Consider the following 57,671-nt stretch of genomic DNA (forward strand, 5'->3'; position numbering starts at 1 on the left):
CCCAGCGGGTCCACCACGCTCACCCGGAGCGGACCGACGGGGTAGCGGCCGCGGACCGCCGGGCGGACCAGGTAGGTGACGTCGCGGACCGCGCGCGGGGCCAGGTGGCCCACTGTGTACCGGGGTTCGTAACCCAGACGCACCGGCAGGGTGTCCTCGATCCGTACCCAGCTCACCGGCCAGGTGGGGGAGGAGTTACCGACCCGGACCAGGACCCGGGTGTCCGTCCCGGCCGGGACGCGCGGCGGGTGCAGTGCCCGGCTGTGCACCACCCGGTTGGTCGCCCCGAGGATGGTCAGCGCGGAGATCGGCGGCACCAGGAGCAGGAAGAGGCCCACCCCCACCAGCTCCCGCTGGCCGATGACGAAACCGCACACGAGCGCGACCACGCCGAAGAACAGCATCAGTCCACCGCGGGCGGTGAGGGTTCGGTGCGGGCGCATGGTGCGTCTCTCGGGTTCGAGGGGCTCGGTTCTGCCGGGTTCGGGTCGGACGGCCTGCTCAGCGGGGTTCTGCGGGGAACGGTGACGGGACCCGGGCCGGGCTCGCTTCCCCGGACCGGTTCCGTACCCGTGGTGACGGGATGTCCGCCCGGTCAGTTTCCTGACCCCGGTCGCCGGTGCCCGACCCGGTCAGGTCTACGCAACCGGGGCCGGGACCGGGCTGGGGAGATCAGTGTCAGCGGGGCCCGGGGACCGGCAGGCGGGCGACCAGCTTGGCCACGATCTGCTCGGCACTGAGCCGTTCCATCTGCGCTTCGGGTCCGGGCAGCAGCCGGTGGGCTAGGACCGGGACGGCCAGGGCCTGCACGTCGTCGGGGACGACGTAGTGGCGCCCCTCCAGAGCCGCGTGGGCCCGGGCCGCGCGCACCAGGTGCAGGGTGGCGCGGGGCGAGGCGCCCAGCTTGAGTTCGGGTGCGGTCCGGGTGGAGTTGACCAGGTCCACGACGTAGCGGCGCATCCCCGGCGCCATGTGCACGTTGTGGACGCGGTCCACCAGGGAGCGGATCTCGGCCGCGTTGGTGACCGGGGCCAGCTGCTCCAGCGGGGAGCGGGAGCTGTGGCTGTCGATCATGTCCAGCTCGGCCTGGGGCGAGGGGTAACCGACGGAGACGCGGGCCATGAACCGGTCCCGCTGCGCCTCGGGCAGGGCGTAGGTGCCCTCCATGTCGGCCGGGTTCTGGGTCGCCACGACCATGAACGGCCGCTCCAGGGCCCGGGTCTGCCCGTCGACGCTGACCTGCCGTTCCTCCATGCATTCCAGGAGGGCTGACTGCGTCTTGGGCGAGGCCCGGTTGATCTCGTCGCCGAGCACGATGTTGGCGAACACCGGGCCCGGGTTGAACTCGAACTCGTTGCGGTCCTGGTGGTAGACGCTGACCCCGGTGATGTCGCTGGGCAGCAGGTCCGGGGTGAACTGCACGCGCTGTACGGAGCAGTCCACGGCCCGGCCCAGGGCCTTGGCCATCATGGTCTTGCCGACCCCGGGTACATCTTCGACGAGAAGGTGGCCCTCGGCGAGCATGACGGTGAGCGCGATGCGCAGCACCTCGGGTTTGCCCTCGATGACCGTCTCGATCGCGCCGCGGACGCGGTCGGCGACGGCGACAACGGCATTGACGTCCCCTCGGACGTCGCCCCCGTGACCGTCGTGCTGTGTGCCGAGTGACACGAGACCCCTCTCGCTCAGTATGTCTCGGTGTATCGATCCGAGGCTAGGGCCAATCAGACCGATTGCAAACCAAAGTGCCGGAATCGGCCGACGAATGATTCCTCTGGAGGCCAAAGTGGTGAAAGAGCTCGAATCGGTCCACTGATCATTGGCGGGAGCGTGCTCCCCGACAACGGGTCGGACGCGGAAAACACGCCCGAAGTTGTGCCGGGTGGTGGTCGTCACCATGTGTCGCCGACCCGTTCTCGCCTCGGTGCCCTCCCCGGCTCCTGTCCGCTTCCCCTCCGTCAGGGTGCGACGCACGCGGGCGCTGCGCGGCGGCGCTCGCCCCCCACTGCCGACACGCCTCTCTGACCTGCGATTTTGTCGATTCCAAGGCCGATGAATCCGGGTTGAAGCTGTTGACGGTGGGGGAGAGTGGAGTAAGGTGGGGCACCGTGGAGATGAGGGTGAATTCTCCACTTAGGGGTGAGGGGGTGAGTGTGTGTTCCTCGGCACCCACACACCTCGCCTCGACCAGAAGGGACGGCTGTTCCTTCCCGCGAAGTACCGCGACGAACTGTCGGGGGGTTTGGTGATCACGAAAGGCCAGGAGCACTGTCTCTACGTCTTTCCGACGGCCGAGTTCAGTCGCATCACCGACGCCCTGCGCTCCGCTCCGGTCACCGCCAAGGCGGTTCGCGACTACAGCCGCGTCCTCTTCGCCAGCGCGTCGGACGAGTCCTGTGACAAGCAGGGCAGGGTCACGATCCCGCCGAAACTACGCGCCTACGCGGGCTTGGACCGCGATTGCGTCGTGATCGGCGCCAACACGCGCCTGGAGATCTGGGACGCCACCGCGTGGTCGGAGTACGAGGCCGAGCAGGAGCAGGCGTTCTCGCAACTCTCAGAGGAGGTGCTGCCCGGGGTGCTGTGACGGCGGGGCGGACATCTCGCCGCCTCGATCCACCAGCAGCACAGAGTCCATGCAATGCCGGGACCGGCAGCGGTCTCCGGAGACGGTCACACGAGCTGGCGCGACTTCCCCGGTGCCAGGTCGTGAGCGCGCGTCCGCCGAAAGGTGGACAATAGCGGCCGTGTCCGGAGGCCCGCCGGTACTTCGGAGGGGCCACGCGAAGGACACCGTGGAGCGCGCCCAGTGCGCTGCACGGACTTCAGGGGGAGACCGCGAGAGCGTGGAGGAACAGCAGCGCATGGGGGACAACCGGCAGCACGAGCGACCCGACGGGGACAGCTCTCCGAACGAGACCGCAGAGCACGGGGACACGCAGCACCAGGTCGCGCAGAACGACATCGAGGCGCGCATCCGTGCCGCACGTGAAGGAATTGATCCTCTGCACGTGCCGGTGATGCTCGACCGGATCGTGGAACTGCTCGCCCCGGCGCTCAGCCGTCCCGGGGCGGTCTTCGTCGACGGCACCCTCGGGCTCGGCGGGCACTCCGAGGCCCTGCTCAAGGCCTGCCCCAGCATGCGACTGGTCGGCGTGGACCGGGACACCACCGCCCTGGAGCGCAGCGCCAAGCGCCTGGCGCCCTACGCCGACCGCACCCACTTCGTGCACGCCGTCTACTCCGACATCCCGAGCGCCCTCGACGAGGCCGGGGTTCAGGAAGCCGACGCCGTCCTGCTCGACCTCGGCGTGTCCTCACCGCAGCTGGACGAGACCGACCGCGGTTTCGCCTACGCCCACGACGCCCCCCTGGACATGCGTATGGACCGCACCCAGGCGCTCACCGCGGCCGAGATCGTCAACGACTACCCCGTCGCCGAGCTCACCCGAGTGCTGCGCACCTACGGTGAGGAACGCTTCGCCTCCCGTGTGGCCAGGGCGATCGAGCGCCGCCGCGCCCAGGGCCGCATCGACTCCACCCGCGAGCTGGCCGAACTGGTCCGCGAGGCCATCCCCGCGGCCACCCGCCGCACCGGCGGCCACCCCGCCAAGCGCACCTTCCAGGGGCTGCGCATCGAGGTCAACGCCGAACTCTCCATCCTCAAGGAGACCCTCCCCGCCGCCATCTCCCGTCTGGGGCTCGGCGGCCGCATCGCGGTGCTGTCCTACCACTCGCTGGAGGACCGGATGACCAAGAAGGCCCTCGCGGCCCTGGCCACCGACACCACGCCTGCCGACCTTCCGGTCCCCCTCCCGGACCGCCAACCGGAACTCCGGCTCCTCACCAGGGGCTCGGAACTCCCCACGGACGAAGAGAACGAGCGCAACCCGCGCGCGCAGTCGGCCCGCCTGCGCGCGGCCGAACGCGTGCGCCGGCCGTCGCGGCAGTAGGGAGAGCAGATGGGCACGAAGACGGACACCCGCCGCACCGCCAAGGAGCGGAGCACGACCACCAGGGGGAGCAGGACCACCAAGCGTCCCGCCACGCCCCAACGCACCGCGCGCCCCGCGGCGAGTACCCGCACCACGCGCACCACCCGCTCCGGCGGGGGCGCCCCGGCGCCGAAGATCCCGTTCGTGCTGCTGATCCTGTGCCTGCTCGGCGGCGCGTTGGTGGCCCTGCTGGTGCTGCGCAGCGTCGTCGCCCAGGAGGCCTACACCATCACCAGACTGCAGGCGGAGAACCGCGAGCTCTCCTACGTGGAACAGCAAAAGGAGAAGTCCGTCGCCCATCTGGAGACCTCCGAGCGCATCTCCGGGGAGGCCGAGGAGATGGGCATGGAACAGGGCGAGGCCACGCTCTTCCTGGATCTGGACAGCGGTGAGATCACTGGTGGCAGCGGCGCGGACGCGCAGGAGAACGGCGTCGGCGCCGGAAACGCTGGGAGCGGTGAGTGAGCAACCCCCGGGACCGAAACCCCCGTGACCCCCGCAGACCCGGAGCGACAGGACGCTCCGGGTCCCGGCCCAGCAAGCGCCCCCAGCGCGAACCACGACGCCCGGCCGACGGTTCCCGCGTCCGCCCGGGCGCGGCGGGGGCGGGCCGGGGGAGTACCGCGCGTCCGGCGCGCCGAGCGGGTGAGCGGCCCCGCCGCAGGCCCCCGGCGCCGCCGCCCCCGCCGCCCCCGCTGCTGCGCCGCACCTTCCGGGCGGGCGACCCGGCCAAGCGCATCAAGATCGGTGGGGTCATCATCGTCGTCATCATGATGCTGTTCGCCGGGCGGCTCACCCAGATCCAGGGCATCGACGCCGACAGCTACGCCGAGGCCGCCGCCAACCTGCGCCTGCAGACCATCGACATCCCGACCCTGCGCGGGCAGATCACCGACGTCAACGGCAACCCGTTCGCGCTGTCGGTGGAGGTGCGCACCGTCTTCGTCGACCCCGAGGAGGTCAAGGAGGAGGAGCGCGACCAGGTCGTGGACGAACTGGTCACCCGCTTCAACCTGGACGAGGACGAGGTGGCTGCCAAGGTCGACGCCACGCCCAGCCGCTACCAGGTGGTGGCCCACCGGATCTCGCCCGGCGACTGGCAGGAGATGCGCGATCTCGGCCTGTCCGGGGTCGGCGCCGAGGTCGACTACGAGCGCGTCTACCCCGAGGAGACCGGCGCCGCCGACCTGGTCGGCTTCGTGGGTTCCGAAGGACACGGCCTGGAGGGGCTGGAGGGCTACCTGGACGAGACGCTCTCCGGTGAGGCGGGAAAGCGCCAGGTGGAGGTGGGCAGCGACGGCACCCAGATCCCCATGGCCGGCGGTCTGGTGCGCGAACCCGAACCCGGCCAGGACGTGCGGCTGACCCTGGACCGCGACCTCCAGTGGTTCGCCCAGCGGGCGCTGGCCGAACGGGTGGAGGAGTTGGACGCCGAAGGCGGCAGCGTCATCGTCACCAACACCGACCACGAGATCCTCGCGATGGCGGACTACCCGTCCTACTCGCAGAACGACATCTCCGCCACCGGACCCGAGGAGTGGTCCAACGGCGCGGTGGCCGAGACCTTCGAACCGGGCAGCACCAACAAGGTGATCACCCTGGCCGCGGCGCTGGAGGAGGGGCTCACCACCCCGGAGACGGTGTACACCGTGCCCTACTCCCTCCAGTACTACGACCGGACCTTCCGCAACTCCACCAACAACGGCACCCAACGGCTCACGGTCAACGGGATCATGGCCCAGTCCAGCAACGTCGGCACGATCAAGATCGCCGACGAGGTCGGCCGCGGGACGCTGTACAACTTCATGAAGGATTTCGGGCTCGGCCAGCCGACCGGCCTGGCGCTGCCGGGCGAGGAGGCGGGCATCCTCACCGACCCCGACGACTGGTGGGGTACCCAGTTGCCGTCGGTGTCCATCGGGCACGGTCTTTCGGTGAACGCCACCCAGATGGCGCTGGTCTACGCCACCGTGGCCAACGGCGGGGTCCAAGTGGAACCCCGGCTGGTCGCGGGCACGGTCGACCCGGAGGGTGAGTTCACCCCGGCCGGGGAACCGGAGAAGACCCGAGTGGTCAGCGAGGAGACCGCCGAACAGCTCGCCCTGATGCTGGAGGCCGTCACTGGCGACGGGGGCACCGCACCGCAGGCCCGGATCGACGGTTACCGGGTGGCGGGCAAAACCGGTACCGCCAACCGCCTCGACCCCGAGACCGGCGCCTACAACGAGAACGACTACACCGCGACCTTCGCGGGCTTCGCCCCGGCGGACGACCCGGAGCTGATCGTCCAGGTGGTCCTGCACAGCCCGAGGGGGACCATCTACGGCGGTGAGGCCGCGGGGCCGGTGTTCAACGACATCATGTCCTTCGCCCTCAAGACCATGAAGGTTCCCCCGACGGGCACCGAGCCGCCAGCCATCCGCCTCTTCGAGGAGGAAGACGACTCGTAGGGACGGACTCGTAGGGCTGGGGAGGCCCGGAGTCAGACCCGGGTGCGGACGGCGCGGATGTGTTCGGGGCCGGTGCGGCAGCAGCCGCCCACGAACACCGCGCCGTCCGCGCACCATCCGGCGGCGGCCTCGCCGAAGCCCTCCGCTTCGGAGCTGCCGGTCCACCGCTGACCGGCGGCGTCCCACAGCTCGCCCGAATTCGGGTAGGCCACCGAGGGCAGGCCCACCGCTGCCACCTCGCCCAGCAGGGACGGTACGTTCCGGGGCGGGACGCAGTTCACCCCCACCGCCGCCACCAACCCGCGCCCGTACAGCGGGGCGAGTTCGGCGGCCACCTCCCTCAGCGGGGTTCCGTCGCTGATCCGCTCGCCGTCCGCACACGAGAAACTGAACCACGCGCGAACATCCGGGGTCTCCTCCAGCAGCCGCGCCAGCGCCCGCGCCTCCGCCAGGGACGGCAAGGTCTCGCAGGCCACCAGGTCCGCCCCGGCGCCGGTCAGGACCCGCCAGCGCTCCCGGTGCCAGGCGTACAGGCCGTCCTCATCCAGGTCGTAGGCGCCGGTGTATTCCGAACCGTCCGCCAGCGCCGCCCCGTAGGGCCCCACACCGGCGGCCACCAACCCTGAACCGAAGGCGTCGCGCTCGGCCAGCGCCAGCTCCACCGAACGCCCGATGAACCCCAGCGCCTCCGACCGCGAGTACCCCCGCTCGGTGAAGGCCGTCACACTCGCCTGGTAGCTGGCCGTGATGGCCACGTCCGCGCCCGCCTCGAAGTAGTCCCGGTGCGCACGCGCGACCAGTTCGGGCTCCTCGGCCAGCAATCGGGCCGACCACAGGCCGCCGCCCAGGTCGCAGCCGTAGGCCTCCAACCGCGTGGCCAACCCGCCATCCAGCACCAGTGGCCTTGTCAGATCCATACCCGTGCCACCCCCTCTCCTCGAAGTATCGCGCGTAACCTGGGCGCAACCCCCATCCGGGGGAATAACCGACAACGCAGCGTGGAAATTACCGAGAGGTCCTCCACAGCCGTTAACCTCCACACGTGCCACCGGTAATGCGACCTGAACACACCAAACTCCGTCCACTGTCCGCCCTCGCAGCGCTGCTCGGGCCGGACACCACTCTTCTGCGCCCCGACCTGAGCGCGGACCGTCCAGCGGACCTCCCCGACCGGGAGATCTATGTCCGCGGTATCACCCATGACTCGCGCAAGGTGCAGCAGGGCGACCTGTACGCGGCCCTGCCCGGGACCCGCGCCCACGGCGCGGACTTCTCACAACAGGTAGCCGACGCCGAGGCTGCGGCGATCCTCACCGATGCCGCGGGCGCCGACCGCGCCGCCGAGACCGGCCTGCCCGTGATCGTCGTGCCCGACGCGCGCGCCGCCCTGGGCACCGCCGCCGCCTGGGTCTACGACGACCCGGCCAAGGACCTGCTCCTGGTCGGGACCACCGGCACCAGTGGCAAGACCACGATCAGCTACCTGATCGAGTCCGGGCTGCGCCAGGCCGGGATGAGCACCGGTCTGGTCGGCACCGTGGAGATGCGGGTGGGCGACGAGCGCGTCGCCTCCTCCCTGACCACGCCCGAGGCCACCGACCTGCACGGGCTCTTCGCGGTCATGCGCGAACGAGGCACCACCGCCGCGGCCATGGAGGTCTCCAGCCACGCCCTGGCCCTGGGTCGTGTCGGCGGTACCCGCTACGACGTGGCGATCTTCACCAACCTGTCCCAGGACCACCTGGACTTCCACTCGGACCTGCGCGACTACTTCGACACCAAGGCGCTCCTGTTCACCCCCGAGTACTGCGACATCGCGGTGGTCAACACCGACGACCGCTTCGGTCGTGCCCTCGTGGACATGGTCCAGGGGCGCGGGGTGGTCCCGGTGACCACCTTCGCCGTGGAGGGCGGTTCCGACGCCGGACCCGATAACGGCATGGACGCCGACTGGAAGGCCGTGGACGTCGAACTGGGCGCCACCGGGAGCACCTTCCGCATCGTCGGCCCCGGCGGCATGGAGGCCCGCGCCTCCGTGGGCCTGCCCGGGCCGTTCAACGTCTCCAACGCCATGGCCGCCGTCGTCGGCCTGGTCGAGGCCGGGATCCCGCTGGAGATCGCCATCGCCGGTGTAGCCGCGGCCCCGGGCGTGCCCGGCCGCATGGAGTCGGTCGAGGTCCGCGGGACCTCCTCGGGCTTCCAGGACTTCGCCGCCCTGGTGGACTACTCGCACAAGCCCGGCGCCATCGAGGCCGTGCTCAGCGCCCTGCGCGAGACCACCGACGGCCAGGTCACCATGGTGGTTGGCTGCGGCGGCGATCGCGACCGTGCCAAGCGCCCGCTGATGGGTGAGGCCGCCGCGCGCCTGGCCGACCAGCTGATTATTACCAACGACAACCCGCGCACCGAGGACCCCGTCGCCATCGCCACCGCGATGCTGGAGGGTGTGTCCAAGGTCCCTGAGGACCAGCGGGCGCGCGTCACGGTGGAGTTCGACCGCGCCGAGGCCATCGGCCTGGGCGTGCACCGCACCGGCCCCGGCGACGTGGTCGTGGTCGCGGGCAAGGGCCACGAGACCGGCCAGTACGTCAAGGGTGAGGTCCTGCCCTTCGACGACCGCGAAGTGCTGCGGACGGCCATCGAGGACGCCCTGCGCGCCCGCGCCAGCGCACGGCTGGGCAACGCCCTCCAGGACGTCCACCGGGCGCCCGACGAAGGCTGAACCCGGATCTGACCTCGGTTGATCCAATAACACACCGTAAGACGCGCCGCACGCGGTGCCGTCCGCTTTCCGGGACGCGGCCCCAGGCCGCGTCCCGGTGGTGCGCACGCTGCCGACGTGCACGGATCGCCGGTACCGGACCCGCCGTCGATCACGAAGTGGAGCATATTGCTCTGCGCAGGGCCCCGCTGGGACCCCAGACGCCCCAACATGTTCTAAGGTAGGTCCGGCAATCGCAGCCCGACACGTGCCGCCCACGGTCGCGCCCACGACCCGGCACCGGCCGGTCATCGTGGTGAAGCCCGGCGCGGCACCGCGCGCACGGTATCCGCGGTGCCATCCCCTGACCCGAACCCGAGGCCGGGTGGCCAATGCCCCTGGGGCGCCGTGGGCCGGGCCTGACATGAGGAGTGGATTTGATCGCGCTCACGCTCGATCGGATCGCTGAGATCACCCAAACCGCCATCGGCGGATCAGCGCGCCCCGACGCCGTCGTCGACGGCCCCGTCGTCATCGATTCACGACAGGTGGCGCCCGGAGCGCTCTTCGTCGCCCTGAGCGGTGAACGGGTCGACGGACACGACTTCGCCGAGTCCGCCGCGGCGGCCGGAGCGGTCGCGGTCCTGGCCTCGCGCCCGGTCGACGCCCCCCACCTGCTGGTGGACGGCGGTGACGACGAGGTCCTAGCGGCCCTGGCCCGCCTGGCCCGGCACGTGGCCATCGAACTCAGCGACCCCGCGCGCGGGACAGCCGCGGCCGAGGTCGTGGGGGTCACCGGCTCCTCCGGCAAGACCACCACCAAGGACCTCATCGCCCAGGTCATCAGCGGCACCGGACCCACCGTGGCGCCCGCCGGCTCGTTCAACAACGAGATCGGCCACCCGCTCACGGTGCTCCGCGCCGACACCGGCACCAAGAACCTGGTCCTGGAGGTCGCCGCCCGCGGCATCGGGCACATCGCGTACCTGTGCCGCGTGGCCCCGCCCCGGATCGGCGTGGTCCTCAACGTCGGCAGCGCCCACATGGGCGAGTTCGGTGGCCGTGAGGCCATCGCCAAGGCCAAGGGCGAGCTGGTGGAGTGCCTGCTACCCGGCAGCGACCGGCGCGGCGAGGGCGGCGTGGCCGTCCTCAACGCCGACGACCCGCTGGTGCGCGCCATGCACACGCGCACCGACGCCCGCGTGGTGTTCTACGGCATCGCCGAGGACGCCCAGGTGCGCGCCACCGACGTCGTCATCGGAGCCAACGGCGCCCCGTCCTTCACGCTCAACCTGCGCGGCCGCACGGCCCGGGTCGAGCTGGGACTGGTCGGCGCCCACCAGGTCAGCAACGCGCTGGCCGCCGCGGCCGTCGCCGACGACCTCGGCATGGACATCCAAGACATCGCCGCCGCCCTTGGCGCGGCGACCCCGGTCAGCCGTTGGCGGATGGAGGTCACCGAACACCGCGGTGCCACCCTCGTCAACGACGCCTACAACGCCAACCCCGAATCGATGCGGGCGGCGCTGACCACCCTGGGCGCGCTCGCCCGGGACCGCCGGTCCATCGCGGTGCTCGCCCACATGGCGGAGCTCGGCGATGACGGCCACGCCGAACACGAGAGCGTGGGTGAGCTGGCCGCCCGGACGGGCGTGGCCCACCTGGTCGTGGTCGGTACGGCGGCCGAAGGGATCGCCGTCGGCGCCGAACGCGCCGCACGGCAGGGGCGCTGGGACGGTGAGACCATCCGGGTTCCCGACGCGGAGGCGGCAGCCGACGCGGTGCGCGACCGGATGCGTACAGGAGACGTTGTCATTGTGAAGGGATCGCGCGTGGCTGCGCTCGAAAGGGTCATCGACCTCATCACCAAGGGTGATGTCCAGTGATCGGCATCACCATAGCGGCGGCGTTCTCGCTGATCATCTCCATGGTGCTGATGCCGCCGCTCATCAAGCTCCTGTACCGGTTCAAGTTCGGCCAGGAGGTCCGCGACGACGGCCCCGAGGGTCACAAGACCAAGCAGGGCACGCCCACCATGGGCGGTATCGTCATCATCCTCGGCGCGGTGGTGGGCTACTTCGGCTCCCACCTGGTGCTGTGGCTGATCCAGCCGACCGCCTCCGGGCCCACGGCCTCCGGTTTGCTGGTGATGTTCCTGTTCGTCGGCATGGGCTGTGTCGGCTTCCTGGACGACTTCATCAAGATCTACAAGCGCCGCAGCCTGGGTCTGCGCAGTGGCGCGAAGATGATCGGCCAGGCCATCGTCGGTGTCGGCTTCGCCTACGGCGTCACCCAGTTCCCCAACGGGTACGGCTACACCCCAGCCGCCCCCCAGCTGTCCTTCCTCCGCGACTTCGGCCCCCCGCTGATGCTCGGCGTGTTCATCATCTGGGCGCTGTTCCTCATCGTCGGCTTCTCCAACGCGGTGAACCTCACCGACGGTCTGGACGGCCTCGCCACCGGCGCGGTCATCCTGTCGCTGGCCGCCTACGTCATCATTGGCAACTGGCAGCTGCGCCAGTCCTGCGTGGAGGCCCTCACCTCCAGCTGCTACACGGTCCGCGACCCCCTGGACCTGGCTGTGGTGGCCTCAGCGGTGCTCGGCTCGTGCATCGGCTTCCTGTGGTTCAACGCCCCGCCCGCCAAAATCTTCATGGGCGACACCGGCTCGCTGGCCCTGGGCGGCCTCATCGTGGGTCTGGCCATCACCACCCGCACCCAGCTCCTGCTGCTGCTCATCGGCGGTCTGTTCGTCATCATCACCATGTCCGTGATGATCCAGATCACCTCGTTCCGCCTCACCGGCAAACGGGTGTTCCGTATGGCGCCGCTCCAGCACCACTTCGAGCTCAAGGGCTGGGCCGAGACCACCATCGTCATCCGGTTCTGGATCATCCAGGGTCTGTTCATGGCGATCGCCATCGGACTCTTCTACCTGGAATGGATGCCAAGCTAGAGGCATGCCGCACCACCATCCTTCCGACACCTCCCAGACCCCCGCGCCCGTGGGGAACGACAACCCCTTCGCGGGCGCGCGGGTCTGCGTCGCCGGTCTGGGTGTCTCCGGGCCCCCCGTCGCCAGGGCACTCCTGGCCCGGGGAGCCCGGGTGGTCGTCGTCGACGGCCGTGACGACGACACCACCCGACCGGTGGCCGCCGCCCTGACCGAGGCCGGAGCCGAGGTCGTCCTGGGCGACACCCCGCTGCCCGAGGACTGCGACCTCGTGGTCACCTCGCCCGGCTGGCGCCCCGACTCCCCGCTCCTGGCCCGCGCCGCCGAGGCCGGTATCGAGGTCATCGGGGACGTGGAGCTGGCCTGGCGGATCAAGCCCGCCGACCAGGTGTGGCTTGCCATCACTGGCACCAACGGCAAGACCACCACCGTGCGCATGCTGGAGTCCATCCTGCGCGCGGACGGCCGTGACGCCCTCGCCGTCGGCAACGTGGGCACCCCCATCGTGGACGCCGTGCAGCCCGACTTTGACGGCCACGTTCACGACATCCTCGCCGTGGAGCTGTCCAGCTTCCAGCTGCACTGGTCCAACAGCCTGCGCCCGCACGCCGCCACCGTCCTCAACGTCGCCCCCGACCACCTGGACTGGCACGGCGGGCTCGACCCCTACGCCCGCGCCAAGGGCAGGGTGTTCGCCCGAGGCACCATCCGCGTGGTCAACACCGCGGACGCCTGGTCCGTCCGCCTGGCCGAGGAGGACGGCGACCCGCACACCCCCGTGGTGGGGCTGCGCCTGGACACGCCCCGCACCGGTGAGCTCGGTGTGGTCGAGGACCTACTGGTGGACCGTGCCTTTGTTGCCGAACTGCACAGCAGCGCCGAGGAGCTGGCGACCCTGGGCGACGTGCGCCCGGCCGCCCCGCACAACGTCGCCAACGCCCTGGCCGCCGCCGCCCTGGCCCGCTCGGTGGGGGTCGCCCCGGCCTCGATCAAGGCCGGTTTGGCCGCCTTCGTGCCCGAACCCCACCGCATCGCGCACGTGGCCTCGGTCGCGGGCGTGGACTACGTGGACGACTCCAAGGCCACGAACCCGCACGCCGCCGCGGCCTCCCTGAACTCCTACGCCTCCGTGGTGTGGATCGCGGGCGGTCTGCTCAAGGGCGCCGAGGTCGACGACCTGGTCTCCGGTGCCGCGAGCCGCCTGCGCGCGGCGGTGCTGATCGGCGCCGACCGCGAGCGCATTCGCGAGGCCCTGGCCAAGCACGCCCCGGACCTGCCGGTGGTGGAGGTGGAGGGCCCCGAGCCGGACGCCCCGGCCGGGCACACGGTGATGGACGTTGTGGTCGCCCGGGCCGCCGCCCTGGCCGAGGAGGGCGACACCGTGCTGCTGGCCCCGGCCGCCGCCTCCATGGACATGTTCACCAACTACCCGGAGCGCGGCCGCTTCTTCTCGGACGCCGTCCATCGACTTTAGTTTTTCGTTCGGGCGCTGGCAGGGTTTTGGAGGTGCCGGAGGTGGGATTGCAGCGAAGAACTGCGCGGAGGCGTCCGTTGAGGGTGGTGGCGGGCGACGGGTGGGCGGAGGCCCAAAGATAGCACTAGGTAACGGAATGCCACTCCTGCGTCACATTCGGTGCGCGGGTGGCCTTCCGTGTGTCGTTTAGCACCCCCACGCCCGGCCAAAGATGGCCAACACGCGGAAAATGTCCACGGTTCCGAACCCGCCGGTACGCAAGGATTGAGGCGCGAATCGGGCGGAGGATGTGGATGGCGGCGACGACAACGGTGCCCGGGGTGTCCCGTTCCAGGGCGCGCACGGCGACCGGCGGGCGCGAACGGGCGCTCTGGCGTGAGTGGGCCCGGTCCCTGGACCGCCCCCTCACCTCCTACTACCTGATCCTCAGTACCGGGGTCATGCTCATCGCCCTGGGACTGGTGATGGTGCTGTCCTCGACGATGGTCAACTCCATCACCGAGACCGGCTCAGCCTTCTCCGTGTTCCAGCGCCAGCTGGTGGCGGCGATGATCGGCCTGCCGCTGATGGTGATCGCCTCCCAGCTGCCGCTGGGGGTCTTCCGCATGGTCGGGTACCCGGCGATGATCCTGTCCGTGGCGCTGCTGCTCCTCACCGCCTTCCAGGGCACCGAGGTCAACGGCGCGATCCGCTGGCTGGAGGTCGGCGGCCTGCTCATCCAGCCCTCCGAGCCGGCCAAGCTGGCCTTCGCCCTGTGGGGCGCCAACACCCTGGCCCGCAAGGAGGAGCTCAAGGAGCTCACCGAGTGGCGGCACCTGCTCATCCCGCTGCTGCCCGGCTGCGGTCTGCTCGTGCTGCTCGTCCTGCTCGGCTCGGACCTGTCCACCACACTGGTCCTGCTGCTCGTGTTCCTGGGCCTGCTGTGGGTCGTGGGCGCCCCCGGGCGGCTCTTCCTGGGCATGTTCGGACTCGTTCTCGGCCTCGCCGGGATCGTCATCGCCATCGAACCCTTCCGGATGACCCGCATCACGGCGTTCCTCGACCCCGGCGCGGATCCGAGCGGCTCCGGCTTCCAGTCCCTGCACGGCCTCTACGCCCTGGGCACCGGCGGGATCTTCGGGGTCGGCATCGGCGCCAGCCGGGAGAAGTGGGGGTTCCTCCCCTTCGCCGAGTCCGACTTCATCTTCGCCATCATCGGCGAGGAGTTCGGTCTCATTGGCACCCTCCTGGTGCTCGGACTGTTCGGCATGCTCGGCTACGCCGGGCTGCGCGTGGCCTACCGCGTCAAGGACTCCTTCTCGCGGCTGGCCGCCTTCGCCATCGTGACCTGGATCCTCGGCCAGGCCATGATCAACATCGCCGCCGTCATCGGCCTGGTCCCGGTCACCGGAATCCCGCTCCCGCTGGTCTCCTACGGTGGTTCGGCGCTCATCCCCACAATGATCGCGCTCGGAGTGCTGCTCGCCATCGCCCGCCAGGAGCCCCAGGCACAGAAGGCCCTGGCGGCCCGGGGTCCCAGTTGGGTCCAAAGGGCTCTAAGCTGGCTTGGCCTGGAGAACATCGTCGCTTCCGTCCAGAATCGGAGCGGCTCGGCGTCCTCCAAGCGCACCACCGCGCCGCGTGCCCCGCGCAAGTCGCAGGAGCGCGGCAGCAAGGTTGGTGCCAAGACCACGGCCAAGAACAACAGCGGACCGGTCCCGGCTGGTGACCGGCCAAGGAGGAATCGGCGACGATGAGGGTAGCCCTAGCCGGAGGCGGCACGGCCGGGCATATCGAGCCCGCACTCTCCCTGGCGGACGCGCTCCGGCGCATCGAACCCAACACGGAGATCCTCTGCCTGGGCACCGAGCGGGGTCTGGAGACCCGGCTGGTGCCCATGCGCGGCTACGAACTCGGTCTGATCCCGGCGGTCCCCCTGCCGCGTCGGCTCACCCCGCAGCTGCTCACGGTCCCCGGCAAGCTCGCGGGCGCGCTCAGCGCCGCGGGTGAGCAGCTGGACAAACTCCAGGCCGACGTCATCGTGGGCTTCGGCGGCTACGTGGCCACTCCCGGCTACCTGGCGGCCCGGCGCCGCAAGCTCCCCATCGTGGTGCACGAGGCCAACCCCCTCCCGGGCCTGGCCAACCGGCTCGGCGCGCGGCTGACCCCGCACGTGTTCACCGGGCACCCGCACACCCAGATCCGCAACGGCCGCTTCATCGGCATTCCGCTGCGCCAGCAGATCACCTCGCTGGACCGGCTGGCCATGGGCGACAAAGCCCGCGCCTACTTCGGGCTGCGCCCGGACCTGCCCACCCTGCTGATCTTCGGTGGCTCCCAGGGCGCCCAGCGCATCAACGAGACCGCCTTCAACGCCGCCGCGGCCTTCCGTCAGGCGGGCGTGCAGGTCCTGCACGTGGTCGGCCCCAAGAACGCCGACGAACCCCAGGACTTCACCCAGGACGGCATCCCCTACGTCGCCGTCCCCTACGTGGACCGCATGGACATGGCCTACGCCGCCGCCGACGTGGCGATGTGCCGCTCCGGTGCGATGACCTGTGCCGAACTCACGGCCGTGGGCCTGCCCGGCGCGTTCGTGCCGCTGGCCATCGGCAACGGCGAGCAGGCCCTGAACGCCCAGCCCATCGTCCAGGCGGGCGGCGGCCTGACGGTCGACAACGCCGACGTCTCGGTCGAGTGGATCGCCAACCAGCTCATCCCGCTGCTCACCGACACCGACCGCGTCGTGGCCATGTCCGAGGCGGCCGCCCGGATGGGCCGACGCGACGCCGACACCGAACTCGCCCGCGAGGTCCTGGCGATCGCCCGCGGCGACAAACCCACCCCTGAACTGCCGTTGCCCGAAGACGGCGACGACGAAGCCTTCTACGACGACGGGAAAGACACGAGATGAGCCTGGTCAAGCCGACCGACCCGGTCCCCGTCGACGAGCTCGGCCGTACCCACTTCATCGGCCTGGGCGGAGCCGGGATGTCCGGCATCGCCCGCGTGCTGCTGCAGTCCGGGGTCGAGGTCTCGGGCAGCGACGCCCGCGACAGCGAGACCCTGCGCGAGCTCGAGCAGATGGGCGCGCAGGTCTTCGTCGGCCACGCCGCCGAGAACCTGGGCAAGGCCGACACCCTTGTGGTCTCCTCCGCGATCCGCGAGAACAACCCCGAGCTCGCCGAGGCCCGCGCCCGCGGCATCCGCATCCTGCCCCGCGCCGCCGCCCTGGGCGCCCTCCTGCTGGGCCGCGAGGGCATCGCGGTCTCCGGCACCCACGGTAAGACCACCACGACCTCCATGGTCACCGTGGTCCTGCAGCACCTGGGCGTCGACCCCGGCTACGTGATCGGCGGCAAGCTGGTCACCACCGGCCTGGGTGCCGACGCCGGGGTCGGCGAGGCCATTGCGGTGGAGGCCGACGAGAGCGATGGGTCCTTCCTGATGCTCTCGCCCAAGATCGCCGTGGTCACCAACGTCGAGGCCGACCACCTGGACAACTACAGCGGCATCGACGAGATCCACGCCAACTTCGCGAACTTCGTCGACCGGGTCGAGCGCACCCTGATCGTCGGGATCGACGACCCGGGCGCTCGCACTGTCGCCGGGCTGGCCCGTGAACGCGGCAAGAAGGTGCTCACCTACGGGGAGGCCGCCGACGCCGACTACCGGATCACCCGGATTCGCCCCCGCGGTTTCACCACCGAGTTCACCCTCACCCCCGCCGACGGTGACCCGATCGACGGCACCCTGGCCGTCCCCGGGCTGCACAACGTGCAGAACGCCGCCGCCGCGGTCGCCGTCGCCGACGAGCTCGGCCACGACCTGGAGGTCGCTGTCGAGGGCATCGCCGACTTCGCCGGAGCCGCCCGCCGCTTCGAGCTCAAGGGCGAGGGCAACGGCGTGGGCGTCTACGACAGCTACGCCCACCACCCCACCGAGATCGACGCCGACCTGCGCGCCACGCGCGCCGCTCTGCGCTCCTTCGCCGAAGACGCCCAGGAGAACGGGGAGGAGATCCCCGAGGGCCGGGTCGTCGCGCTGTTCCAGCCGCACCTGTACAGCCGGACCCGGATCTTCGCCGAGGAGTTCGCCACCGCCCTGAGCCTGGCCGACGAGGTCGTGGTGATGGAGATCTACGCGGCCCGTGAGGACCCCGAGCCCGGGGTCACCGGCGAGATCATCACCTCGAAGGTCTCCCACGACGGTGTCCGGTACGTGCCGGGCCACCAGGAGTCCGTGCGCGTGGTGGCCGAGCTGGCCCGCCCCGGGGACATCGTCCTCACCATGGGCGCCGGTGACGTCACCGAGCTGGGGCCGCTGATCGTGGAGGAGCTGGCGCGGGTCGCCGAGGGTACCGAAACCAGCTAGAGGCCAGCTAGAGGAGCACGCACACGTGGGCGCTGACCGGGACGGGGCGAAGGCCCAGGCCACGAAGAAGGCGCAGGCCACGACAGGGGACAGCACGGGGTCGGATCCCTGGAAGGTCGCCTTCGCGGTACTGCTCGTCGTCTCCCTGGTCTGCGTGGTTACGTGGGTGCTGCTCGGCTCGCGCCTGCTCGTGGTGCGCGAGGTCGCCGTCAGCGGTCTGGACCGGGTGTCACAGGAGGAGGTCGTCGCTGCCGTGGCGGTGGACACGGGAACCCCGCTGATCCGGGTGGACCTGGACCACGGCCGCGACCGCGCCGAGAGCCTGGACCTGGTCGAGTCCGCGACGGTGACCCGCGGCTGGCCCGCAACCCTCAGAGTGGAGGTCGTCGAGCGGCGTCCCCTGCTCGCCATCCGGGTGGGGGAGGAGTACCGGCTGGTCGACGGCGACGGCGTGCGGATCGAGGACTCACCGAGCCGTCCCGGAACCCACCCGCTGGTCCGCGTCACCGGGGAAATCGAGGGCAACGAGGCGGTTCGGGCCGCCGCGGACATCGTGGAGCAGGCCCCGGACTCCCTCATCGCCCAGATACAGCTCATCGACGCCACCGACACCGATCAGATCACCGTCGAACTCGGCGACGGCTCACTGGTGGAGTGGGGTGACGCGCACGGTACCTCCGACAAGAGCGACGTCCTGCGCGTGCTGATGCGCGAGCACCCGCCCGAGGAGGGGCGGGTCTACGACGTCGGAACCCCCGACCTGGCGATCGTCAGGTGAAGCGCGCGCCAAGGAACGCACAGGAGACGGAAGATCCCGGGCAAGGTCCCCTCAGGGGTGTATTTGGGACGCGCCGAGGGCGTTGGCGCGTCCGGAGCTCTCCGAGCGGATCGTCCCGCCAGGACATTCCAGACGCGACGCGCCGAGTGCGCACTTCGCTTCCTTGCGTTATACGCCGTTAGGCTGAGGCCAACATCGGTTGCCCGCACCCGGCGGTCCGCTTACTGTCGGGAAGCACAACCAACGTCAAGAACGTAGCAAAACACGCTTTCAGGGGTACACAGGAACCGTCTCACCCCGCTCCGACAGAGCGGACCGCGGTCCGGCCCACGGGTCGGCCCGGCGAGGGGAAGAGCGGTACCGGTGGCCCCGGGTTCCCCCACTGACAGCCGCCCGACCGGGTGGCCGTTCGGGGGCAACCGAAACGCACACTGAAGAACCGGATGCCGGACCGCCGGCGCACCTGCTGGTCACAGCCAGCACACGCGTAGACGGAACGGCGTATGCGAGCGGAAAGGCCCCTCGTCGTGGCAGCACCGCAGAACTACCTCGCGGTCATCAAAGTCGTCGGCATCGGCGGCGGCGGTGTCAACGCCGTCAACCGAATGATCGAAGAGGGGCTCAAAGGCGTCGAGTTCATCGCGATCAATACCGACGCCCAAGCGCTGCTGATGAGCGACGCGGACGTCAAGCTCGACGTCGGCCGTGAGCTCACCCGTGGCCTTGGCGCAGGCGCCAACCCCGATGTCGGCCGTAAGGCCGCCGAAGACCACCGCGAGGAGATCGAGGAGGTCCTCAAGGGGGCCGACATGGTCTTCGTCACGGCGGGCGAGGGCGGCGGGACCGGCACCGGTGGAGCCCCGGTCGTCGCCAACATCGCCCGCTCCCTCGGAGCGCTCACCATCGGTGTGGTCACCCGTCCCTTCGGTTTCGAGGGCAAGCGGCGGGCGACCCAGGCCGAGTCGGGGATAGCGATGCTCCGCGAGGAGGTCGACACCCTCATCGTCATCCCCAACGACCGCCTGCTGTCCATCTCGGACCGTCAGGTCAGTGTGCTGGACGCCTTCAAGGCGGCCGACCAGGTCCTGCTCTCCGGTGTCCAGGGCATCACCGACCTGATCACCACGCCGGGCCTGATCAACCTGGACTTCGCCGACGTCAAGTCGGTCATGTCGGGGGCCGGATCGGCGCTGATGGGAATCGGATCGGCACGAGGGGACGACAGGGCCGTGGCAGCGGCCGAACTGGCGATCTCCTCACCACTGCTCGAAGCCAGCATCGACGGGGCACACGGTGTGCTGCTGTCCATCCAGGGCGGCTCCGACCTCGGACTCTTCGAGATCAACGAGGCGGCACAGCTGGTTGCCAACTCCGCGGCGCCCGAGGCCAACATCATCTTCGGTGCCGTCATCGACGACGCCCTGGGTGACGAGGTTCGGGTCACCGTAATCGCGGCAGGCTTCGACGAACCGGAGGTCACCGGAGCCGTGGTGCGGGAGCACCAGCCGGTGGACCCTCCTGAGGCCGTCGCCCCCACGGCAGGCATCACGTCCGGCAGGGAGGGTTCGTCGGCCAAGGCGACGCCGTCCGCCGCTGACGCGAGCGGGGCGCCGGCCACCAGCATGCCGTGGATCGCTCCGTCGCGCCCGGCCCAGCCCGCCCAGGAAGCTCCCGCCATGCCGCCGGTGCAGCCCGCGGTGACGCAGGAGCCGGTCCGGCCCGAGCCCGTCCAGCCGGAACCGGTCCGTTCGGAGTTCGAGCCGACCCAGCCCCAGGCCGAGCAGGCCCAGGGCAACGGTTACCCGGTCTCCCACAGCGAGTCCGAGCCGGTCGCCCCGGAGCCCCAGCAGGTCGCTCCGGCCGAGGAGCAGCAGGACCCGGCCGCCGAGCCGGAAGCCCAGCCGAGCCACATCCACGCGGTCTCGGACGCCTCGGAGCGCCGTGGCGAGGTGCCCACGCCCCGTCGCCGGGTCATCTTCGACGACCCCGACGACCTGGACGTGCCGGAGTTCCTCAAGTAGCCCCTCACCACCCCGGTACCATCGACGTGTCAGCGGCCCCGACCCTTGCGGCGGGGCCGTCGCCGCCCCACGGGAGAGCCGGCGGAGCAGCCGCCAGGCCTCCCTCGGGGCAGAGGGAAGGGCCGCGTCGCGCCGATGGGCAACTTGATCGACCTGGGGCACGGTGTCCGTGCAGCCGTCACCGAACGCAAGGGCGGTGTGAGCCGGCCTCCGTTCGACTCGCTCAACATCGGACTGGGGTCCGGTGACAGCCGCGAGGCGGTCATAGCCAACCGCGCACGCGCGGCCCAGGAACTGGGTTTCGACGTCGACAGCGTCGTGTGGATGAACCAGGTGCACAGCGCCGACGTGCTCGTGGCCACCGAACCCGGCGGGGTCGGCACCTGCGACGGAGTGGTCACCACCCGGCCGGACCTGGTCCTGGCCTCGATGGCCGCCGACTGCCTGCCCGTACTCGCCGCCGATACCGAAGCCGGTGTGCTGGGGGCGGCCCACTCCGGGCGCCTGGGCACCGCGAACGGGGTGGCGGTCAACCTGGTTCAGACGATGGTCGACCAGGGCGCGCGTGTGGATCACATCACCGTCTTCCTCGGCCCGGCGATCTGCGGCGGCTGCTACGAGGTCCCGCCCGAGCTCCAGGCCGAGACGGCCGAACACACCCCCGAGGCGGCTGCCACCACCCGTCGGGGCACCCCCGGCGTGGACATGGTCGCCGCCGTCACCGCCCAGTTGCGCCGTGCGGGGGTCGCCGACATCACCGCCGACGGCCGCTGCACCCTGGAGACCCCCGAGCTCTTCTCCCACCGCGGGGGAGCGCCCACCGGCAGGTTCGCCTCCTTCCTCTGGCGCCTCTGACCTTCGGAGCATCCGGGCCACCCGGGCCTTCCCCGGGAACCCCGGGCTCCTTACACCTCCGGGGCCACTTTCGGCCACGGCCACCCCAGGACACACCACCGAATCCGACAGCAGTCAGTAGGGAAAAGGAACACCCGTGTCACACACCGACCCCGCGCGCACCGAGCAGATCCGCGCCAACCTCACGGCTGCGCGGGCCAGGATTGAGGCGGCCTGCCACAAGGCCGACCGCGACCCCTCGGAGGTGTCGCTGATCGGCGTGACCAAGACCTATCCCGCCAGTGACGTGCGTATTCTCGCTTCCCTCGGGGTCACCGACGTCGGCGAGAATCGCGACCAGGAAGCTGCCCCCAAGGCCGCCGAGACCGCCGACCTGGACCTGACCTGGCACTTCGTCGGTCAGCTGCAGAGCAACAAGGCCCGATCGGTGGCCTCCTACGCCGACATCGTGCACTCGGTGGACCGGGCCAAGCTGGCCCGGGCGCTGGGGGACCGTGCGGCCGCCGCCGAGCGGCGCCTGACCTGTCTGGTACAGGTGAACCTGGACACCGACTCTCAGACGGGGGTCCTCGGTCCGCGCGGCGGCGTGGACCCGGCCGACGCGCCCGCGCTCGCCGCACGCATCGCCGAGCACGAGGCGCTCACCCTCGGCGGTGTGATGGCGGTAGCTCCGCTGGGCGGTGATCCGGACGAAGCCTTCGCCCGTCTGTACGAGGTGGCGGGGCGGATTCGGGATCGCTACCCTCAGGCGACAGTGATCTCCGCCGGGATGAGCGGGGACCTCGAAGCCGCGATCGGGCGAGGCGCGACACACCTGCGACTCGGTACGGCGTTGCTCGGCTCTCGGGGACCGATCGTGGGGTAATGTCCCCACATAGACCTTGGGGCCTGTCTGTGGCGTTCGCCCGAATGAGCGAACACCCCGCGCACGCGGGGCACAGGGGCCGAAGACGGAGGAGTCGGCTGCGGTGAAGGCCGCGGGGACGACGGAGGACATGAGATGGCCGGCGCGATGCGCAAGATGGCGGTCTACCTCGGCCTCGTGGAGGACGACCGTTACGATCACCGCTATGCGGACGAATATGATGAGTTCGACGATTTCGACGAGGTCGTGGACGAGCAGCGTGACCGCGGCGCTGACACCCCACGAGGCGAGGAAGCACGAGGCGACGCTGTGACGGACACCGGCGACTACCTGGGAACGGGTGAGCGACGCGGTGGTACGACCACGACTGCCTCAACCGCCGACCTTGCTCGGATCACCACGCTCCACCCACGCACCTACAACGAGGCGCGTACGATCGGAGAGCACTTCCGGGAAGGTACACCGGTGATCATGAACCTGACCGAGATGGTCGACAGCGACGCTAAGCGTCTGGTTGACTTCGCGGCTGGCCTGATCTTCGGTCTCCATGGCAGTATCGAACGCGTAACCAACAAGGTGTTCCTGCTGTCCCCGGCCAACGTCGAGGTGACCGCCGAAGACAAGGCGCGGATCGCCGAGCGAGGGTTCTTCAATCAGAGCTAGACCATCACATTTGTCCAGAGATTGGGTCGGGGAACGACCGTGAGTATCGTCCTGTTCGTGCTGCTGAGTCTGCTTCAGCTGTTTGTCTTCGTGCTGATAGCGAGGGTGGTCCTGGAGATGGTGCAGTCCTTCTCCCGGTCCTGGCGGCCCACCGGGTTCGTGCTCGTGCTCGCTGAGATCGTGTACACGATCACCGACCCGCCACTGAAGTTCCTGCGCAAGTTCATCAAGCCGATCCGGCTGGGGAGTATCGCACTCGACCTGAGTGTGCTGGTCCTCTTCTTCGGTGTGATCATCCTTCAGAGCGTTCTGAGGGGCCTGATGGTGAGCTTCGCGTAAGGGGAACAGGGACAGAAAAGACAACCCCTGATTCCGATATGTGGTCTTGGTCATGATCTGGATTGCCGTAAGGTCACGATCAGGTAGCGTCCCTACGGACAGACTCCAAGCGCGCCAAGGAGACGAACATGCCGCTGACACCCGCCGATGTGCGGAACAAGCAGTTCAGCACTACCCGGCTCCGACCCGGGTATGACGAAGAAGAGGTCGACGCCTTTCTCGACGAGGTCGAGTCTGAGCTTGACCGACTGATCCAGGAGAACGAGGAACTGCGCGGCAAGCTTGCCGAGTGCCTGCGGGGCAAGGTCCCCAACGCTGGCATGCAGGACTTCCAGCAGCCGCAGGAGCAGGCCCCCGAGGCTCCGCAGCAGATGGAGCAGATGCGCCCGGAGCCCGTCCAGGCGCAGCAGCCCATCGAGCCGCAGCCTCAGCCGCCCGCGCCGCAGCCGCAGCCCCAGATGGGCATGACCGGCGCCAACATGGCCATGGGTGGCGAGGAGAACATGGACACGGCCGCCCGTGTCCTGGCGCTCGCCCAGCAGACCGCCGACCAGGCGATCTCCGACGCCCGCCGCGAGGCGGACGAGACCCTCGGCCGCGCTCGCCACGAGTCCGAGGACATCCTCGGCAAGGCGCGCCGCCAGGCCGACCAGATCATCGGTGAGGCCCGGGCCCGTTCCGAGAACCTCGACCGTGACGCTCAGGAGCGCCACCGTCAGGTCATGGGCAGCCTGGTCCAGCAGCGCGAGGAGCTCGAGCACAAGGTCAACGTGCTGAAGGACTTCGAGCGCGAGTACCGCAGCCGCCTGAAGGACTACTTCGAGCGTCAGCTGCGTGAGCTCAACGAGGAGGGCAAGTCCGTCGAGCCCAACCCGAACACCACGGGTGGCTTCCAGACGATGGCCCCTCAGACCGGCGGAACCCCCGCGCTCCAGCAGCACGGCCCCGGCGGTAACCCGTTCGGTCAGCCCGAGCCCGCCCAGCACGGTGGTTTCCACCCGGGTGAGGCCCCGCACGAGCGTCGCTAGATCTCATCGAGCGGTAGTGCGGCTCCGAACAACTGAAAACTCCGGCTCCACACGTGTAAAGGCCCTGGTCGACCCGTGATCCTTAGCCTCCTCGCCACCGTGGCGGTGCTGGCGGCCATCGCCGTCATCGCTGCTGCCCTGGTGCTCGCCGAACCCAACCTGGTGTACATCGCCCTGGGACTCGGCGGGCTGAGCGTCCTCCTCCTGTTGGGCGCGATCATTCAGGGACGGTTCGGCGGGAGCAGAACGGACACGGAGCGGACTGAACGGACGGACGGTTTGGGGAAGTCGTCCGTCCCCGTGATGGCCGCGGCAGCGGCCGGCACGGTAGCGGCCCCGCCGTGGGAACCGGAGGAGTCTGGGCGCGTACCCGCACCGGCTGAGCAGCCGGTGCGGGAATCCGCCCCCTCGGAGCAGCGCGTAGAGCAGATCGCAGAGCACCCCGTGCCCCCGGGGCACCCCGCTCCCGTCAGTGAGCCGCGTCTGGCGGCCGCTGAGGACAGCGAAGAGGAAGCGGAGTTCGAGGTTCCCCGCTGGCAGACCCCCACGCTGGGGAACTGGCCGGAAGCGGCCGTTGAACCGGACTCCGGACCTGAAACAGCACCGGACGAGCCCGCCGAGGCTGAGGTTTCCGAGGCAGGGGCCGCCGCACCGGCCGAGGAACGGGACGAGGAGCCGGTCGAGGCAGAGACCGCCCCCGAACCCGAGGCAGAGGCCGCCCCGGAGCCCGAGCGGGAAGAAGCGCCCGCCGAGGCGTTCACCTACCGCATCCCCACCCAGACCACTCGCGATGACCGCGAGGAGGCGTCCGTCGAGGACGCCGACCACGAGGAGCCGCCCCAGGAGGGCGAGGAGCCCGTGGCGGACGTCGAGGACGCCGAGGGCCGCCAGGAGGCTCCGGCGGAGGAGAACCTCGCCGAAGAGGCTGTGGAGGCCGCTGAGACCCCCGAGGACTCCGAAGAGGACCTTGAGGCTGGGCCGGTGGCCGAGGACGTCCCGGAATCTGGGGAAGAGGCCCCCGAAGCGGAGTCCGTGGCGGAGACGCAGATCCCCGAGGAGCCCGAGGACGAGGAACGCTCGGCCGACGTCACCCACGAGCGGCTCGCAGAGGAACAGCTCGCCGAGGACCCGGCTCTGGCCTACGCCGCGATCCTCGACGGCGAGGAGACCGAAGAAGCCTCGGACAAGACCCCTGAGGTCACGGAGGTCCCTGAGGCCGCGGACGAAGCCACGGAGGCGGCTGAGGACTCCGGCTCGGAAGAGACCGACGACACCGGCGACAGGGACGAGGACGGTCAGCCGGACCGCGCCAAGGAGCCGGACTCCTCCTGCTCCAGCTAGCCGTTCCCCTCACACCCGAGAACACCACGAAGGGCCCGCTCGAAGAACGATGCTGTTGGCGAACTCGGAGCGAAAGGGCCGGAGAAAGCGCTGGGGCCCGGAGAAGCGGAGAAGCTGATGTGGGGAGGCTGGTCTGGGGAGGGGCTTCTCTGTGTCGGGCTCGGGCTCGGGTAGGGCGTCCGGGGTGGGGCCTGTGTGGGGCCGGGGCCTGGGGTTGTGGCTTTGTGGTTCGGGTTGCGGTTCCCCCGTTTCCCGCCGCTTGATGGTTGCCGTCTGCGCTGCGCGCGTCAAGGTCGTTCGGCCTCGCTTCGCTGCGGGCGCTCCACCTTGACCCGCTTCGCTGCGACGGCGGTGGGCGGCTGTCGGGAAACGGGGGAGGAGTGGTCGGGGGTGGCAGGCGGGGCCCCGAAGGGGCCCAACAGCAACAGCAACAGCAACTGCGCGGCCTTCGGCCGGTCCTCTCCCCAGCCCCGAGCGGATCGGGTCGCGTGTCGCGGCCGGTCATGCGTGCCATCGGACCAGCGGTGGTGAGGGTGGGGTTCAGCTCTGTGGTGTTGGCCCTGGGAAAGCCAAGGTGTCCGTAACCTGCGTCTGGGGTTGTCCGCTGCTTCCGAAACCCCCTCATCCCCGGTGATCTTGCTACCAGAAGCAAGTTCGGCGCTGATTTCGCTTCTGGTAGCAAGATCATCTTTGAAAAGGGGGCCGAAACCGGGCCCGGGGGCCTGGCGGGCCGCTGGTGGTGTTCGCTGGCACGCATGACCGGCCGCGACACGCGACCCGGTTCGCGCAGGCCTGGGGAGCCTGTTGCTCTCGCTGCCGCTGTTCGTCGCTGACCTTGACCGGCCGCGACACGTCCAGGCGTTGGGCACAGGGGTGTGGAGGGCACCGGCCGGAGGCCGCGCAGTTGGTAGTTGCCCTTGGTCCCTTCGGGGCCCCGCCTGCCACCCCCGACCACTCCCCCCCGTTTCCCGATAGCCGCCCACCGCCGTCGCAGCGAAGCGGGTCAAGGCGGAGCGCCCGCAGCGCAGACGGCAACCATCAAGCGGCGGGAAACGGGGGAACCGTAACCCGAACCACAGGCCGCACACAGACCCCCACCCCGGATGCCCTACACGAGCCTGAGCCTGGCACGGAGAGCCTCTCCGTGCCAGGCGCTCTGCTTCTCCGGGTCCCAACGCTCCGGATTCGCCAACAACGTCGATGAACGAGCGGGCCCTTCTGTGCGTCAGCGCGTCAACGGTCAGGCGCGGCGGAAGCTGAAGGTCACACCGAACTCCTCCGACTCCGCGGAGTGCGGTGCGTCCTCGCCCGCACCGGCCACGAAGGCGTCGGCGAGTACCTCACCGGCGATCATCTGCCCGTGCTCGGACAGCGCCTGGCGGACAGCCTCGTCCTCACTGGTCCACCACACGTGGATCCGGTCGGACACGTCCAGGCCGCTGTTCTTGCGGGCCTCCTGGAGCATTCGGACCATCTCGCGGGCCAGACCGGCGCGGCGCAGCTCCGGGGTCAGCTCCAAGTCCAGCGCCACCGTCTCACCGGCCTCGGAGGCCACCGCCCAGCCCTCGCGGGGCTGCTCGGTCACCAGCACCTCGTCGGCGTTGACCTCCACCGGCTCGTCCTCGACCCGCACCTGCGCCCAGCCGGTCTCGCGGACCTGCTCGACCAGGGCGGCCGGGTCGGCGGCCTGGATGGCCTTGGCCACCAGCGGCGTGCGCTTGGCGAACCGCTTGCCCAGGGCGCGGAAGTTCGGCTTGACCACGTAGTCCACGAGGTCGCCGCGAACCGAGGAGAGCGAGTCCAGCCCGGCCACGTTGAGCTCGTCGGCCACCTGCGCGCGCAGCTGCTCCGGCAGGTCGGCGAAGCCCGGGGCACCCACCAGGGCGCGGGCCAGCGGCTGCCGGGTGCGCATGGCCGAGTCGACCCGGGCGGAGCGGCCCAGCTCCACCAGGCGGCGGGTCAGAGCCATGTTCTTGGACAGTTCGGGGTCGATCAGGTCCTCATTCACCGTTGGCCAAGAGGCCAGGTGCACCGAGTCCGCTGCCTCCGGGCGGCGCAGCGCCGACCACACGTGGTCGGTCAGGAACGGCACGACCGGCGCCATCAGCAGGGTGACGGTCTCCAGCGCCTCGAACAGCGTGGCGAAGGCCGCCGCGCCCTCGGGGGTGTCCGCCCCACCCCAGAACCGGCGGCGGGAACGGCGCACGTACCAGTTGGACACGTCGTCCACGAACGCGGTCAGGCGGCGCCCGGCCCCGGTCGTGTCGAACTTGTCCATCGCCTCGGTGACGTCGCGCACGACCTCGTTGAGCTCGGACAGCAGCCAGCGGTCCAGCAGCGGGCGGTCCTGCGGAGCGGGCGCGTCGGCCAGCTTCGAGTGGTCCCAGCCGCTGCCGGCGTTGGCGTACAGGGTGAAGAAGGACGTGGTGCTGTAGTAGGTCAGCAGCACCTTGCGGACGATCTCCTCCAGGGCGGCGTGACCGACCCGGCGGGCCGTCCACGGTGAGCCGCTGGCCAGCATGAACCAGCGCAGGGCGTCCGCGCCGTGCTGGTCCATCACCGGGATGGGCTGCATGACGTTGCCCAGGTGCTTGCTCATCTTGCGGCCGTCCTCGGCGAGGATGTGGCCGAGCACGACCACGTTCTCGAACGAGTTGCGGCCGAACACCAGGGTGCTGACCGCCAGCAGCGAGTAGAACCAGCCGCGGGTCTGGTCGATGGCCTCGGAGATGTACTGCGCCGGGAAGTTCTCCTCGAAGGTCTCCTTGTTCTGGTGCGGCGCACCCCACTGGGCGAACGGCATGGAACCGGAGTCGAACCAGGCGTCGATGACCTCGGGCACGCGGCGGGCAACCCGCTGGTCCTCGGGCAGGGACGGGTCGGCGTCGGGGTCGGGGATGACGACGTCGTCGACGTAGGGGCGGTGCGGGTCGAGGTTGGACAGGTCCTGTCCGCTGAGCTCGCTCAGCTCCGCCAGGGACCCGACGCAGATCTGGCGGCCGTCGGGGAACTCCCAGATCGGCAGCGGGGTGCCCCAGTAGCGGTTGCGGGACAGCGCCCAGTCGACGTTGCCGCGCAGCCACTCGCCGAAGCGGCCCTCCTTGACGTTCTCCGGCACCCAGTTGGTGACGTCGTTCTGCGCGAGCAGCTCGTCCTTGACCGCGGTGGTGCGGATGTACCAGGACGGGACCGCGTAGTAGAGCAGCGCGGTGTGGCAGCGCCAGCAGTGCGGGTAGGAGTGCTCGTAGTTCTGGTGGCGGAAGAGCAGGCCGCGGTCCTTGAGGTCGCGGACCAGCGTCTTGTCGGCGGTCTTGAAGAAGACCCCGCCGACCAGCGCGAGCTCGGCCTCGAAGGTGCCGTCGGGGCGGACCGGGTTGACCACGGGCAGGCCGTAGGAGCGGCAGACCGTCATGTCGTCGGCACCGAAGGCGGGGGACTGGTGGACCAGACCCGTACCGTCCTCGACCGTGACGTAGTCGGCGAGCACCACGTAGTGCGCGGGCTCGTCGAAGGGCACCAGGTCGAAGGGGCGCTGATAGGTCCAGCGCTCCATCTCGTCGCCCTCGTAGCTCTCGCCGGTGAGCTCCCAGCCCTCGCCGAGGACCTTCTCGAACAGCGGCTCGGCGACCACGAGGCGCTCGTCGCCGTTGGTGGCCACCACGTACTTGACGTCGGGGTGCACGGCCACCGCGGTGTTGGACACCAGGGTCCACGGGGTGGTCGTCCACACCAGCAGCGCGGTGGGGTGCTCGGGCGAGGCGAGCGGGCCGGAGGTGACCGGGAACCGCACGTACACCGACGGGTCGGTGACGGTCTCGTAGCCCTGGGCCAGCTCGTGGTCGGACAGGGTGGTGCCGCAGCGCGGGCAGTAGGGGCTGATCCGGTAGTCGCGGGACAGCAGGCCCTTGTCCCAGATCTGCTTGAGCGCCCACCACACGGACTCCACGTACTGCGGGTCCATGGTGCGGTAGGCGTCGTCCATGTTCACCCAGTAGCCCATGCGCTCGGTCATGGCGGTGAACGCGTCCACGTTGCGCAGGACGGACTCGCGGCAGCGGTCGTTGAACTCGGCGATGCCGAAGGCCTCGATGTCTTTCTTTCCGCTCAGGCCGAGTTCCTTCTCCACGGCGACCTCGACGGGCAGGCCGTGGCAGTCCCAGCCGGCCTTGCGGTCCACGTGGTAGCCGCGCATGGTGCGGAAGCGCGGGAAGACGTCCTTGAAGGCACGGGCCTCGACGTGGTGCACGCCGGGTTGGCCGTTCGCGGTGGGCGGGCCCTCGTAGAACACCCAGTTCTCGTTACCGCGGGTCTGGTCGAGCGACCGCTGGAAGACGTTCTCCTTCGACCAGCGGCCGAGGATCTCGCGCTCCGTCGCGGGCAGGTCGATCTGAGCGGGCAGCTGGGGCAGCGCGCGGGATTCGTGCCGGGGGTCGTCGGTCACCGTCGTACCTTTCTCCATCAGGGGTGTTCCTGACGGAGGGACGAGGCGGAGCCCCGCGGTACCACCCTCCTTGGAGCCGCGTCCCGAGTCCGCTGGGCGGATCGGTGGCGGGTCCCACTTCGTTGGGTTCGTGCCGGTTCTACTGGGGTGCGCGCTGTGCTTGCCCTGGGTCTGCTCTGGGCTCGCAGTGCGCGCGACCTGTTCTTCCGACGGCTCCGGGGTGATCTTCGCGCTGGTCGTTGCCCCCGGGCTCGCACCGTCCCCGGGTCGCTTGGGCGGTCCAGCCCCTCTAGGCTGTGTCCGTCCGGTCGGGGCCAGCGTTACTCGTCCCCATCGACACCTGTTCAGGATAACGCAGTGCGGCCAGGCGTGCCGCGTATTAAGTGAGGGGGCGGCCGTGGCGGAGCAGACGCGGGGCGCGGTCCTGGTGACCCTGCCCGACCGCGAGGACGCGGACGAGCTCGCCGAACAGCTCCTCGAGCAGGGGTACGAGCCCTGCCGGGTGTACCGGGACATGCTCGCTGGCGAGGACGACGCCGAGGACGTGGACTGGGTCATCGAGGTGCTGACCGGACCGCACGGCGGCCCGGCCACCTTCGACGAACCCCACCTGTTGCTGCTGGCCGAGGACTACGGCGGCTTCGCCGTCGCGGAGTGAGCGTAAGGAAGTGGCCTCGGTGACGCTCCACCGCCGATCACTCCGAGGTCGATGGTTCTGAGAGGCCCCCGCCCGGATCATTGCCTTGGGGCGGTCGATTGCCTAGGCTCACGGCACCACTCATGGCCTTCTCGAAAAGAGGAGACCCCGCAGATCAGGTGGGGTGCGGGGGCTGTGGGGCGTGCGGAGGGGGAGTGCGATGAAGGCCACCGAGGCGGCGGCGCTGCCGGTTCGGCCGGGGGAGGAACCCTGGACGCCGGAGGAACTCGAGCAGGTCCGGAACCAGTTGGAGAGCGAGATCGTGGCTCAGCGGGAGGAGATCCGCGAGAGCGAGAACGAGGTCGACGAGCTGCTCACCGATCCGGTCGCGGGGGCGGGGGACGACCCCGCGGACACCGGTGCGAAGACCTTCCAACGCGAACACGATCTGGCGTTGGCCTACAATACTCGTGACCTGCTCGCCAAGAACGAGCGGGCGATCGAACGGATGCACGCGGGGACCTACGGGGTCTGTGAGTCATGCGGCCAGGCCATCGGGAAGGCACGTCTACAGGCCTTCCCGCGAGCCACCCTGTGCGTCACCTGCAAACAGCGCGAGGAGCGTCGCTGACTGAGGTAGAGCCCTCCGGGGACAGCAACATGACCACGACCGACAACACCGTTGCCCGGCCGCGCAGGTACGTACTCCTGTTGTTGGTCGCGCTCGCCGCGATCGTCGCCGACTTCCTGACCAAGGAATGGGTACTGGCGGTCTTCTCCCAGGGCGAGCGCCTCGACGTCATCGGCAGCTTCGTCCAGTTCACCCTGGTCTACAACACCGGCGCCGCGTTCTCGCTCGGCACCGGCTACACCTGGGTGTTCACCGCCATCGCCACCATCGTGGTCCTCGCGATCGCCTACATCGGCTGGCGCGTGCGCAGCGTGTGGTGGGGCGTCACGCTCGGCTTGATGATGGGCGGGGCCGCGGGCAACCTCGTCGACCGCTACTTCCGGGGCGAGACGCCCGGCACCGGCGCGGTCGTCGACTTCATCAGCGTCGGGACCTTCCCGGTCTTCAACATCGCCGACTCCTGCGTGGTGGTCGGGGCCTGCCTGGTGGTGGCACTCACCTTCAAGGGCCTCAACCTGGACGGGACGATGGTCGCGGACGAGACGGCGGACGAGGACACCGAGAGCGCTGGACCCGCTGAGACGGGTGACGGCGGAGACACCGGGGCGACCGGTGGTACCGCCGGGCAGGACTCCGCCGAGAACGACGGCGGAGAGAACGACAAGGGGAAGGGCGCATGAGCGACACAAGGAGCCTCCCCGTCCCTGACGGTCTGGAGGGCGACCGGCTGGATTCCGCGATCGCGCGGATGTTCGGGCTCTCCCGGACCCGTGCCGCGGAGCTGATCGGGGACGGCGGCGTGCTCCTCGACGGCGCCGAGGCGGGCAAGTCCGACCGGGTTCAGGCCGGTTCTTGGCTGGAGGTCACCCTCCCGCCGCCGCCCACTGCCCCCGTCCCGCGGGCCGAGGCGGTCCCGGGCATGCGGATCGTGCACGAGGACACCGACATCATCGTGGTGGACAAGCCGGTCGGCGTGGTCGCGCACCCGACGGTCGGCTGGACCGGCCCCAGCGTCCTGGAGGGCCTGCTGGCCTCGGGCGTGCAGCTGGCCACCAGCGGTGCCGCGGAGCGTCAGGGCATCGTGCACCGCCTGGACGCCAACACCACCGGCCTGATGGTGGTCGCCAAGAGCGAGACCGCCTATAGCGTGCTCAAGCGGGCGTTCAAGGAGCGCACCGTGGACAAGCACTACCACACGCTGGTCCAGGGCCACCCGGACCCGCTGCGCGGCACCGTCGACGCCCCGATCGACCGTCACCCCGCCGGTGACGGCCGCTGGGCCGTGGTCGCGGGCGGGCGTCCCTCGGTGACGCACTACGACACCCAGGAGGCCTTCCGGGCCGCCAGCCTGCTGGAGATCAAGCTGGAGACGGGCCGCACCCACCAGATCCGGGTGCACATGGCCGCGCTGCGTCACCCCTGTGTGGGTGACCACCTCTACGGCGCTGACCCCACACTGGCCGAGCGGCTGGGCGTCAAGCGCCAGTGGCTGCACGCGGTGCGGCTGGGCTTCGACCACCCCACCGAGCACCGCCCGGTGGAGTTCTCCAGCCCCTACCCGGAGGACCTCGAAGCCGCCGTGGCCAAGCTCCGCGAGGACTAGCTCCGCGCGCTGGATCGCACGCGCTCTCAGCGACCTTTCCGCCGTCCGCCCCTGCTCGGGGTCGGGCGGCGGACGCGTAGTACGCCTTGGCACAGGGCCGCTCCCAGGATGATGACCAGCGCCCCCAGGGGCTGGTTCCAGCTCAGGGTCTCACCGAGCAGGACGACCCCGGCGGTGACCGCGATCACCGGGGCCACGTAGGTGACCGTGGTGGCCACCGTCGCTCCGGCGGCCCGCACGATGGCGTAGTTCAGGATGTAGGCGAAGCCGGTGCCGAACACGCCCAGCACGGTCACCGCCAGGGCGGCCTTCCAGGTCAGCTCGGTGGGGGCTTCGGTGAGCAGTGGTGCCAGCACCAGCAGGGGCAGGGTGCCGAGCAGCATCTGCAGGGCGCTCAGCTCCAGCGCGGTGTGCGCACTGCCCGCGACGAAGCGGCGCAGGTAGGGGGTGCCGATCCCGTAGCAGGCGGTGGCGCCCACCACCATCAGCATCCCGAGCAGGGCGTCGCCGTCGGTCGTGTTCACCGTGCTCAGCGAGTTCCACACCCCGAAGACGGTGAGCACCCCGAGGAAGCCGATGCCGAGGCCGAGCACGCGGGTGCGGTCCGGCCGCTCGTCGGACAGGATCAGCATCGCGAACACCACCCCGAACAGCGGGGTCGAGGCGTTGACGATCCCCATCAGCGCGGACGGGATGAGCTGCCCCGCGTAGCCGAACAGGGTGAACGGGATGGTGTTCAGCAGCAGGGCCACCACGAACATGTGCCCCCACAGGCGGGGCGAGGACGGCAGGCGCCCGCGGCTCAGGAACAGGACCGCGAGCAGCGGCAGGGCGCCAGTGGCCATGCGCCCGAGGGCGAGCTGGAGCGGGGCGAGGACCTCGGCGCCGGTCTTGATCAGGACGAAGCTCATGCCCCAGATGAGGGCGAGGAGTACGAACTTGGCGCGCCAGCCCAGGAGCGGGTTTCGGGGCTGGACGGTGCCGGTGGGAACCGGCTCGCGGGAAACCGGGACAGCCGGTGCCGAGGCTGTGGGAACAGTGGACATGGGATGTTTCTATCCCCGACGGATCCCTTAGGTCTACTTCGTATTTCTTAACCAGGGCATTAGAGTTGCTTACATGCTCAGTGTCGACCGGCTCCGGGTCCTGCACGCCATCGCCGCCCACGGCTCGCTCAGCGCCGCCTCCCAGGCCCTGCACGTCACCAACTCCGCAGTCTCCCAGCAACTGACCAAACTCGAACGCGAGGTCGGCCAACCCCTGGTCGAACGCAACGGGCGCGGAGTGCGCCTGACCGACGCCGCCGAACTCCTCGTCGAACACACCTCCCGCATCCTGTCCCTGGTCCACCGCGCCGAAGCCGACCTCGAAGCCCACCGGGGCGAGGTCACCGGCCACCTGAGGCTGTCCGCCACCCCCACGGCGGTGCGCGGACTCCTGCCCACCGCCCTCCCGGCCCTGCGCGAGGCCCATCCGGCCCTGCGTGTCGAACTCCTGGAGGCGGAACCCCAGGAGAGCGTCTCCGCCATGGCACGCGGCGACGCCGACCTGGCCCTGGTCGTGGACTGGATGGGCGCGCCGCTGGAACTGCCCCAGGGGATGACGCGCGCCTCGCTCATGGAGGACATAGGGGACATCGCCCTGCCCGCCGACCACCCTCTGGCCCACCGGGAGATCCTGGAGCTCGACGAGATCCTGGACCTGCCCTGGATCAGCTGGACCAGGGGATCCATCTGCGACGACTGGCTGAACGCCATCATCCGCGGCCGGGGCGCCGAACCCGAGATCATCCACGCCGCGGAGGAGCACCAGACCAAACTGGCCCTCATCGCGGCCGGGATCGGCGCGGCCGTCATGCCCCGCCTGGGTCGCGGCCCTCTCCCCGAGGGGGTCCGCGTGGTCCCGGTCCAACCCGCGCTGGTCCGCCAGGTCTACGTCTTCTGGCGCACGGACGCCTCCCGCCGCCCCGCCATCCGGGCGGTGGTCCGCGCCCTACGCGAGGCCGCCGCGACGTACACGGAATAGTCCCACGGCCCCACGCATGATGTCCGGCGACGCCCGCACCGGAGGACCCCCTCGCTCTTGCCGGGCGCACTCGGGTGAGGTCGATGGTGACCGCACAGCTCCGGGGCGGGGCGGCCGGTGGGCCGCCCCGTCTTCGGTTCGTCTTCGCTCAGCTCTCGCCGAGCAGGTCCGTCATGGTGGCGGTCGGGCTGATCACCTCCGGGTCGGTGCGCACGTCCACCAGGGTGGGCAGGTCCGAACCCACCGCCTCGGTCAGCGCCTTCTCCAACTCCTCGCGGTTGTGCACGGTGGCACCTCTGGCGCCCAGCGCGCGGGCGTACCCCGCCAGGTCCAGGGGGCCGCTGATCTCCGTGCCCGCGATCCGGCCCAGTTCACGGGCCTGGTGCATGGCGATCGTGCCGTAGAGCCCGTTCTGGAACACCACGACGGTGATCGCCGCCCCGTGCCGGACCGCCGTCTCCAGCTCCTGTCCGGTCATCAGCGCGCCGCCGTCACCGGCCACCGCCACTACTGTCCGCTCGGGCGCGGTGAGCTTGGCGGCCACCGCGGCGGGCACGGCGTACCCCATGGCCCCGCTGGTCGGCGCCAGCTGGGTGTCCGGGTGCCGGAACCACCACCCCCGGTGCAGGAAGGACGCGAAGTTGCCCGCGTCGTTGGTGATCAGGGTGTCTTCGGGCAGGGCCTCGCGCATCCCGGCGATCACCGACCACGGGTGCATGCGGCCGCTCCGGTGCCGACCGGTCTCGGCCGGGACCGTCGCGCTCTCCACCCAGATCCGGCGGGCCGCGCTCCAGTCCCGGTAGGGCGCCTTGACCGGGGCCCCGGCCAGTGAGCGCAGGGCTTCCCCGGCGTCGGCCACCGCGCCGAGCCACACGTCCTTGGTGGCGCCCACCTGCTCGGGGTCGATGTCGATCTGTGCGATGCGGGTGCGCCCGTCGGACTCGGGCAGCCGGTACCCCTGGGTGGTGGTCTCGCTCATCCGGCAGCCCACCACCAGCACCGCGTCGGCGTCGGCCAGCGCGCCCAGCACCGCGCTCGGCGCGCCCAGTCCCAGGTGCCCGAGGTAGAGCGGGTGGTCGTTGGGGAACACGTCCTGGCGGCGCCAGGCGGCGTACACCCCGGCGCTGTACTGCTCGGCCACGCGCACCAGGTCCGCGCGCGCGGACCTGGCCCCGCCGCCGGCGATGATCACCGGGCGCACCGCCCGGGACAGCCAGGCAGCGATCCGGTCCCGGTCGCCCTCGCCCAACGGGGGCCGGGGTGCCACGAAGGGGTGTGGTTCGGGCTGCGGGCCGACCCGTTCGCCGAACAGGTCGCCCGGCACCGCGATGGCCACCGGGCCGGGGCGGCCGGTGGTGGCGATCCGGATCGCCCGGGCGGTGACCTCCGCCAGCCGGTCGGCCCGGTGCACGGTGGTGGACCACTTGGTGATGGGTGCGTAGAAGGCGGTCAGGTCCACCTCCTGGAAGGCCTCGCGCCCCAGGCGTTCGGTCTCGGCCTGGCCGAGGAACACGATCATCGGGGTGGAGTCCTGCATGGCGGTGTGCACACCCACCGCCAGGTTGGCCGCGCCGGGGCCGCGGGTGGCGGCGGCCACGGCGGGGACACCGGTGAGTTTGGCCTCGGCCTCGGCCATGAAGGCTGCGCCGCCCTCGTGCCGGGTGGAGACCAGGGCCATCTCCGGGTGCTGGTCGATGGCGTCCGCCAGTTCGAGGAAGCTCTCGCCGGGGACGGTGTAGCACCGTCTGATCCCGGCGGCGGCCAGGACCGACACCGTCGCGTGCGCGGCGGTGTCGGTGGGGGGTTGGGGCCGTTGTGCGGCAGGGGCCATGGAGGCGGGTCCTTCCATCGTCGCAAGGTCCACTCGGTGCGCGCCGGAGCCAGGGTGTGCCCCGGAACACATGCGGCCGACTCTTGCAGGCGCCCCATGACCGGTCAAGGCCGGACGCGGCCGCCTGTGGACAACCCCGCCCGGAGCGACCGGAACGGGTCAGTCGGAGTCCTCGTCCCCGGGGCCGCTGTGCTGCGCCGCCGTCGGACGCTTGCGCCGCGGCTCGAGGGCACGGGCGTGCTCGTGCAGGGCGCTGAGCACCGCGTTCACCAGAGGATGCCCCTCGGTGCCGTGCCGGACGGAGACGAACACGTGCCTCCTCGGCGGGCGCCCCCGCAGCGGAAGGACACTGACGCGCGGGAGGTCGATGGCGGTGATCGCCGACCGCGGGGCCAGGGCGACACCGACGCCCGCGCCGACCAGCGCGCTGACCGCGCGGAAGTCGTTCGAGACCGACTCCACGCGCGGCTGGAAACCCGCCTGCTGGCACGCGAGGAGCGTGAGGTCGTGGATCGGGTTCCCCGGCAGCGGGGTGACCCACGCTTCCCCGGCCAGCCGGGACAGTGACAGTTGGGCGCTTGCGGCCAGATCGCTGTCCGAGGGCACGAGCACGTCCAGCGGCTCCGAGTACAGGCGGGCGTGGCTGAACGCCTGTGGGGTCGAGTCCGTGGCCTGCGGGTAGTCCACGGACACGGAGACGTCCACGTTGCCTTCGGCCAGGAGCCGCTGCGCGGCGGCTCCCTCCGCGTCGGTGACGTGCGCCCGCAGGTGTGGCGCCGAGGTCCGCAGTGTGCGGAGCGCGGGGGCCACGACCTCGGTGATCGCCGACGGGAAAGCGGCGATACCCACGGTGCCGACCTCGCCGAGCGCCGACGCGGCCAGGTCGGCCTCCGCCTGCTCGAGGATCGCGGACACCTGCACCGCGTACCCGGCGAGCACGGTCCCCGAGGCGGTGAGCCGAATATTGCGTCCGTGGCGTTCGAAGAGGTCGAGACCGACCTCCCGCTCCAGCGCCGACAGCTGCTGGGACACCGCCGACGGGGACAGGTAGAGCGACCGGGCCGCGGCGGTGACCGTGCCGTGGAGCGCGACGGATTGGAGTACGCGCAGGCGGCGCGGGTCGATCACGCGATCCCCTTTTAAGTAAATCTGGATGCTTCTCTACAGGACTTCGTGATGGACTTAATGATATCCGGTGGGTGATGATCGGGATCATGAAGGCACTCTCCAAACTTCGAGGCGAGCCCGGGCTGACCTTGGGCGAGGTCAAGGACCCCGTGATGGGCCGCGACGAGGTGCTCATCAAGGTCCTGCGCACCGGCATCTGCGGAACCGACCTGCACATCAGCGCCTGGGACCACTGGGCGCAGTCCGTGATCGAGCCGCCGCTCGTCCTCGGGCACGAGTTCGTCGGTGAGGTTGTCGACGTCGGCGGGGGCGTCACCGACGTGAAGGCCGGTGACCTGGTGAGCGGCGAGGGCCACCTGGTCTGCGGCAAATGCCGGAACTGTATGGCCGGCCGCCGCCACCTGTGCATCCGGACGATCGGCCTGGGGGTGAACACGAACGGCGCCTTCGCCGACTACGTCGTGCTCCCCGAGACGAACGTCTGGGTGCACCGCATCCCGATCGACCTCGACGTCGCCGCCATCTTCGACCCCTTCGGCAACGCCGTGCACACGGCGCTGTCCTTCCCCGTCATGAACGAGGACGTCCTGGTCACCGGGGCCGGCCCCATCGGGGTCATGGCCGCGGCGACCGCACGGCACGCGGGAGCGCGCAGCGTCGTCGTGACCGACCTGAGCCCGTACCGGCTCGAGCTGGCCCGGAAGATGGGCGCGACCATCGCCGTGGACGTGTCACAGGAGGACCTGGCCGACGTCATGACGGCCAACCACATGAAGGAGGGCTTCGACGTCGCGTTCGAGATGTCGGGGCAGGCCAAGGCCCTCGCATCGGCGATCTCGACCATGAGCCCCGGCGGCCGCATCGCGATCCTCGGTCTGCCCGCCGATGACGTCTCGGTCGACCTCGCGACCGTGGTGACCCGCATGCTCACGCTCAAGGGCATCTACGGGCGGGAGATGTTCGACACCTGGTACGCGATGTCGGTGCTGCTCGAGAACGGCCTCGACATCAGCCCGATCATCACCCACCGGTTCGGCTACGAACAGCACGAAGAGGCCTTCGCGGTCGCCGCCTCCGGCCGGTGCGGGAAGGTCGTGCTCGACTGGACCACGCCGTCGATCCCGCAGGCGACCTCTCAGGTGAACTCTTAGGCGATCCCGCAGGGCGGGACCGCTTCAACGACGATCAGCGAAAAGTAGGAGAGTGACGTGTACGCAGCGATGCGCGACCATCTCACGCGGGAGCTCGAGGGCATCCGTGAGGCGGGGCTGTTCAAGGACCAGCGGCTGATCAGCGGCCCGCAGTCGGCACGGATCAGTGTCGGTGACGACAGCGTCCTCAACTTCTGCGCGAACAATTACCTGGGCCTGGCCGACCACCCCGACCTGATTGAGGCCGCCAAGCGCACGCTCGACGAGGCGGGCTTCGGGATGGCGTCGGTGCGGTTCATCTGCGGAACCCAGGACCTGCACGCGCGGCTGGAGCGTCGACTGTCGGAGTTCCTCCAGGTCGACGACACCATCCTCTACAGCTCGTGTTTCGACGCCAACGGCGGGGTCTTCGAGACGCTCCTGGGCCCCGAGGACGCGGTGATCTCGGACGAGCTGAACCACGCGAGCATCATCGACGGGATCCGGCTCAGCAAGGCGGCCAGGTTCCGGTACAAGAACCGCGACATGGCCGACCTGGAGAAGCAGCTCGTCGCCGCCGCGGACGCCCGCCACCGCCTCATCGTCACCGACGGCGTGTTCTCGATGGACGGCTACCTCGCGCCGCTCGACGAGATCTGCGACCTGGCCGAGCGGCACGACGCGCTCGTCATGGTGGACGACTCCCACGCCGTCGGCTTCGTCGGGCCGAACGGGCGGGGAACCCCCGAGCTGTTCGGCGTCCAGGACCGGGTGGACATCATCACCGGAACGCTCGGCAAGGCGCTCGGCGGCGCCAGCGGCGGATACGTGTCCGCGCACGCCGAGATCGTGGAGATCCTCCGGCAGCGGTCGCGGCCCTACCTCTTCTCGAACTCGCTCGCCCCGATGATCGTCGGAGCCTCCCTGCGCGTGCTCGACATGCTCTCCGAAGCCGACGACCTTCGGACGAAGCTGAACCGGAACGCGGAACTGTTCCGGTCGGAGATCACCGCCGCGGGCTTCGACGTGCTGGACGGGCAGCACCCGATCGTGCCGGTGATGATCGGCGACGCCGCCGAAGCCGGCCGGATGGCGGCGGCGCTCCTGGACAAGGGCGTGTTCGTGACGGCGTTCTCCTATCCCGTGGTTCCCATGGGGAAGGCCCGTATCCGGGTCCAGCTCTCGGCGGCGCACAGCGAGGAGGACATCCGCACGGCGGTGGCGGCGTTCGCGCAGGTCCGGGACGAGCTCCGCGAAGGCGGCACAGCCTGAGGGCTGGCGCCTCCGCAGGGCTTGAGCAGCGCTTCCTAGGCGACTCCGAGGGCGCGCAGGGCGGCGGTGGTCCCGGCGGCAGCCACGACCACCACCAGGAACGGGGCACGCAGCACCAGGGCGAGCAGAGCCGCGCCCACCCCGGCCATTCTGGCGGTGTCCCAGTTCAGGGACTGTCCGTCGCCCAGCGCCTGCACGGCGATCAGCGCGGCCAGCAGGGCTACGGGGACGGCCAGGGCGAAGCGTTGCAGCCACGGGTTGTCCAGCAGCCGGCGCGGGGCCGCCAGACCCGCGTACTTGAGCAGGTAGCATCCGGCGGCGGTGGCGATCAGAGCGATCCACAGCGTCATGAGCGAACCTCCTCGGTCTGGTCGGCGCCGCTGTCGGGGCTGTTGGCTTCGTTGGCGCCGACGAACGACAGCAGCGCGGCGGAGGCGGCCAGCAGCACCGGTACCCCCGGCGCGAGGAACGGGGTCGCGGCCAGCGCCAGCCCCGCGCCCAGCCCGGCGATCAGCCAGGTACGCGGACCGCCCTCGCGCAGCCGGGGCCACAGCAGCCCCAGGAAGATGGCCGGGCCCACCGCGTCCAGCCCGAACGCGTCGATGTCGCTCACCCGGTCCGTGGCCAGCGCCCCCACCAGGGTCGTGGCCACCCAGAAACCGCCCAGGACCACATAGGTCGTCATGAACGCCGTCCGCGCGGACTCCCGGTCCGGCTGGACCAGCGTCACCGCTGCGGTCTCGTCGATCACCCCGTGCGCGGCCAGCGCCCGGCGGGCACCCCGGTACCCCAGTACGTCGGCCAACCGCAGCCCGTACAGGGTGTTGCGGGCGCCCAGGAGCAGCGCGCCCAACGCCCCGGCGACCAGGCTCCCGCCCCCGGCGATCACCCCGACCAGGGCGAACTGGGAGGCGCCGGTGAACATGAACAGACTGAGGAACAGGGCCTGGGCGGGGGACAGCCCGGCGGCCACGGCCGCGGTGCCGAAGGCCAGCCCGGCGGCGCCCACGGCGACACCGATCCCCAGGCTGTCCCGCACTGCAGGCGAGCGGAGTAGAGAGAAGGTCTTCACGTTCGCCCACGTTAGGAGGGTTCGGGCGAAGAGTCTTGAACGTTCTTGCGCCCGGAGCGGGTGGGGATCCGGGCATGCCGAAGGGGGCGGGGTCAGTAGGCGGGGAAGGCCCGGCCGGAAGGATGGAAGGGTTCGCGTTCGCCTCGGAAGGCCGTCGAGCAGCGGGACAGGGAGCCAGGGGTCAGCTCCATGACCCGTCCGGCCTGCGCCAGGGACGCCAGGGTCGTTCCGCCCAGGTAGGCGGCGCCGAGCTCGGCCGCGGAAAGTCGCAGGTCTGCGGTGGCGCCGGTGCGTTCGCACCTGACGTCCTCGCCGTCGGCGCGCAGTCGGTAGCGGCCGGTGTTCCACGGGCAGAAGGCGTCGTCCACCTCCAGGACCACGTCCAGCGGTAGGGAGTAGTGACGTTCGGCCAGCGCTCGCTCCACGTCCACCAGACGCACCCACAGGTTGTCGAACACTCCGGTGCTCAGGGCCCCGGCGTCGGTCAGCATGCGCGGCAGAGGGTCGTCGACCGGGCCCTCGTAGTAGAGGCCGGGGTGGGCGTCGATGCTGATGAGCAAGTCCCACAGGGCGGCGTGGGCCCGGGGACGGGTCGCGGCGAGTTCTACTACATGCACCGTGGCGGGGGTGCCCCGGCTGTCGTCCGCGCCGCGGAAGCGGTAGATCGCGTAGCCCGTCGCCTCACCGCCGGGTTCGGTGTGCACGGCGAAGCGCATCGCTGTCATGCCGCCGCGTACGGGTGGGTCGTCGCGCAGCAGGGCGTCCCAGAAGCGTTCGGGCCGGTCGACCCAGCCGACCGAGCCGGAGCGGACCGTGTCGTGGACCTTCTCCAGCAGCGGGCGAGCCTGTGCGCTGTCGAGCAGCTGGACCCGGCCCTGTCCCGTGTCCACGCCCGGGTGCAGGCGCATCATGCGTTTGTCCCCGTTCACCCGGGCCAGGCGCGAGGCCATCCCGTAGCCGAACCGGCCGTAGATCCCGCCTTCGGAGGCGTTGAGCGCCGCGACCGACTCGCCGTGGGCGCGGACGTCCTCGAACTGGCGGCGGATGATGGAGGTGAGCACACCCCGGCGGCGATGAGTGGGGGAGACCGCGATCAGGGTGACCCCGGCGACCGGCCGCACCGCGCCCGGGACGGTGAGGTCGCGGGAGTAGATCGCGCCGCCGCCGATGATCCGGCCGCCGTCGAAGGCGGCGACGGTGCGTTCGGGTTCGATGCTGCCCTGAACCCCGCGCAGACCCCCTTCCCGCCAGTCCGTGCCGTAGGTATCGCAGGTCATCCGGGCCCAGTCGGTGATCTCGTGCTCGTGCAGCGGGCGCAGGGGGTACGGGTCGCTCATGGGGTCTTTGTACCGTGATGGCTGGTTCCGGTGCCACCGGGTTTCGAGCGTGCCGGGTTTTAGGAGGGCAGGGGGTACGGGTCAGGAGGCGCGTAGGGCGCGTTGGTAGGCGACCGGGGGGACGCCCAGGTGGCGGCGGAAGTGGCGGTTCAGGTGGGGCTGGTCGGCGAAGCCCACCTCCACGGCCACCTCGCCCGCGCGACGCCCCTGGATGAGCAGGGACCGGGCGCGGTCCACCCGCAGCTGGTTCAGGTAGGCGTGCGGGGGCAGCCCGTAGGCGCTCCGGAAGGCCCGGGACAGGGCGAACGCCCCGATCCCCGTGTGCGCCGCCAGCTCTTCCAAGGTCGGCGGATCCACCAGGCGTTCGGCCAACAGCTCCCGTACCCGGAGCACCTCCGGCCGTGCCGTGTGTCCGCCGCCCTCCGCTGCGCGCTCACGGCCGTGGGACCGCAACAGCATGGCGATGCCCTGCCTGGTCAGGGAGGACGCGGTCAGGCGCTCGCCCCGTTCGGCCGCCATGTGTGCCCGCACCAGTACACGGGCGACCTCGGGGGCGTCGATCCCGGACTCGGTGAACCCCGGGGTGCCGCGCATGCCCAGCTCCCGGCCGATGCCCTCGACCACCTCGGGCGCGGGGTAGAAGACCCGGTAGCCCCACCCCTCGGGGATCCCGGCGTGCCCGGTGTGCACCTCGCCGGGGCCGACCACGGCCAGCCCGCCCGGGCCCACCCGTGAGCGTCCGCGCGGATGGGTGTACTCCTCGATCCCGGCGGTGATCATGCCGATGGTGTAGGTGGGGTGTGTGTGCCGGGTGAAGGTCGTGGTGACGAACCGCGCGGTGAGCAGTTCGGTGTCGGGCAGGCCGGAGAAGCGCCAGTACCGCGCGCGCTCCACCCGCGGGTCCTCGACGGTGGGGTGGACCTCACTGGGCAGTTCCAGGCCTCTGGGTTCCATACCTCCAGGTTAGGACGGGCGGGGGTAGGCGGGGGAGGGAGGGCCCGCGCGGATAGCCTGTGCGGATGAGCAAGCCACAGATTCGCCAGGTCCTGGACGAGCGGGACCGCGCGGCCGTCTTCGTCATCCGGGGCGCCGTGTTCGTCGCAGAGCAGCAGGTCCCCATCGAGGAGGAGTGGGACGAGCGGGACACCACCGCCGCCTTCCTCCTCGCCCTCGTGGACGGGGTGCCGGTGGGCACGGTCCGGCTGGTGGACCAGGGCGACGGTTCCGGGCTCTTGGGCCGGATGGCCGTCCTGCCCGCGGGCCGGGGCAGGGGGACCGGCGCCGCGCTGGTCCGCGCCGCCGAGGACCTGGCGCGCGAGTCGGGGCTCGACCGGGTGGAACTGCACGCTCAGACGCACGCGCTGGGCTTCTACGAGCGGCTGGGCTACACCGCCCACGGCGAGGAGTTCATGGACGCGGGCATCCCTCACCTGCACATGGAGCACAAACTCGGCTGACCGAGCCCGGGAAGTCCGGCTCCGGGACCACTAGAAGCTCCCCGCTCTCCGTCCGGTGTGACGGGGAGCGCACCCCCGTGCCCTGACCCGTCGGAATACTACCGAGTACGATTCGGTTTTGACGTTGGTGTCCCCCGGTGCGCTCCGCACGCGCACCAGCCAGCCGAGAACGAACACCGACCCGACGAGGAACACATGACGGTCAACACGCAGCCGGTCACCGAGAGCCCCGACGACCCCCGAGCCTTTGGGCTCCCCCTCGTCGACGGTCACGCGATCCCCGCCGAACTGCGCACGTTGGTCTCCCGCGTCCACGACCTCGTCGACGCCGTCGCCAACACCGAGGTCGACACCGACACGCTGGCCGAGACCGCCGCCACCGTTGAGGAGCTGACCGGCCGGCTCAACGTCGCCCGCCGCCAGATCGGCACCATGGTCCGCCGTGAGCTCAGTGACGGCACCACCATGGTCGGTACCATCACCAACATCGTCGAGGGCGAGACCAACCCGGCCGCCCCGCAGCTCTTCCTCGACCGCACCGACGAGGGCCTGCGCGCCGAGATCACCCTCAACACCATCTACCAGGGTCCTCCCGGCCTGGTGCACGGAGGCTGGATCGCGGCCATGCTCGACCAGGCCGTCGGCAGCGTCTCGGCCGTGGAGACCAGCCCCGGGCTGACCGCCAAACTGGAGATCAACTACCGCCGCCCCACCCCGCTGTTCACCCCGCTGGAGATCACCTCCTGGGTGGAGCGGGTCGAGGGCCGCAAGGTCTTCGTTGCCGGTCAGATCCGCGCCCACGGCCAGGTCACCGCCGAGGCCACCGGGCTCATGATCCAGGTCGAGGGCGCCGGGTAACGAGCCCACCGAGCTGGGCGAAGACTCTTCGAAGGGCCGTGTGCCGTCCAGGCGGGGCGCGGCCCCTCGCCGTGTAGTACCATCACCACCGTGACCCACCGCTATTTCGTGTTTAGCCAGCCGACGCACCCGTCGGCCGCTTTCACGTAGGCGGAAACGGGAACGTCGGCAACAGAGCACTCGGGCAGCAGCCCGGTGCTCTTTCGTCTTTTCGGGCGGCCGACGCCCCAGCACACGGTTCCTGGACGGGACGTACGGCCGCGCCGCATCCGCGTACGCATCCAGATCCGAGAGGGAACACCGTGCACGACCGTCACACCGAACCCGCGCCGTCCAGCGAACCCGCGCCTGCCGTCGAGGCCCCGGCCGCCGAGCAGATCCTCCGGCTGCGCGGCCGGATCGACCAGATGGACGCCGAACTCGCCGAGCTCCTCGAACGCCGCGCTCTGATCGCCGCCCAGGTCCAGCGGCTCAAGCCGGTCGGCTACTTCGCCGGGCGCGACAGGGGACGCGAGCGTGAACTGGTCGAGCGCATGGCCGAACACGCGCCCCGCCTGGGCGCCGACCGCCTCGCCGAGATCATGGACAGCGTGATCAGTGCCGGGCTGGCCGCCGCCCAGGAGGAAGCGGCCAGCGCAAGCTGACCGGGCTACGGTCGCACCACGTCCACCCACACCAGGCGGTGGTCCGAGCTGGGGAAGGGGTAGTCCCCGGTCAGCCGGAACAGCGGGTCGTCCACGGTCGGCCAGAACACCCCCGAGCCGCGGGCGGGCAGTGACCGGGACGGTAGGACGTAGTCCACGCGGAGGTTGCCCGGGCCGGGCTCGTCGGCGAAGTCGGCGCTGTCCAGCCTCGGGTCTCCCTCGTGTTCGTCGTTGGCGCCGCCCTGGCGCTGGGCCGCACTGAGTCCGCCCTGGCTGGAGGGGCGCACGTCCACGATGTCGCGGTGTTCGAGTAGTTGGGTCATCGCCTCGGGGTGCCCGTCCCCGTCGTTGGGGTCGGCGTTGAGGTCACCCGCGATCACGAACGGAGAGCCGGGGGCGAGGCCGCCAGCATCACCCTGGTCGTCGTAGATGTAGGAACCGGCCCGAGGGGTCACGTAGTCGGCCCAGAACCGGATCTCGTCGTGGTTGCGCGCCACGTTGCGCTTCTCCGGGCCATCGAAGGCGGGGGGAGTCGGGTGGCTGGCCAGCAGGTGTACGGGGCGGCCGCGTCCGGTATCGATCGGGATGTCCCAGTGGCTCTTGGAGGACAGCCGCAGCACCTCCAGGGCCTCCTCGGAGTAGTACGGCTCGCCGGTCTCGGGGTCGGTGGGCAGCAGCGCACCGGGCATGTCGGCCCACAGGAAGTTCTGGAAGGTCCGTACCTGGTCGGTGACGATCGGGTACTGCGAGTACACGACCATCCCGTACTGGCCGGGGAAGATCCCGTAGCCGAAGGCGTCCCCGGCGTACTCGGGGGTGCCCGGCTCGGTCACCGCCTCACCGTCGCCGTTCAGGTCCACACCCGAGGCCACCCCGGTGTTGACCGGCGCGGAGTACACGTACGGGTACTCGATGGGTTCGGCACCGTTCTGCGCGATGGAGAGGTAGTTGTCCTGGAAGAGCTGGGCGCCCGCGCCCGTCTCGTCGTAGTCGAACTCGTTGACCAGCAGGACGTCGGGGCGCACGTGCTGGATGATCTCGGCGACGTTGCGGGCCTGCTCGCTGTCGGGGGTGGCCAGTTCCTCGGCTAGGGCACCCTGCTCCGGGCGCTCCAGGGCGGTGTTGAAGGTCGAGAAGCGCACCTCGTGCGCGCCCGGTGGAGTGGGGACCGACGGCGACTCCGCGGCGGAGGAGGGCAGCGCGGTCAGGGCGGAGGCGGCCAGCACGAGGGTGGCGGTGGAGGCGATACGGCGGGGCCTGTTGGTCACGGAAGGTGGTCCTCTCAGCGGGGGTTCGCGCGCCGGAGCGTAACAGGCGAGCGTGTCCGAACGGTGTACCTCCGCCGTCCGAACAACACCGAAAATCCCTTGGCGGGCCCCTCCCGCCTTGTTTGACTGGCTTGTTATGGCACACAAGGAACCCAACCTCCCCTTCCGCTGGGACATCTCCGGCGGTGACCGGACCGGCTCCCTCACCGATGGAATTGACTACGAACCCGATTACGTCGATGCCCTCGCCGAGTGCGCGGCCAAGGTCCTGGCCCGCAGCGCCGACGGCGACCTGTACTTCGTGGGGCGTTCCCCCGACAGCGTGTACGACCTGCTCAGTGGGGTGCTCGCCGACACAGACCACCGGGAGCGGCTGCACCGCCTGCCGCTGTCCCTCTACGGCTTCGACGGCGAGGACGTGACCCCCGACGAACGCGCCCAGCTGCGCACCAACCTCACCGCCTCCGGGATCAGCCCCCGGAGCCTGGCCGCCCGCGAACGCCCCGTGGTCTTCGCGGACCTGGTCATGCACGGTTCCACCTTCGGCAACCTGCACCGTGAGCTGCGCGACTGGATCGACGACGAACGGGTGTCCTGGAACCTCATCCGCCGCAGGCTCCGCTACCTCGGCATCACCGTGCGGAAGAAGACCAGCCCCAACACCTGGCGCTGGCAGCAACACGCGGAGTGGACGAGCGACCTGCAGCCCAGCGCCGTGCGCAACGTCTCCATCGACCGATTCCTCTGGGGGCACCTGGGCAACTCCCAGCCCAAGACCGAGCACTCCTTCCGGCGCTCCTGCTGGTCCGACCCCTCCGTCACCCGCCCGCGCCACGACGAGAAGGCCCGCCAGGGGCTCGCCGAGGCCCTGAGTTTCCACGCCCACGGCCGCACCCGCCGAGTCCGCTCCCTTGTCCACCGAACCCTGACCGCTGAACCCGCCTTCCGCGAACCCTGGCTCCGTACCCTCGCCCACAACCTCCGTACCTCCGGCGGAACCTCCCAACCCTGACCCAAAGGCGCAAGACTCTCCCCAGTCCGGGTCAGGCCAGCTTGGACTCTCCGCACCTGTCGGTGCGGCAGTTGAGTTCCCGGCGTTGTATGCGCTTCCTCGGGTTCCCCCGTTTCCCGCCGCCATCAAGCGGCGGGAAACGGGGGAACCAACGCAGGGAGCCCGGCAGCGGCATCACACAGGGTTCTGCCAGTCTCTGGTCACTGGGACTGCTTTCCGTGCACGCAGGGTTGGACTCGCGTTGACATAAGTCAGTTGGTCTTGCCTGCGTCCCTGCGCCCCCGGAGTGATCTTTGGAACGATCGGGGCGGGCTGTGTCGTTCGGGTGTGGTTCGTTGCGCCGTTCGGGTCGGGTTGGTTGTCCACAGGCGGCTCCGAAAGTCATGGGGAAGTCGTAGGCTCAGGAGTCACCACCCTTCCGTCTACCCGCCTGGGGGCACCTGCGTCATGGCCGACTCCTTCGCTCATCTGCACGTCCACACCGAGTACTCGATGCTCGACGGGGCGGCGAAGTTGAAGCCCTTGTTCAAGGAGGCGGCGCGGCTGGAGATGCCGGCCGTGGCCATGACTGACCACGGCAACATGTTCGGGGCCTACGAGTTCTTCCAGCAGTCCAGGGGCTCGGGTGTGAAGCCCATCATCGGGATCGAGGCGTATGTCGCGCCGGAGTCGCGCTTCCACAAGAAGCGGGTTTTCTGGGGGCGTTCGAACACGTCGGACGACGCCTCGGCCGAGGGCGGCAAGGACATCTCCGGTGGCGGTCGCTACCTGCACATGACGATGCTCGCCCAGAACGCGCAGGGACTGCGGAACCTCTTCCGGATGTCTTCTCTGGCTTCGTCCGAGGGCTACTACATGAAGCCCCGGATGGACCTGGAGCTCATGCAGCAGTACAACGAGGGCGTCATCGTCTCCACCGGTTGCCCCTCCGGCGGCGTGCAGACGCGTCTGCGCCTGGGCCAGGAGAAGGAGGCGATCGAGTACGCCGCGGGGCTCCAGGACATCTTCGGCAAGGAGAACGTCTTCCTGGAGCTGATGGACCACGGTGTGCCGATCGAGAAGGAGGTCCGTGACGGACTGCTCAAGGTCGGCCGGGAGCTGAGCATTCCGCCGCTGGTCACCAACGACTCGCACTACGTGTACGAGTCGCAGGCCGCGGCGCACGATGCTCTGTTGGCCGTGGGTGTCGGTAAGAACCTGGACGACCCCACCCGGTTCCGGTTCAACGGTTCGGGCTACTACCTCAAGACCGCGGACGAGATGCGCGGGTTGCTCAACTTCGAGGAGTGGGAGCAGGGCTGTAAGAACACCCTGCTCATCGCGGAGCGGATCGCGCCCGATGCCTACAACGAGGTCTTCGCGCACCGGGACCTGATGCCGGAGTTCCCCATTCCGGAGGGGGAGACGCAGGCCTCCTGGCTGGCCAAAGAGGTCGAGCGGCTACTGCCGACGCGGTACCCGGACGGGACGAGTGACGAGGTCCGCCGACGGGTGGAGTTCGAGCTCGGCATCATCAACGAGATGGGCTTCCCCGCCTACTTCCTTGTGACCGCCGACATCTGCCAGTACGCGCGCAAGGCGGGTATCGCGCTGGGCCCGGGCCGTGGTTCGGCGGCGGGGTCGATGATCGCCTACGTCCTGGGCATCACCGACCTGGACCCGCTGGAGCACGGTCTGCTGTTCGAGCGGTTCCTCAACCCCGAACGTGTGTCCATGCCCGATGTCGACCTCGACTTCGACGAGCGTAGGCGCGGCGAGATGATCGAGTACGTCACCCGCCTGTACGGCGAGGAGCGGGTGGCGCAGATCCTCACCTTCGGCACCATCAAGGCCAAGGCTGCGGTGAAGGACTCGGCGCGAATTCTGGGCATGCCGTACTCGGTCGGCGACCAGATCACCAAGGCCTTCCCGGCGGCGGTCGGCGGTAAGGAGATCCCGCTCGACGCGGTGTTCAACACCGAGAACGAGCGCTACGGCGAGACCACCGAGCTGCGCAACCTGGTCGACAACGACCCCCAGGTCAACAAGGTCATGGAGACCGCGCGCGGTATCGAGGGCCTGACCCGCGGCACCGGTGTGCACGCCGCGGGCGTCATCCTGTCCAAGGAACCCCTGCTCGACGTCATCCCGCTGCACAAGCGTGACTCCGACGGCGCGATCATCACTGGCTTTCCCTATCCTCAGTGCGAGGAGATGGGTCTGCTCAAGATGGACTTCCTGGGCCTGCGCAACCTGACGATCATGGATGACGCGGTCAAGAGCATCAAGGAGGCCGAGGGGACCGACATCGATCTCGCGAAGCTCCCCCTGGATGACAAGAAGACCTACCAGCTGCTCTCCCGGGGCGACACCCTGGGCGTGTTCCAGCTGGACGGCGGCGCGATGCGCAACCTGCTCAAGCGGATGGAGCCGAAGAAGTTCGGTGACATCGCGGCCGTTCTGTCGCTGTACCGCCCCGGTCCGATGGCGGCCAACGCGCACAACGACTACGCCGACCGCTCGAACGGCCGCCAGGAAGTGACCCCGATCCACCCGGATCTCAAGGACGCCCTTGAGCCGATCCTCGGTGAGACCTTCCACCTGCTCGTCTACCAGGAGCAGATCATGGCCATCGCCCAGCAGCTGGCCGGTTACACGCTGGGCGGCGCCGACCTGATGCGGCGCGCGATGGGCAAGAAGAAGAAGGAGGCCCTGGAAGAGGAGGAGGCCAAGTTCTTCCCCGGTGCGAAGAAGCGCGGTTTCTCCCAGGAGGCCATCCAGGCCCTGTGGGACGTCATGCTCCCGTTCGCGGGCTACGCGTTCAACAAGTCGCACGCCGCGGGCTACGCGCTGGTCTCCTACTGGACCGCCTACCTCAAGGCCAACTACCCGGCCGCCTACATGGCCGCGCTGCTGACCTCGGTCAGTGACGACAAGGACAAGATGGCGGTCTACCTGGCCGAGTGCCGGACCCAGGGAATCAAGGTGCTGCCGCCCGACGTCAACGAGTCCGGTCTGCGCTTCACCCCGGTCGGCAAGGACATCCGCTTCGGTATGGGCGCGGTGCGCAACGTCGGCGCCAACGTGGTGAACTCGATCGTCAAGACCCGCACGGAGAAGGGCAACTACACCTCCTTCACCGATTTCCTCTCCAAGATCGAGCTGGCCGCCTGCAACAAGCGGGTGATCGAGTCGCTGATCAAGGCGGGCGGGTTCGACTCGCTGGGCCAGCCCCGGCGGGAGCTCTACCGCCACCACGAGACCGCGGTCGAGGGCATGATCAGCTCGAAGAAACAGGAGGCCCACGGCCAGTTCGACCTGTTCGGCGGCGGGGACGACGACAGCGACTCCACCCCCATCGGGCTGAACATCCAGTGGGGTGACGAGGAGTGGGACCGCAAGACCAAGCTGGCCTTCGAACGGGAGATGCTGGGCCTGTACGTGTCCAGTCACCCGCTGGCCGGCGCCGAGCGGGTGCTGGCCCGTTCCAGGGACACCTCGATCGCGCAGATCGTCGCCGGTGACCTGGCCCGCGAGCGCGGGGAGGTGCGCATCGCCGGGCTGATCTCCAAGGTCGACAAGCGCACCAACAAGGCGGGAAACCAGTGGGCCATCGCCACGGTGGAGGACCTGGACGCCTCCATGGAGGTGCTGTTCTTTCCCAAGACCTATCCGCTGTACGTGGACGCCCTGCTGGAGGACACCGCGGTCACGGTCAAGGGCCGGCTCAACGACCGGGACGGCACGTACTCGATGTTCACGTCGGAGATGTCGATCCTGGACATCTCGCACATCACCGAGGGCGAACCGCCTGTGCTGCTCTCGGTGGCGGAGGAGCGTCTGAACCCCGAGCTCGTCGATGACCTGCGCCAGGTGCTGAGCTCGCACAAGGGTGACACCCCGGTGCGGATCCGGGTGGACAACCCGGTGCGCTCCCGGATCTACGCGGTGGACTACTCGGTGCGGATCTCGCCGGAGTTCAACGGTGAGATGAAGAGCCTGCTGGGGGCGTACTCGGTCGACTACTGAACCCGGGTCTCACCTATCTGAACAGCGAGAATCCCCGTGTGCGACACCGCACACGGGGATTTTTCCGTCTTCGCTCTTGTCGAGGTTGAGTTAAAGATATATCTTTGAGCTATCGTTTCACGGAATGACAGTCGTGAACGGTCGAGTTTGCTCGGCGACGATCGACATCAAGGAGAACGACATGACCGCGATGGCACTTCCCGGCCCCTGGTCCTGGGGCGGACAGCGCACAGGGCTCCCCCAACTGCCCTGGACTTGGCGGCCCACCGAAACCCCGCACGCGCACCACGGCCCGCGACACGGGCACGACGAATGCGGTGAACACGGCGAACACCGCGGCCCGAGGCGGGACGGCTTCGGCCCCCCGCCACCCCCGCCGGGACCTCCCGGATCACCGCCCCCGCCGCCTCCGTGGCAGGGCGGCGACGGACCCTTCGGGCCGGGCGGACCGTTCGGCCCCGGCGGGCCGATGGGCCCCGGCGGACCCTTCGGCCCTGGTGGCCTCTTCGGAGGCGGGCACGGACGAGGCGGAGGCCGCCGCGGCACCCGAGCCCGGCGCGGTGACGTGCGCACCGGGATCCTCATGCTGCTGGCCGAGGAAGCGCGTAGCGGCTACGAGATCATCCGCGAGGGCCGCGAGCGCAGCGGCGGGGCCTGGCGCCCCAGCCCCGGCTCCGTCTACCCCATGCTCCAGCAGCTGGAGGACGAGGGCCTGGTTGCCCAGATCGAGGGGGAGGGGCGCCGCCGCCCCTACCAGCTCACCGACGAGGGCATCGCCTACCTTGAGGAGAACGGCGCCGACCTCACCCCGCCGTGGGAGGCGGGCGCGGACGCCTACGCCGACGCCAGGTCCCGCTACGAGGAGATCAGCACCCTGGCCTACCAGCTCTCGGCCGCCGCGTCCCAGGTCGCCCAGGCCGGGACCCCTGAGCAGCTGGAGCGGGCCAAGCGCCTGCTGGCCGAGACCAAGCGGGGGCTCTACCTGATCCTCGCCGACGAGGGCACCGAGGACAGCGCCTCCGATGACCCCGATGACGAGGACTGACGACGAGCGCTGACGGCGAGGACCAGCGGCGCCGAGGACGGCTGACAACGAAGAACGTGTCGCGGCCGGTCATGCACCTCGACGAAAAGCAGCAGCAAAGGCGGCAGTCTCCCCAGGCCCGCGCGCATCGGGTCGCGTGTCGCGGCCGGTCATGCGTGCCGGCGAACACCACCAGCGGCCCGCCAGGCCCCCGGGCCCGGTTTCGGCCCTCTTTTCAAAGATGATCTTGCTACCAGAAGCAAGTTCAGCGCCGAACTTGCTTCTGGTAGCAAGATCACCGGGGATGAGGGGGTTTCGGAAGCAGCGGACAGCCCCAGACGCAGGTTACGGACACCTTGGCTTTCCCAGGGCCAACACCACAGAGCTGAACCCCACCCTCGCCACCGGGTGTCCGATGGCACGCATGACCGGCCGCGACACGCGACCCGATGCGCGCAGGGCTGGGGAGACCGGGGCCTTCGCTGCCGCTTTTCCGTCCGGGCGAGTGACCGGCCGCGACACGCGACCCGATCCGCTCCGGAGTGGGGAGGACACCGGCCGAAGGCCGCGCAGTTGCCGTTGCCGTTGGCCCCCTTTGGGGGCCCGTTGGCCACCCCGGACCACTCCTGCCCCGTTTCCCGATAGCCGCCAACCGCCGTCGCAGCGAAGCGGGTCAAGGTGGAGCGCCCCGATCCGGCGAAGCCACGACGGCGACGACCTTGACGCGCGCAGCGCAGACGGCAACCATCAAGCGGCGGGAAACGGGGGAACCCCAACCCGAACCGCAACCAGAAACACAGGCCCCAGCCCCAGGCCGCGACCAGAACCCACTCCGGAATGAACCAGCAGCATCCGGTACGCACCCCGTCCCGGGCCCTCGTGCTCCGGTGAGCCCGTGCTTGGCCAGTCCTGTGTCTGACCGAACTACTCGCCGGTGGCGCCGTCCGCCAGCTCCCGGAGGACGTCCAGGTGCCCGTTGTGCCGCGCGGTCTCCTCGACCATGTGCATGAGCACCCAGCGCAGCGTCACCCGCCCGCGCTCGGTCAGGACCCGGCGGGAGGAGTTGCCCAGCTCCAGGTGGGAGGTGATCTCCCGGGAGCGTTCGCACTGGGCGGCGTACTCGGCGAGGAGCTCGTCCAGGGGGCGCTGCGCCCCGATCCTGAACTCCGCGTCGGGGTCCTCGACCGAATAGGGCGCGACGTCGGGTTGGTTGAGCATCACGACCTCGAACCAGAAAGCCTCCACCCAGCGCAGATGGGACACGATCCCGCCGATGGTGGACATCGGTGACGACGGCAGCGGCGCGGACGAGGACAGTTCGGCGGCCAGTCCGGCGCATTTCCGGTGCACCGTGGCCCGGTGCCAGTCCAGCCACGCCAGAAGCATCGTGCGCTCGTCGGCGGCCGTGGGAGGATCGACACGCTCGGACACGGTCAGGGAAGTGCTCTTCTCGCTCATGGCGGTATTCTCCTTCGGGCCATGTCCGGTATCCACTGGTTCTCGGCAGGTCCGGACGGTGAAGAAGGAGGAGCGGCTGATGGCGGAACAGAGCGGCACGGGTGCGTCGGGGCTGGGGCGCGGCCTTGCCGTGGGCGCGGCCTTCTTCGGGGGTGTGGCCCTGCTGGGAGCCCTGCTGGGCCCGTTGTGGTGGTGGCTCGCGCCGCGCCCGGAGGTGGTGGTCCTGCCGGACGGCGGGGTCTTCACCGGGGCCTCGGAGACCGTCTTCGCCGGTGAGGGCTACTTCGTGCTGATCACCGCGCTGGCCGGACTGGTCACCGGTTACGCCACCTACATGCTCCAGTTTTCGCTGGCCCGGCGGCGCTTCCAGGACCTACGCTTGGTCGGTCTGGTCGCGGGCGCGCTGGGTTCGGTCGCGGCGTCCTTGCTGGTGTGGCGGATCGGTGTCGCCCTGGACGGTCCGGCCCGGGAGCTGGTCCTGGCGGCGGAGACCGGTGACACGGTCATCGGGGCCCTGCAGCTCCAGGCCACCGCTTTCCTGGTCGCCTGGCCCTTCGTGCACATCCTCCAGTACGGGTTGCTGGACGCCTTCAGCCTGCTGCGCGGTGACCAGCCCGGTGTCCCTGAACCGGTCCGGGCCGACCTCCACGCGGGCGCCGAGTGGACCCCGGGCACCCAGGCCCCGAACTCCGAAGTCCCGAACCCCCAGGCGCAGGCCCCCGGCACGCCGGTGAACGGTGCCTCCGCCCCGCACGGATCCGCTCCCCGCAACACAACGGCGACCCCCGCCCCGGAAGGGCAGGGGCCGCCGATGGCAGCGGAGGGAGACCGCTCCGGGCCGGAGGGGCCGCGGAGCTGATCCCGCCCCTCACAAGGACTGGATGGAGCCCTTGTACATTTCGTCGAGCTGCTCGCGGTACCGCTCCTCGACGGCCCTGCGGCGCATCTTCAGGCTCGGCGTGATCTCGCCCTGCTCCACCGTCAGCTCACTCGGCAGGATGGTGAAGTCCTTGACGGTCTCGTGCCGGGGCAGGTCCTTGTTGAGCTCGTCGATCGCCTCCTGGACCATCGCCCGGACCTTCGGTTCCTTGGTCAGCCCCACGTAGTTGAGCGCGCCCAGCCCGTTGGCCTCGGCCCACACCTCGATCGCCTCGGGGTCCAGGGTCACCAGCGCCACGCAGTACGGCCGGCGGTCTCCGTGCACCACCAGGTTGCCGACGTAGGGGCACAGGGACTTGAACCGACTCTCGATGCTCTGCGGCGCCACGTACTTGCCGCTGGCGGTCTTGATCAGCTCCTTCTTGCGGTCGGTGATCCGCAGCCGGCCGTTCTCCAGGACACCGATGTCGCCGGTGGCGAACCAGCCGTCCTCGGTGAGCACGGCCTCGGTGGCGCCGGACAGGTTGTGGTAGCCGCGCATGATGCTGCCGCCGCGCAGCAGGACCTCGCCGTCCTCGGCGATCCGGACCTCGGTGCCCGGAAGGGGAAGCCCGACGCTGCCGAAGCGCACGTCGCCGGGCCGGTTGAGAAAGGCGCCCGCGGAGGTCTCGGTCAGGCCGTAGCCCTCCAGGATGGTGATCCCGGCGCCGTAGAAGAACCGGCCGATCTCTGGGGCCAGCGGAGCGCTGCCGGAGACGAAGAACTTCAGGCGGTCGCCGAAGCGGGCGCGCAGCTTGCTGAACACCAGCTTGTCGGCGAGCTTGTGCTGGACGCCCAGAGCACCGCTGGGCTCCTTACCGTCCTCCTTGAGCCGGGCGACCTTGTCACCCACGCCCACGGCCCACTTGAAGATCTTGTACTTGGCCCCGCCGCCCTCCTTGGCCTGCATGACGACCTTGTTGAACACCTTCTCAAAGATGCGCGGGGCCGCGGCCATGAAGGTCGGCCGCACGACGGCCAGGTTGTCCACGATCTTGTCGACGCGGCCGTCGATGGCGGTCAGGAAGCCCAACCGCAACTGGGCGACCTGCATGACCTTGCCGAAACTGTGCGCCAGCGGCAGCCACAGGTACTGCACGTCGTCCGCGTCCAGCATCTCCCAGCCCTGGGCGCGCATCTCGTCGCCCATGACCTTGAGCGCCTCGGCCTCGTAGAGCCAGTTGGCATGGTCCAGGCGCACGCCCTTGGGACGGCCGGTGGTGCCGGAGGTGTAGATGAGCGTGGCCAGGTGCTCGGACTTGACCGAGGCGACCAGCTCGTCGAACAGCTCCGGCTTCTCGGCGTGCACCTCGGCGCCGAGGGCGGCCAGGCCCTCCAAGCCGATGACCCAGTCGTCATCGCCTCCGGCCGCGCCCTCGAAGGTGATGACCTTGGAGAGCCCCGGCATGGCGCCGCGCTGGTCGATCAGCTTGGCGACCTGCTCGTCGTTCTCGGCGAAGGCCACCATGCTGCCGGAGTCAGAGACGATGTAGGCGCAGTCCGGCGGGGTGGAGGTGGGGTAGATCGTGGTGGAGGCACCGCCCGCGCACAGGATCGCGAGGTCAGCCAGCACCCACTCGATGCGGGTACTGGAGGCGATGGCGCAGCGAGCCTGGGAGGTCACGCCCAGGGAGTGCAGGCCCAGCGCCAGGTCGCGGACGCGGTCACGGGTCTGGTTCCAGGTGAGGGTCTCCCACTTCTCGCTGCCACCGGTAGAGGAAGGGATCGGGTAGGTGAACGCCTCCCGCTCGCCGGATTCGGCGACGCGGGAAGCGAACATGTCGGGGACGGACCGATAGGGGGATGAAGTGTTGCCCATGTCACAAAACTACCCCTGGGTAGGGGGGTCGGCAACACTCCGTGGGCGAATGTGTGGAGGTCCACCGTCACCTGTGGCCCAGAGGACTCCGGATCGGGGGAGGGGGCGACCGGATCTTTCGCTGGACCCGGCGGGCCGGCCCCCGGCTCAGTTCACGCCGATGGGGGCGGTGACCGCCTCGGTCAGCGCGATCAGGTCCTTGGGGGTCAGCTCCATCTGCAGGCCCCGGCGCCCGGCGGAGACGTAGACCGAACGCAGCCCCGAGACCGAGGAGTCGATCAC

48 protein-coding genes (2 of these 48 cut by a window edge) are annotated in these 57,671 nt (G+C 70.0%); 33 read left to right on the forward strand and 15 right to left on the reverse strand.

From position 1 onward, the window contains the following. On the reverse strand, positions 1-443 hold the beginning of the coding sequence (locus D457_RS0106170; protein ID WP_017579773.1) for a DUF58 domain-containing protein. The gene continues 871 nt to the left of window position 1, outside the view; the window shows 443 of its 1,314 coding nt (coding positions 1-443); the start codon lies at positions 441-443; its stop codon lies beyond the left edge, outside the window. A gap of 235 nt (positions 444-678) precedes the next feature. Continuing rightward, positions 679-1,671, reverse strand: a complete 993-nt coding sequence (locus tag D457_RS0106175; RefSeq protein ID WP_017579774.1) for an AAA family ATPase — start codon at positions 1,669-1,671, stop codon at positions 679-681. A 484-nt stretch (positions 1,672-2,155) separates the two neighbouring features. Between D457_RS0106175 and mraZ the strand changes: the two genes are divergently transcribed. From mraZ to D457_RS0106195, 4 genes are all read left to right on the forward strand, one after another. Next, positions 2,156-2,587 (forward strand): division/cell wall cluster transcriptional repressor MraZ, encoded by a 432-nt coding sequence (gene mraZ / locus D457_RS0106180; protein WP_017579775.1) that lies wholly within the window; start codon positions 2,156-2,158, stop codon positions 2,585-2,587. A gap of 277 nt (positions 2,588-2,864) precedes the next feature. Continuing rightward, on the forward strand, positions 2,865-3,953 hold the full coding sequence (rsmH, locus tag D457_RS0106185) for a 16S rRNA (cytosine(1402)-N(4))-methyltransferase RsmH (RefSeq protein WP_026116388.1): 1,089 nt from the start codon (positions 2,865-2,867) through the stop codon (positions 3,951-3,953). Positions 3,954-3,962: 9 nt separating this feature from the next. Next, on the forward strand, positions 3,963-4,460 hold the full coding sequence (locus D457_RS36370; protein ID WP_017579777.1) for a hypothetical protein: 498 nt from the start codon (positions 3,963-3,965) through the stop codon (positions 4,458-4,460). Next, complete coding sequence (locus tag D457_RS0106195) at positions 4,457-6,445, forward strand: peptidoglycan D,D-transpeptidase FtsI family protein (RefSeq protein WP_017579778.1); 1,989 nt, start codon at positions 4,457-4,459, stop codon at positions 6,443-6,445. Before D457_RS36370 ends, D457_RS0106195 begins: the two co-directional genes overlap by 4 nt. Before the next feature lie 32 nt (positions 6,446-6,477). On the opposite strand, the gene mmuM is transcribed toward D457_RS0106195, so the two are convergent. Further along, the gene (gene mmuM, locus D457_RS0106200; protein WP_017579779.1) at positions 6,478-7,362 is read right to left on the reverse strand and encodes a homocysteine S-methyltransferase; all 885 of its coding nucleotides are present in this window, start codon (positions 7,360-7,362) and stop codon (positions 6,478-6,480) included. A 137-nt stretch (positions 7,363-7,499) separates the two neighbouring features. Between mmuM and D457_RS0106205 the strand changes: the two genes are divergently transcribed. The 15 genes from D457_RS0106205 to D457_RS36115 all read left to right on the forward strand — a co-directional run bounded on the left by D457_RS0106205 (position 7,500) and on the right by D457_RS36115 (position 25,816). Further along, complete coding sequence (locus D457_RS0106205) at positions 7,500-9,167, forward strand: UDP-N-acetylmuramoyl-L-alanyl-D-glutamate--2,6-diaminopimelate ligase (protein WP_017579780.1); 1,668 nt, start codon at positions 7,500-7,502, stop codon at positions 9,165-9,167. 416 nt (positions 9,168-9,583) lie between these two features. Beyond that, positions 9,584-11,032 (forward strand): UDP-N-acetylmuramoyl-tripeptide--D-alanyl-D-alanine ligase, encoded by a 1,449-nt coding sequence (locus D457_RS0106210; RefSeq protein WP_017579781.1) that lies wholly within the window; start codon positions 9,584-9,586, stop codon positions 11,030-11,032. Beyond that, positions 11,029-12,102, forward strand: a complete 1,074-nt coding sequence (mraY, locus tag D457_RS0106215; protein ID WP_017579782.1) for a phospho-N-acetylmuramoyl-pentapeptide-transferase — start codon at positions 11,029-11,031, stop codon at positions 12,100-12,102. The genes D457_RS0106210 and mraY overlap by 4 nt, the downstream gene beginning before the upstream one ends. Positions 12,103-12,106: 4 nt before the next feature. Beyond that, positions 12,107-13,573, forward strand: a complete 1,467-nt coding sequence (murD, locus tag D457_RS0106220) for a UDP-N-acetylmuramoyl-L-alanine--D-glutamate ligase (RefSeq protein WP_017579783.1) — start codon at positions 12,107-12,109, stop codon at positions 13,571-13,573. A gap of 293 nt (positions 13,574-13,866) precedes the next feature. Then, entirely contained in the window at positions 13,867-15,309 is a 1,443-nt protein-coding gene (gene ftsW, locus D457_RS0106225; RefSeq protein WP_026116389.1) for a putative lipid II flippase FtsW, read from the forward strand. Next, positions 15,306-16,466, forward strand: coding sequence for an undecaprenyldiphospho-muramoylpentapeptide beta-N-acetylglucosaminyltransferase (murG, locus tag D457_RS0106230; protein WP_017579785.1), 1,161 nt, complete (start codon positions 15,306-15,308; stop codon positions 16,464-16,466). Before ftsW ends, murG begins: the two co-directional genes overlap by 4 nt. Continuing rightward, a complete protein-coding gene (gene murC / locus D457_RS0106235; protein WP_017579786.1) occupies positions 16,463-17,926 on the forward strand; it encodes a UDP-N-acetylmuramate--L-alanine ligase in 1,464 nt (487 codons plus the stop codon). Before murG ends, murC begins: the two co-directional genes overlap by 4 nt. A 25-nt stretch (positions 17,927-17,951) precedes the next feature. Beyond that, positions 17,952-18,704 carry a cell division protein FtsQ/DivIB gene (locus D457_RS0106240; protein ID WP_017579787.1) on the forward strand — a complete coding sequence of 251 codons (753 nt, stop codon included), beginning with the start codon at positions 17,952-17,954 and terminating at the stop codon, positions 18,702-18,704. A gap of 527 nt (positions 18,705-19,231) precedes the next feature. After that, on the forward strand, positions 19,232-20,725 hold the full coding sequence (ftsZ, locus tag D457_RS0106245; RefSeq protein WP_017579788.1) for a cell division protein FtsZ: 1,494 nt from the start codon (positions 19,232-19,234) through the stop codon (positions 20,723-20,725). A 135-nt stretch (positions 20,726-20,860) separates the two neighbouring features. Beyond that, positions 20,861-21,580, forward strand: coding sequence for a peptidoglycan editing factor PgeF (pgeF, locus tag D457_RS0106250; protein ID WP_017579789.1), 720 nt, complete (start codon positions 20,861-20,863; stop codon positions 21,578-21,580). A gap of 136 nt (positions 21,581-21,716) precedes the next feature. Then, a complete protein-coding gene (locus tag D457_RS0106255; RefSeq protein ID WP_017579790.1) occupies positions 21,717-22,445 on the forward strand; it encodes a YggS family pyridoxal phosphate-dependent enzyme in 729 nt (242 codons plus the stop codon). Positions 22,446-22,580: 135 nt separating this feature from the next. Further along, a complete protein-coding gene (locus D457_RS0106260) occupies positions 22,581-23,108 on the forward strand; it encodes a cell division protein SepF (protein ID WP_017579791.1) in 528 nt (175 codons plus the stop codon). Between the two features lie 39 nt (positions 23,109-23,147). Beyond that, positions 23,148-23,447, forward strand: coding sequence for a YggT family protein (locus D457_RS0106265; RefSeq protein ID WP_017579792.1), 300 nt, complete (start codon positions 23,148-23,150; stop codon positions 23,445-23,447). A gap of 128 nt (positions 23,448-23,575) precedes the next feature. Continuing rightward, positions 23,576-24,475, forward strand: a complete 900-nt coding sequence (locus tag D457_RS0106270) for a DivIVA domain-containing protein (RefSeq protein WP_017579793.1) — start codon at positions 23,576-23,578, stop codon at positions 24,473-24,475. 75 nt (positions 24,476-24,550) lie between these two features. Continuing rightward, positions 24,551-25,816: a hypothetical protein gene (locus tag D457_RS36115; protein ID WP_026116390.1), complete on the forward strand. Its 1,266-nt coding sequence runs from the start codon at positions 24,551-24,553 to the stop codon at positions 25,814-25,816. 1,240 nt (positions 25,817-27,056) lie between these two features. On the opposite strand, the gene ileS is transcribed toward D457_RS36115, so the two are convergent. Beyond that, positions 27,057-30,275 carry an isoleucine--tRNA ligase gene (ileS, locus tag D457_RS0106280; protein ID WP_039831001.1) on the reverse strand — a complete coding sequence of 1,073 codons (3,219 nt, stop codon included), beginning with the start codon at positions 30,273-30,275 and terminating at the stop codon, positions 27,057-27,059. A gap of 379 nt (positions 30,276-30,654) precedes the next feature. Between ileS and D457_RS0106285 the strand changes: the two genes are divergently transcribed. From D457_RS0106285 to D457_RS0106300, 4 genes are all read left to right on the forward strand, one after another. Beyond that, positions 30,655-30,915, forward strand: coding sequence for a divalent-cation tolerance protein CutA (locus tag D457_RS0106285; RefSeq protein WP_017579795.1), 261 nt, complete (start codon positions 30,655-30,657; stop codon positions 30,913-30,915). A 199-nt stretch (positions 30,916-31,114) separates the two neighbouring features. Then, entirely contained in the window at positions 31,115-31,525 is a 411-nt protein-coding gene (locus D457_RS0106290) for a TraR/DksA family transcriptional regulator (protein ID WP_017579796.1), read from the forward strand. Between the two features lie 29 nt (positions 31,526-31,554). Beyond that, positions 31,555-32,205 carry a signal peptidase II gene (gene lspA / locus D457_RS0106295; protein ID WP_017579797.1) on the forward strand — a complete coding sequence of 217 codons (651 nt, stop codon included), beginning with the start codon at positions 31,555-31,557 and terminating at the stop codon, positions 32,203-32,205. After that, positions 32,202-33,128: an RluA family pseudouridine synthase gene (locus tag D457_RS0106300; protein WP_017579798.1), complete on the forward strand. Its 927-nt coding sequence runs from the start codon at positions 32,202-32,204 to the stop codon at positions 33,126-33,128. The genes lspA and D457_RS0106300 overlap by 4 nt, the downstream gene beginning before the upstream one ends. A gap of 26 nt (positions 33,129-33,154) precedes the next feature. On the opposite strand, the gene D457_RS0106305 is transcribed toward D457_RS0106300, so the two are convergent. Continuing rightward, positions 33,155-34,174, reverse strand: coding sequence for a DMT family transporter (locus D457_RS0106305; protein ID WP_017579799.1), 1,020 nt, complete (start codon positions 34,172-34,174; stop codon positions 33,155-33,157). A gap of 73 nt (positions 34,175-34,247) precedes the next feature. Here D457_RS0106305 and D457_RS0106310 point away from each other — a divergent pair, with 73 nt between their 5' ends. Further along, positions 34,248-35,153: a LysR family transcriptional regulator gene (locus D457_RS0106310; protein ID WP_017579800.1), complete on the forward strand. Its 906-nt coding sequence runs from the start codon at positions 34,248-34,250 to the stop codon at positions 35,151-35,153. A 148-nt stretch (positions 35,154-35,301) separates the two neighbouring features. Here the strand turns inward: D457_RS0106310 and D457_RS0106315 are convergent, their stop codons facing one another. Continuing rightward, complete coding sequence (locus D457_RS0106315) at positions 35,302-36,984, reverse strand: thiamine pyrophosphate-dependent enzyme (RefSeq protein WP_017579801.1); 1,683 nt, start codon at positions 36,982-36,984, stop codon at positions 35,302-35,304. A 159-nt stretch (positions 36,985-37,143) separates the two neighbouring features. Next, positions 37,144-38,112, reverse strand: a complete 969-nt coding sequence (locus tag D457_RS0106320) for a LysR family transcriptional regulator (RefSeq protein ID WP_017579802.1) — start codon at positions 38,110-38,112, stop codon at positions 37,144-37,146. 86 nt (positions 38,113-38,198) lie between these two features. On the opposite strand from D457_RS0106320, the gene tdh reads away from it, so the two are divergent. Together tdh and D457_RS0106330 are read left to right on the forward strand one after the other, a co-directional pair. Continuing rightward, positions 38,199-39,263, forward strand: a complete 1,065-nt coding sequence (gene tdh, locus D457_RS31970) for an L-threonine 3-dehydrogenase (RefSeq protein WP_039831034.1) — start codon at positions 38,199-38,201, stop codon at positions 39,261-39,263. A gap of 69 nt (positions 39,264-39,332) precedes the next feature. Continuing rightward, positions 39,333-40,514, forward strand: a complete 1,182-nt coding sequence (locus tag D457_RS0106330; protein WP_017579804.1) for a glycine C-acetyltransferase — start codon at positions 39,333-39,335, stop codon at positions 40,512-40,514. A gap of 35 nt (positions 40,515-40,549) precedes the next feature. On the opposite strand, the gene D457_RS0106335 is transcribed toward D457_RS0106330, so the two are convergent. The 4 genes from D457_RS0106335 to D457_RS0106350 all read right to left on the reverse strand — a co-directional run bounded on the left by D457_RS0106335 (position 40,550) and on the right by D457_RS0106350 (position 43,877). Continuing rightward, positions 40,550-40,864: an AzlD domain-containing protein gene (locus tag D457_RS0106335; RefSeq protein ID WP_017579805.1), complete on the reverse strand. Its 315-nt coding sequence runs from the start codon at positions 40,862-40,864 to the stop codon at positions 40,550-40,552. Continuing rightward, a complete protein-coding gene (locus D457_RS0106340) occupies positions 40,861-41,586 on the reverse strand; it encodes an AzlC family ABC transporter permease (RefSeq protein WP_039831002.1) in 726 nt (241 codons plus the stop codon). Before D457_RS0106340 ends, D457_RS0106335 begins: the two co-directional genes overlap by 4 nt. Positions 41,587-41,678: 92 nt before the next feature. Continuing rightward, the gene (locus D457_RS0106345; protein ID WP_017579807.1) at positions 41,679-42,923 is read right to left on the reverse strand and encodes a GNAT family N-acetyltransferase; all 1,245 of its coding nucleotides are present in this window, start codon (positions 42,921-42,923) and stop codon (positions 41,679-41,681) included. Positions 42,924-43,004: 81 nt separating this feature from the next. Further along, on the reverse strand, positions 43,005-43,877 hold the full coding sequence (locus D457_RS0106350) for an AraC family transcriptional regulator (protein ID WP_017579808.1): 873 nt from the start codon (positions 43,875-43,877) through the stop codon (positions 43,005-43,007). 65 nt (positions 43,878-43,942) lie between these two features. Here D457_RS0106350 and D457_RS0106355 point away from each other — a divergent pair, with 65 nt between their 5' ends. The 3 genes from D457_RS0106355 to D457_RS0106365 all read left to right on the forward strand — a co-directional run bounded on the left by D457_RS0106355 (position 43,943) and on the right by D457_RS0106365 (position 45,882). Beyond that, positions 43,943-44,380 (forward strand): GNAT family N-acetyltransferase, encoded by a 438-nt coding sequence (locus D457_RS0106355; protein ID WP_017579809.1) that lies wholly within the window; start codon positions 43,943-43,945, stop codon positions 44,378-44,380. 195 nt (positions 44,381-44,575) lie between these two features. Continuing rightward, positions 44,576-45,238 carry a PaaI family thioesterase gene (locus D457_RS0106360; protein WP_017579810.1) on the forward strand — a complete coding sequence of 221 codons (663 nt, stop codon included), beginning with the start codon at positions 44,576-44,578 and terminating at the stop codon, positions 45,236-45,238. 302 nt (positions 45,239-45,540) lie between these two features. Continuing rightward, positions 45,541-45,882 (forward strand): chorismate mutase, encoded by a 342-nt coding sequence (locus tag D457_RS0106365; protein ID WP_017579811.1) that lies wholly within the window; start codon positions 45,541-45,543, stop codon positions 45,880-45,882. A gap of 5 nt (positions 45,883-45,887) precedes the next feature. On the opposite strand, the gene D457_RS0106370 is transcribed toward D457_RS0106365, so the two are convergent. Further along, complete coding sequence (locus D457_RS0106370) at positions 45,888-47,150, reverse strand: endonuclease/exonuclease/phosphatase family protein (RefSeq protein ID WP_017579812.1); 1,263 nt, start codon at positions 47,148-47,150, stop codon at positions 45,888-45,890. 136 nt (positions 47,151-47,286) lie between these two features. On the opposite strand from D457_RS0106370, the gene D457_RS0106375 reads away from it, so the two are divergent. The 3 genes from D457_RS0106375 to D457_RS0106385 all read left to right on the forward strand — a co-directional run bounded on the left by D457_RS0106375 (position 47,287) and on the right by D457_RS0106385 (position 53,215). Then, entirely contained in the window at positions 47,287-48,162 is an 876-nt protein-coding gene (locus tag D457_RS0106375) for a hypothetical protein (RefSeq protein WP_017579813.1), read from the forward strand. A 447-nt stretch (positions 48,163-48,609) separates the two neighbouring features. Beyond that, positions 48,610-52,170 (forward strand): DNA polymerase III subunit alpha, encoded by a 3,561-nt coding sequence (dnaE, locus tag D457_RS0106380; RefSeq protein ID WP_017579814.1) that lies wholly within the window; start codon positions 48,610-48,612, stop codon positions 52,168-52,170. 181 nt (positions 52,171-52,351) lie between these two features. Next, positions 52,352-53,215, forward strand: a complete 864-nt coding sequence (locus D457_RS0106385; protein WP_026116394.1) for a PadR family transcriptional regulator — start codon at positions 52,352-52,354, stop codon at positions 53,213-53,215. Positions 53,216-54,118: 903 nt separating this feature from the next. Here D457_RS0106385 and D457_RS0106390 read toward each other — a convergent pair. Next, entirely contained in the window at positions 54,119-54,652 is a 534-nt protein-coding gene (locus D457_RS0106390; protein ID WP_017579816.1) for a DinB family protein, read from the reverse strand. Positions 54,653-54,731: 79 nt separating this feature from the next. Here D457_RS0106390 and D457_RS0106395 point away from each other — a divergent pair, with 79 nt between their 5' ends. Next, positions 54,732-55,511, forward strand: a complete 780-nt coding sequence (locus D457_RS0106395; RefSeq protein ID WP_017579817.1) for a hypothetical protein — start codon at positions 54,732-54,734, stop codon at positions 55,509-55,511. Between the two features lie 9 nt (positions 55,512-55,520). Here the strand turns inward: D457_RS0106395 and D457_RS0106400 are convergent, their stop codons facing one another. Both D457_RS0106400 and ybaK read right to left on the reverse strand, forming a co-directional pair. Beyond that, complete coding sequence (locus D457_RS0106400) at positions 55,521-57,389, reverse strand: AMP-dependent synthetase/ligase (RefSeq protein ID WP_017579818.1); 1,869 nt, start codon at positions 57,387-57,389, stop codon at positions 55,521-55,523. 147 nt (positions 57,390-57,536) lie between these two features. Then, positions 57,537-57,671, reverse strand: partial view of a Cys-tRNA(Pro) deacylase gene (gene ybaK / locus D457_RS0106405; protein ID WP_193374450.1) — the 3' end only. Its footprint extends 348 nt past the window's final position; the window shows 135 of its 483 coding nt (coding positions 349-483); its start codon lies off the right edge, out of view; its stop codon occupies positions 57,537-57,539.

It is taken from the genome of Nocardiopsis valliformis DSM 45023 (assembly GCF_000340985.1).
Lineage (GTDB): Bacteria > Actinomycetota > Actinomycetes > Streptosporangiales > Streptosporangiaceae > Nocardiopsis > Nocardiopsis exhalans.

Coding starts and splice junctions, on each gene's coding strand:
- rsmH (WP_026116388.1), top strand. CDS start 2,865: ATGGGGGACAACCGGCAGCACGAGCGACCCGACGGGGACAGCTCTCCG.
- D457_RS36370 (WP_017579777.1), top strand. CDS start 3,963: ATGGGCACGAAGACGGACACCCGCCGCACCGCCAAGGAGCGGAGCACG.
- mmuM (WP_017579779.1), bottom strand. CDS start 7,362: ATGGATCTGACAAGGCCACTGGTGCTGGATGGCGGGTTGGCCACGCGG.
- D457_RS0106205 (WP_017579780.1), top strand. CDS start 7,500: ATGCGACCTGAACACACCAAACTCCGTCCACTGTCCGCCCTCGCAGCG.
- murD (WP_017579783.1), top strand. CDS start 12,107: ATGCCGCACCACCATCCTTCCGACACCTCCCAGACCCCCGCGCCCGTG.
- ftsW (WP_026116389.1), top strand. CDS start 13,867: ATGGCGGCGACGACAACGGTGCCCGGGGTGTCCCGTTCCAGGGCGCGC.
- murG (WP_017579785.1), top strand. CDS start 15,306: ATGAGGGTAGCCCTAGCCGGAGGCGGCACGGCCGGGCATATCGAGCCC.
- murC (WP_017579786.1), top strand. CDS start 16,463: ATGAGCCTGGTCAAGCCGACCGACCCGGTCCCCGTCGACGAGCTCGGC.
- pgeF (WP_017579789.1), top strand. CDS start 20,861: ATGGGCAACTTGATCGACCTGGGGCACGGTGTCCGTGCAGCCGTCACC.
- D457_RS0106260 (WP_017579791.1), top strand. CDS start 22,581: ATGGCCGGCGCGATGCGCAAGATGGCGGTCTACCTCGGCCTCGTGGAG.
- D457_RS0106270 (WP_017579793.1), top strand. CDS start 23,576: ATGCCGCTGACACCCGCCGATGTGCGGAACAAGCAGTTCAGCACTACC.
- ileS (WP_039831001.1), bottom strand. CDS start 30,275: ATGGAGAAAGGTACGACGGTGACCGACGACCCCCGGCACGAATCCCGC.
- D457_RS0106290 (WP_017579796.1), top strand. CDS start 31,115: ATGAAGGCCACCGAGGCGGCGGCGCTGCCGGTTCGGCCGGGGGAGGAA.
- lspA (WP_017579797.1), top strand. CDS start 31,555: ATGACCACGACCGACAACACCGTTGCCCGGCCGCGCAGGTACGTACTC.
- D457_RS0106300 (WP_017579798.1), top strand. CDS start 32,202: ATGAGCGACACAAGGAGCCTCCCCGTCCCTGACGGTCTGGAGGGCGAC.
- D457_RS0106305 (WP_017579799.1), bottom strand. CDS start 34,174: ATGTCCACTGTTCCCACAGCCTCGGCACCGGCTGTCCCGGTTTCCCGC.
- D457_RS0106310 (WP_017579800.1), top strand. CDS start 34,248: ATGCTCAGTGTCGACCGGCTCCGGGTCCTGCACGCCATCGCCGCCCAC.
- D457_RS0106315 (WP_017579801.1), bottom strand. CDS start 36,984: ATGGCCCCTGCCGCACAACGGCCCCAACCCCCCACCGACACCGCCGCG.
- tdh (WP_039831034.1), top strand. CDS start 38,199: ATGAAGGCACTCTCCAAACTTCGAGGCGAGCCCGGGCTGACCTTGGGC.
- D457_RS0106330 (WP_017579804.1), top strand. CDS start 39,333: ATGCGCGACCATCTCACGCGGGAGCTCGAGGGCATCCGTGAGGCGGGG.
- D457_RS0106335 (WP_017579805.1), bottom strand. CDS start 40,864: ATGACGCTGTGGATCGCTCTGATCGCCACCGCCGCCGGATGCTACCTG.
- D457_RS0106345 (WP_017579807.1), bottom strand. CDS start 42,923: ATGAGCGACCCGTACCCCCTGCGCCCGCTGCACGAGCACGAGATCACC.
- D457_RS0106350 (WP_017579808.1), bottom strand. CDS start 43,877: ATGGAACCCAGAGGCCTGGAACTGCCCAGTGAGGTCCACCCCACCGTC.
- D457_RS0106355 (WP_017579809.1), top strand. CDS start 43,943: ATGAGCAAGCCACAGATTCGCCAGGTCCTGGACGAGCGGGACCGCGCG.
- D457_RS0106360 (WP_017579810.1), top strand. CDS start 44,576: ATGACGGTCAACACGCAGCCGGTCACCGAGAGCCCCGACGACCCCCGA.
- D457_RS0106375 (WP_017579813.1), top strand. CDS start 47,287: ATGGCACACAAGGAACCCAACCTCCCCTTCCGCTGGGACATCTCCGGC.
- dnaE (WP_017579814.1), top strand. CDS start 48,610: ATGGCCGACTCCTTCGCTCATCTGCACGTCCACACCGAGTACTCGATG.
- D457_RS0106385 (WP_026116394.1), top strand. CDS start 52,352: ATGACCGCGATGGCACTTCCCGGCCCCTGGTCCTGGGGCGGACAGCGC.
- D457_RS0106390 (WP_017579816.1), bottom strand. CDS start 54,652: ATGAGCGAGAAGAGCACTTCCCTGACCGTGTCCGAGCGTGTCGATCCT.
- D457_RS0106395 (WP_017579817.1), top strand. CDS start 54,732: ATGGCGGAACAGAGCGGCACGGGTGCGTCGGGGCTGGGGCGCGGCCTT.
- D457_RS0106400 (WP_017579818.1), bottom strand. CDS start 57,389: ATGGGCAACACTTCATCCCCCTATCGGTCCGTCCCCGACATGTTCGCT.